Source organism: Metabacillus rhizolycopersici, from assembly GCF_020075705.1.
This window is the reverse complement of the sequence record NZ_JAIQUM010000015.1, coordinates 1-57,671: the sequence shown is the minus strand read 5'-3', so window position 1 is coordinate 57,671 and position 57,671 is coordinate 1. Positions and strand designations below refer to the sequence as shown.

Here is a 57,671-nt window from a genome sequence, read left to right as displayed (position 1 = left end):
TGTAAATCATTCAAGTCCCTCAATGATCATTTCTTTTACCGGCAAGAAATTTTCATCAGTTTCCAGATAGTGTATATTAACCTTGTCACCCTCTTGTAAATAAATGGACAATGGGTTGTTTTCAGATGATATGACATAGCTTTGTTGGTTATCTAACAGGAATGAGATAATTGTATAGCCCCCAGACTTTTCTTTATAGACCCTTACAACTGTTCCAGAATGTTGCTTTTCTTCTGCATTGGAACTACCATCTACCGTACCTACACAAAAAATATGTTTTGGATAGTGTATACGAATATGACGTTCAATGTTTTTATGAAAATAGGAGGATGGAGTGTAAAGCATCTCTGCCTTCATAAATTTAGGGTTGGAAGAAGAGTCAGTTGCACTTAGCGTAAAATAGCTAGGTGTTTGATTTCCATTCCACCATTTGAAAAACCCGGAGAATTCAACTGGAGCAATGTATACATACTCTCCATTTACCTTTTGGATCTGCAAATGATGAAGATCATAATAACTTGTATTCGGGACTTGACCGAATGCTTTTTTCATTTCGTTGCGCACAAACTGTGGGGGAACACTTGCTGGTGTTTCCTTTTCATCAAAAGCTTCGATTTCAATCTTCTCTGCCATTTTTGCTTGTTTAAATTTTTCATCCGCATTAAAAATAGGCGCTGTTAGAAAAAAACTCCGATAATAAGGCTTCCAGCAAAAAAAAGGATTCCTTTGATTGACCCTTCTTTACCAGTAGAAAATAAAGATCCTGCGGCAGTAATGATGATAACAAAGAGCCATAAAGAAGAAAGATTTCTGTCAAAATTACTAGGGAAATGAACTGTAGAACGAGTGTGAGATTTTGTTACGAAGTTAAGTAAGTTCAATAATTCCCATTTTTCCGAAAAAAGTTTTACTTCCGAATAAAAAACGCGAAAAATTAACTTTGATAACGTTTACGATTATAAATATTTAAAATATTCAAAAAAATACATTGTTTTACAAGGAAGATTATGTATAATGTGAATATAGATTAATGTTATATATTCTTACATAAGTTGTTATTAAAAATAACATTAATAGTTGGTAATATCCATTTTAATCCAAATTAATAAAGGGGTGTTGATGAATGAAAGTGAAAATGGGGTTTTTAGTTTTAATTATGTCGGTTTTCATGCTTGGTGCATGTGCCGCACAGACAAGTGAGCCATCATCAGAGACTGGATCAGAGTCAAATACGACTAGTAGCTCAAAAGGAGATACTGTTCAAGTTGGGATACTACATTCTCTAAGTGGAACGATGGCGATAAGTGAGGTTTCCTTACGTGATGCCGAACTGATGGCGATCGAAGAAATAAATGCTGCTGGTGGTGTTCTTGGCAAACAAATCGAACCGATCGTTGAGGATGGTGCATCTGATTGGCCTACATTTGCAGAGAAGGCACGTAAGTTACTTCAACAGGATGAGGTTGCAACGATTTTTGGAGGATGGACATCAGCAAGTCGTAAAGCAATGCTTCCAGTAGTAGAGCAAAACAATGGATTGTTATGGTATCCCGTTCAATATGAAGGGATGGAACAGTCACCTAACATCTTTTACACAGGAGCAACAACAAATCAACAAATTGTACCAGCAGTTGATTGGATGTTAGAAAACCAAGGTGAAAATATATTCTTGTTAGGTTCTGATTATGTTTTCCCTCGTACAGCAAACAAGATTGTCAATGCTCAAGCAGAAGCGAAGGGCGGAACAGTGGTAGCAGAGGAATACACACCTATGGGACACACAGACTACAACACAATTATCAACAAAATCAAATCCACTAAACCAGATGTCATTTTTAATACATTAAATGGTGATAGTAATGTCGCGTTTTTCAAGCAACTTAAAGATGCAGGTATTACTGCAGAAGATATTCCAGTCATGTCAGTAAGTGTTGCTGAAGAAGAAATTCGTGGAATTGGAGCTGATGTATTAGAAGGTCACTATGCAGCGTGGAACTATTTTCAAACTACAGATACTCCAGAAAACACGACATTTGTAGAAAACTATAAAGCTAAATATGGTGAGGACCGTGTAACTGGAGATCCAATTGAAGCAGCGTATAATGCCGTTTATTTATGGGCGGAAGCAGTTGAAAAAGCAGAATCATTTGAAGTGGAAAAAGTAAAAGCAGTATCTGATGGAATTGAGTTTAATGCTCCGGGTGGTGTCGTGAAAATCGATGGTGAAACTCAGCATATTTATAAAACTGTCCGCATTGGTGAAGTTCAAGCAGATGGACAGTTTAAGGAAGTGTGGAACTCTGGTGAACAAGTGAAACCAGATCCATATTTGAAATCCTATGATTGGGCGGCTGGTTTAAGTCAATAAATCGCAAAGGGCTATTTGTCGATACATTTCTAGTTTAAAAGATTACTTGAATAAAGATTATACGAACTTTTAAGGAAGGTGGCACTAAGTACGGCCAATTATCATGCTGAAACATTCCCTCTAGAATAATTTAGCTTATAAAGATTGGCTTTATTTAGGGCCCCTTTACCTTCATTTAAAAGGAGGGGTAGTCCTTGTCAATATTTATCGCGCAATTATTTAATGGGTTAAGCCTTGGATCAATTCTTTTGTTAATCGCACTAGGGCTAGCAATTACATTTGGACTTATGAATATTATCAATATGGCTCATGGTGAGTTTATTATGATTGGTGCCTATACTACATATGTTCTTCAACAAGTATTCGTTCAATATCTTCCGCAATCGGCCTTTGGTTATTATTTTATCCTAGCCATTCCACTTTCCTTTATCGTAGCAGCTCTTATTGGATTATTAATGGAGAAAACGGTTGTGAGATTTTTATACGAACGTCCACTTGATAGTTTACTAGCAACTTGGGGAGTTAGCTTAATTTTACAACAGGCTGCAAGGTCAATCTTTGGGGCGCCAAATGTTGCGGTGATATCACCTGAGTGGTTAAACGGAGGTCTTGTCATCGCGGGGCTTACATTCCCATATAAACGCCTGTTTATTTTAGCTCTAGTTCTGATAAGTATTTTCTTGTTATTTCTATATCTTTATAAGACTCCTTCAGGAAGAAGAATGAAAGCTGTTACCTTAAATCGTGATATGGCCTCATGTCTTGGTGTTTCGACTAGAAAGGTTGATAGCGCAGCATTTGCACTTGGTAGTGGGTTTGCTGGTATTGCCGGGTGTTCGTTAACATTGCTTGGTTCAATTGGTCCTAGCTTAGGAACAGCATATATTGTTGACGCATTTATGATCGTTGTTTTAGGTGGTGTAGGTAAGCTGAAAGGAACAATGGTAGCAGCGTTAATGTTAGGTATTTTAAGTACATTTGTTGAATTATCAACAAGCGCAACAATTGCGAAGGTGATCGTATTTGCATTTGTTATTATTTTCTTACAATGGAAGCCAACTGGACTCGTCAATACAAGGGTGCGAGCTTTAGATTAATGGAGGTGCTTGAATTGATAAAAAGATACAGTCAAGGGGCTTATTATGGAGTGTTTTTCCTCTTGTTATTGGTTGCTCCATTGCTTCTTTCGGAGTTTCGAATTGGATTACTTGCTAAATTTTTATGCTTTGCCATTATTGCTGTTGGAATTAGTTTGATTTGGGGTTATACAGGTATTTTGAGCCTTGGTCACGGAGTGTTTTTTGGATTAGGTGCCTATTGTATGGCGATGTATTTAAAGCTTGAAGCATCCACAAGCGGAATACCTGATTTTATGGAATGGAACGGAATTACCGAACTTCCTTTTATATGGACGTTATTTGAAAATCCTATTTTTGCGATAGGTGCGGCAGTCCTTTTTCCGTTTATGGTTGCCGCGATCATTGGTTATTTTACCTTCAAAAACCGTATTAGAGGGGTATTTTTCTCTATTATCTCTCAAGCGGTTGTTGTTGTGACAGTCACTTTATTTATTGGAGGTCAACATATTACAGGAGGAACAAGTGGATTAACAAATTTTTTCACGGTTTTCCATGTGCCGCTAGCTGATCCTAGTACAAAAACAATGCTTTACTTTATAACGGTGACGTTATTGGCTGTAGTGATGGGGATCTCCCTTTTGTTAACAAAAACGCGCTTTGGTCGATTGCTTATTTCAATTAGAGATGGAGAAAATCGTCTCCGCTTTTTAGGCTATAATCCAGCCGTTTTTAAGGTATTTATTTATGCTTTATCTGCAGCGTTTGCAGGAATAGCTGGAGCATTGTTCGTCCTACAGGTGGGAATTATTTCACCGGAAATGATGGGAATCATTCCTTCTGTTGAAATGGTGTTATGGGTAGCAATTGGTGGGCGTCATTCGATATTAGGTGCTGCAATTGGTGCAATCTTAACGAATAGTGCTAAAAGTTTCTTAAGTGAATCTTACCCTGATATTTGGACGTTCTTCCTAGGTGGATTATTCTTATTGGTCGTATTATATCTACCAAATGGATTAGCTGGATTGGTTGAGAATCTGAAGGGTCGCTTCTTGAAAAAAGTGAAAAAGGAGGCGAAGAATCATGAAGCCGATTCTCTCGTGTCGTAATGTTATCGTTGATTTTTCGGGCTTTAAGGCATTACAAGGTGTTGATCTAGACGTTCAGAATGGAGAAGTTTTATTTTTAATTGGGCCAAATGGTGCGGGGAAAACAACATTGCTTGACGTTATATGTGGGAAAACAAAATCTACAGCTGGAGAAATCATATTTGATGATAAAATTTCCCTTACGAAGCTTCCAGAGCAAAAAATTGTACATGAAGGCATTGCTCGCAAATTCCAAGCTCCAAGTATTTTTATTCACTTAACATCTTTTGAAAACTTAGAAATTGCTATGAAACAACAAAAGAATTTAGTTTCCATTTTATTTGCAAAAATGACGAATAGACAGCGAGATAAGATAGAGGCAGTGTTGAAAAAAATTGGTCTTTATGATGTTCGTGATGAAAAAGCAGGGTCTCTTTCACATGGGCAAAAGCAATGGCTTGAGATTGGTATGCAGCTTATCCAAGAACCGAAGCTCTTGCTGTTAGATGAACCTATTGCAGGAATGTCTGGAGAAGAACGAACAAAGACAGGAGAATTGATCCAAGAAATATCTAGAGATTGTTCGGTATTGGTTGTCGAACATGATATGGATTTTGTTCGAACCTTTTCAACACTGGTAATTGTTATGCATGAAGGTAAGGTGCTTTGTGAAGGTACAATGGCGGAGATCCAAGAAAACGAAGAAGTGAAAAACGTTTATTTAGGAAGGAGTGGATAATATGTTGCATGTTTCGCAGCTTCAAGCTGGATATGATGAAACGATGATTTTACGAAACGTTCACTTAGATATTTCAAAAGGGAAAATCGTAGGCCTACTTGGACGAAATGGTGTTGGAAAAACAACTTTAGTTAAGGTGTTGATGGGGCTTTTGCCAGTTAATGGGGGAAATGTTCAATTCCAAGGGAAAGATTTGAAGAAAGAACGTCCAGAGCATCGAGCGCGAGCGGGAATTTCCTATGTACCACAAGGGAGAGAAATTTTTTCAGACCTGTCAATTAGAGAAAATCTTCTCTTAGGGATGGAAGCTGTCCGTAAATCCGAACGATCAAATACGATCCCTGAAGAAATTTTTCGTTGGTTTCCAGTGTTAGCAGAAATGATTAATCGTAAGGGTGGCGATTTAAGTGGTGGTCAACAGCAACAACTTGCGATCGCGAGGGCGTTGATATCTAACCCAAAGCTCCTTTTACTTGATGAACCTATGGAGGGAATTCAACCATCAATTGTTCAACTGATTCAAGATGTGCTCGTTCAAATCGCGAACGAAAAGGAAATAGCGATTTTATTAGTTGAGCATAACTTAGATGTTGTTCTCTCATGTGCTGAATCCTTTTATATACTTGATAAAGGCCAGATAGTAATGAGTGGACGATGTGATGAAATAAATGAAGATGATCTACAAAAGCACTTATCGGTATAGGAGGAATTTAGATGAAGCTTACAGCGCGTGAGCAAGAAAAGCTCATGATTGTCATAGCGTCTGATTTAGCAAGAAGAAGACAAAATCGCGGATTAAAATTAAATTATCCTGAAGCGATTGCGATTCTGACGTATGAAGTAATGGAGGGAGCGAGGGATGGAAAAACTGTATCAGAATTGATGCAATTTGGCCGTCATATTTTATCGCGGGAGGATGTTATGGATGGAATACCAGAAATGATCCACGACATTCAAGTTGAGGCAACCTTCCCAGATGGCACGAAACTCGTAACCGTTCACGAACCAATTCAATAGATACCACATTTAGTAGGGGAGGGTGAAGAAGAATGATTCCAGGAGAATACAAGCTAAAGCAGGATCCTATTCCATGTAATGTAGGAAAACAACCGATAAAACTTGAGGTAGTTAATCATGGCGATCGTCCAGTTCAAATTGGCTCTCATTTTCATTTTTATGAAATTAATAGCTTACTTTCATTCGATCGTACGAAAGCATTTGGGCATAGATTGAATATTCCGGCTGGTACAGCCGTCCGTTTTGAGCCAGGAGATAAAAAGGAAATTGAACTCGTTCCGTTTTCAGGTGAACGAAAGGTGTATGGACTAAACAATTTAACAAATGATGTACTAGATAAAGGAGTGTAAGCATGAGCTTTCAAATGTCAAGACATCAATATGCAGATATGTTCGGTCCAACAGTTGGAGATCAAGTGAGACTGGGGGACACCGAGATTTTTATCGAAGTGGAAAAGGATTTTACAACATATGGTGATGAAGTGAAATTCGGTGGAGGAAAAGTGATTCGTGATGGGATGGGCCAGCATCCGTTAGCTACGAGAGATGAGTCAGTTGATCTTGTTGTAACAAACGCTTTAATTCTTGATTATACAGGAATTTATAAAGCAGATATCGGAATTAAGGATGGTTTGATTACAGCGATGGGCAAGGCAGGTAATCCGTTAGTAATGGATGATGTTAATATCATCATCGGAGCATCAACTGAGGTGCTTGCTGCAGAAGGAATGATTGTGACAGCTGGAGGGATTGATGCTCACATTCATTTTATTTCTCCCCAGCAAATCCAAACGGCCATTGAATCTGGTGTCACCACAATGCTTGGTGGTGGAACTGGACCGGCAACAGGAACAAATGCAACAACGTGTACGCCTGGAGAATGGAATATTCATAGAATGCTAGAAGCTGCCGAGGAATTTCCGATGAATCTAGGTTTTTTAGGGAAAGGAAACGCTTCAAGTGAAGAAGCAATTATTGAACAAATCGAAGCTGGGGCAATCGGGTTAAAGCTACATGAAGATTGGGGAACAACTGCTTCAAATATTGACAAAGCTTTAACAGTTGCTGACAAATACGATGTTCAAGTCGCAATCCACACCGATACATTAAATGAAGGAGGCTTCGTGGAAGATACACTACGGGCAATAGATGGTCGTGTCATCCATACGTATCATACAGAAGGTGCCGGTGGTGGTCATGCACCAGACATTATTAAAGCGGCATCGTATCCAAATATTCTTCCATCCTCTACAAATCCGACAAGACCATATACGGTCAATACGATTGCAGAGCATTTAGATATGCTGATGGTTTGTCATCATTTAGATCCATCTGTTCCAGAGGATTTAGCATTTGCAGATTCACGTATCCGGAAAGAAACGATTGCAGCTGAGGATATTCTTCATGATCTTGGAGTGTTTAGTATGATTAGCTCAGATTCACAAGCGATGGGAAGGGTTGGAGAAGTAATCATTCGAACGTGGCAAACAGCTGACAAAATGAAACGCCAGCGGGGTGCTCTGATTGCAGGTGAAGTGAACGATAATGCGCGCGCGAAGAGATATATTGCAAAATATACAATTAATCCTGCGATTACTCATGGAATATCAGATTATGTTGGTTCAATTGAGGTTGGCAAATTAGCAGACTTTGTTCTATGGAACCCTGCCTTTTTCGGTGCAAAACCAGAATTAGTCGTAAAGGGTGGGATGATCGCTTGGAGTGTGATGGGGGACCCGAATGCATCAATCCCTACTCCGCAACCCGCATTATATCGGCCGATGTTTGCGAGCTATGGTAAAGCAAAGTACTCAACGTCGATGACATTTTTGTCTAAGGTGGCTTTCGAGCAAAAGGTTCACGAAAAGCTCGGACTTCAGAAGAAAATTGGGGTTGTTCAAAATACTCGTCAACTGAAAAAGAAAGATATGATCTTAAATGGAGAAACGCCAGAAATTGAAGTGGATCCACAAACATATGAAGTAAAGGTGAATGGTGAATTAATCACCTGTGAACCAGATGAAAAGGTTTCTTTAGCGCAACGATACTTTTTATTTTGAGGTGAAGAGATGATTATTGAGAAAATTGTTGGAAATGTAAACGAATTTGAGAAAGCGCCACACCATATTGAACGAGTTTATTTACGAAGTGATGATTTGGTTAAAAAGATTCAACGAGTGAAAACTGACCATGGGAAGGAGTTAGGTATACGTCTAATCGATGTGAAAGAGTTAATGGATGGCGATATTTTATATCAAGATGAAAAAAATTCAATCGTAATAAGTGTGATTGAAGATGATGTAATCGTCATTCAGCCAAAAAGTATTTTGCAAATGGGGAAAATTGCTCATCAGTTAGGTAATCGTCATCTCCCAGCACAATTTGAAAAGGATGAAATGATTGTCCAATACGATTATTTAGTAGAAAAATTACTTGAGGAGCAAGAGGTTCCTTTTGTTCGCGAAAAAAGAAAAATGAATGAAGCGTTTAAGCATATCGGTCATTCCCATGACTAATCAACTTTTTCACTTGCTTCAAATTTGTGATTCCAATTTTCCCTCTGGAGCATTTTCACACTCATTTGGACTTGAGACATTTATTCAAGAGGAAAAAGTAGTTGATAAAGAAACCTTTTTATTTGCTCTGAAGAAATTTCTACAAACGCAGTATATATATACAGATGGTCTTGCTTGTCGATTAACCTATGAATCTTTGAAAATGAACTCTTTAGAAAAAGTGTGGCAATTAGATCGTGAGCTCTTTGCTCTTGCGAATGCACGCGAAACGCGTGAAGGAAATCGAAGAATCGGACGACAGTTATTAAGGGTTATGAATGAATTGTATACGAATGAACATTTGAAACTCTATGAATCAAAAATCAAGGCAAAACAATTGCATGGTCATAGTTCGATTGTTTTCGCAATGGTTTGCTTAAATCTAAATATAGATTTGAAAACAACGCTATCAGGTTATTTATTTGCGTCGATATCTTCACTTGTTCAAAACGGAGTAAGAGGGATTCCTCTTGGACAAACAGATGGACAAAAGCTATTGAGTGAATTGCAGTCTTTTTTAGATGATAGTGTAGAAGAAATTTTAACATGCAAAGAGGAAGAATTTGGAGCGGGTGCTCCTGGGTTAGAAATAGCGCAAATGATTCATGAACAGCTTTCTGTTCGTTTGTTTATGTCTTGATGGTTTACAAAACGGCTATATCCTACGAACACTACCCTCAAAAAATGAAGGTAAAACTGGGTATGAGCTTCACATCAATTAGGGGTGGAACGAGCTAGCTAGCTCTACGCTATGTTATAGGAGCAAACTTGATTTTTTACGTGCTAATTTGGAATTAATGTAAAAGTAGCCGGTTCCGTCCTCATACCTTCAAAAGTGGTACTGAGTAAAAAATGAGAACTAGTTTAGATGAATGAAGAAAGGATGAGTACAATGAGTGAACCGATCCGTATCGGAGTTGGCGGACCTGTTGGTGCAGGTAAAACACTATTAGTTGATAAGTTGACAAGAGTGTTGATGGAAGATTTGGAGCTTGCGGTTATTACGAATGATATTTATACAAAGGAGGATGCTCAATTTTTAATTAAAAATGGCGTTTTACCAGAGGATCGGATTATTGGAGTAGAGACTGGTGGTTGTCCACATACAGCGATTCGTGAGGATGCGTCAATGAACTTTGCAGCAATCGATGAATTAAATGAGCGTCATCCTAGTCTTGATTTGATTTTTGTTGAGAGTGGCGGTGATAATCTTGCAGCAACGTTTAGTCCAGAGTTGGTTGATTTTTCAATCTATATTATTGATGTTGCCCAAGGGGAAAAAATCCCACGAAAAGGCGGTCAAGGGATGATTAAATCTGATTTATTCATTATTAATAAAATCGACTTAGCTCCATACGTTGGTGCCGACCTTGAAATTATGAGACAAGATACGCTTGCTTCTCGCGGTGAACGACCTTATATTTTTACAAATCTTAAGGATGGTACAGGTGTCGATGATGTCGTGAATTGGATTCGTAGAGAAGCATTTTTAGTTGGACTTGAAGCATGACTTACACAGGCTACCTTCAGCTTGAGGTAGACAAAAAACAAGATCGGTCTGTCATTAGCAACAGCTTTTTTGATGGGGTTTTTAAAATTACGCGACCAACGTATTTATCAGATGGACTGCCCCTTCTTACGCTTATCCATGTAGGTGGAGGATATGTTGATGGGGATACTTACAAAACAGAGGTAGTTGTGACTGAAGATGCACGACTAGCATTAACAACACAGGCATCAACAAAGGTATATAAATCACCACGCTATGGGGTTACGCAAACAATGGATTATTTTTTAAAAAGCGAGAGCGAGCTTTTTGTGAAACAGGATCCAATCATTCTTTATAAAGATGCAAATTTTACTCAGGTGACCAATGTATATATGAGCTCAACAGCTGTCTTTTATTATACCGATATTATTACTCCGGGATGGTCTCTCGATGGAAAACTCTTTCAATATAAAAAACTTACTTCGAAGATGAAAATTTTTATTGATGGACAGCTAGAAGTATTCGATCATCAGCTATTAGTACCTGAGAAGCAGCTCGAAGACTTCATGCAGTTAGAAGGATATTCCCATCTAGGTACGATGTTCATGATTCATCATAAAATCAATGAAGCATTGATTGAAGATATAAGGATAGTTTTGTCAACGATACCACATGATGTGCGTTTTGGTATTAGTATGCTAAATATTAAGGGACTATCAATCCGAGTTTTAGCCTCGAGTACTCCAGTAATCGAATTGGTTTTTTCTGAGTGTGAGAAGATTATTCGTAAACAGTTGTACAATGAAGAGAAGATTGAGTGGAGGAAATGGTAACAGGATGATTTTAAAGAAGCTTAAAAAAGAGTTGGCTCAGGTTCAATTGAGTTAGCTCTTTTTCTGTTTGTTAAACGGAAGAGGTTTTCTTCCAATACTTTTTAATTCATAGTATGATAGTCATAGAAAACCTCGAATTCAAGGGGCTAGGGAATGAACAGATTCAATCAAGATCTGAGAGGAGTTTACTATGAATATTACAAAGGTAGTTGTTTTTCGTGCGGGTAATGAAGAATATGGTTTACCAATCGAACATGTGATTTCAATTGAAAAGCTAGAAAATATAAAGAGTCTACCTAATATGCCTTCCTATATGAAAGGTGTTGTTAAGGTAAGAGGAGAGTTAATTCCTGTTTTAGATACGAACCATATTTTTTATCAGGAGGATACTAGCGTTGATGAAAATGTGAAACTAATTGTTGTGCAATCAGAAGAATTAACTTCGGCACTAATTGTGAAAGAAGCAAAAGAAATATTGGACATTCAAGAAAGTCAATTAAAATCGATACCTATAGGAGCCTTTCAAGCGACTAAGTACTTTATGGCTGTTGCTAGTGTTAATGAACGTTTGATTACGATTATCCAACCAAATCTTTTCGTTTCAAGTCTAGAAGGTATAGCTCTTGTGAAAGAAGAAATTATTAGTTACCAATAAATTTTTATACTGAGTGGTGGAGACATATGGAACGTCCTGCGAATGGTAGAGTCATACTCCATGTAGATATGAATAGTTTTTACGCATCTGTCGAAATGTCCTACGATCCTGCTCTAAAAGGAAAGCCACTAGCTATTGCGGGTAATGTAGAGGAGAGAAGAGGCATCATCGTAACATGTAGTTATGAGGCACGCGCAAAAGGTGTCAAAACGACGATGCCATTATGGCAGGCTCGTAAGTTATGCCCAGAGCTCATCGTGAAAAAGCCAAATTTTGAACGCTATCGAAAAGCCTCGATAGCGATGTTTGACTTGCTTAGGGAATATACTGAGCTTGTTGAGCCAGTATCGATTGATGAAGGGTATATGGATCTTACACAATATGCTGGTCCAAAGCCATTAGAAATTGCTCATGTTATTCAGGAACGACTTTCAGATGAGTTATTACTACCTTGTAGTATTGGGATTGCACCAAATAAGTTTTTAGCTAAAATGGCTTCAAATATGAAAAAACCTCTTGGAATAACTGTGTTAAGAAAAAGAGAACTTTCTGAACACCTGTGGCCACTACCAGTTGCCCAAATGCATGGTGTCGGGGAAAAAACAGCTGAAAAGCTTGAAACGATTGGAATCAACACAATCCAAGATTTAGCAAAAGCTGACCGCATCCAGCTTAAACAATTGCTGGGTATAAATGGAGAACGTTTAAAGCAACGTGCAAATGGTGTTGACAATCGAGAGGTAGATCCTGATTCGATCTATGAATTTAAAAGCATTGGAAATTCAACAACTTTATCAAAAGATACTACTAATGAAGATGAATTGAACAATGTTTTACGTAAGCTAGCACACTCTGTATCAGTTAGAATGAAGCGAAAAGATGTGCTAGCAAGTAAAATCTTCATCACGATAAGATTTGCAAATTTAAAAACGATTACGAGAAGTAAAAAAGTTGCAAATCCGATAGGAGATGTAGAAGAAATTTTTTCTGTTGCAAGACAACTCTTTTTCACCCATTGGAAGGAAGAACCTATTCGGCTTTTAGGTATAACTGGCCAGGATTTGGTGGAAAAAGGGGATGCTGTGAAACAATTAGATTTGTTCTCATTTGAAAGTGATGCAAAAGATGAGCCAATCCTTACAGTTATTGAAAAAATAAATGAGAAATACGGAGATCAGCTCATAAAGCGTGGGATAAAAGGGAAGCGGGAAGAAGATCCTTCGCCTGGTACAAGTTTTAATAAAGATTTTTTAAGGGAATAAGTGATTGCATCAAGAGCTTAACAAATCAAATCATTAGATGAAGTAGTAGAAAGAGCTTCTGGTTATCCATAGGAAGTTCTTTTTTTACATAGTTAACCAGTTGGTAATACTATATCGTTCTTATAAAAGGGAAGTTTCATATTAAATGACATAACAAAGAAAAAGCTATTACCGAGGTGGTAATAGCTAAAAAGTAAGGAGATTGCAAGGGTTGCATCTTGCTTCGTGCATACTTTATTTTATGATGTAATCGATGGATTGCATGAGGCAAATAGACGAGCTCATTCGCACATTTTTTAGTAATTGTTAGATAATGTACCTTTGAAAAGGAACGAAATGATTTGTAAGAATGAAACGAATATTGTACTTCATACTAAATGTATACAGTTTATTTACGTTTAGTATGTGAGTGTTGTCACTATTAAAAAATCCGGTTGGCTAACATGAGCCCAACCGGATGAAAAGCTATTGATCAATGATTACGATCAATTCTATCGCATCGGAATATTAGTATACTGGCCACCATTCATTGCCATCTTCTTCAAGTAATTCGTCAGCTTCTTTTGGTCCCATTGAACCTGCAGGATAAGTGGCAAGTCCTGCTTTTCCTTTTGTCCACGCTTGTGATATTGGATCAACGAATTTCCAAGATAATGCTACCTCATCCCAGTGCGTGAAATTCGTTGCATCTCCACGCAAGCAATCGTATATTAGTTTTTCATATGCTTCAGGTGTGTTTAGGCCATCTAGGAAATTGCTTGAAAGATCAAATTTCACTGGTTTAGAATCTCCTGCATCTCCATCTTTTTTCACGTTTAATTGTAGCGTAACACCCTCATCAGGTTGAATATTAATAATAAGTAGGTTAGGTGCAACTTGCTCGCCTTTTTTATAATATAGATTCATCGGAATATCTTTAAATTGAACGATGATTTTTGTTGATTTTGCCGCCATACGCTTACCAGTACGAATATAGAAAGGAACACCAGCCCATCTAAAGTTATCAATTAACAGCTTCCCAGCTACGTATGTTTCTGTTTGGGATTCGTCTGCGACATTATTTTCTTCACGATAGCCAATTAATTGTTGCTCATCTAATTGACCGCTTGTATATTGACCACGAACAAAGTAGTCACTTACTTCGTCTTCACTAATTGCGCGTAGTGCACGTAGGACCTTTACTTTCTCACTTCTAATTTCGTTTGTCGTAAGTTTAATTGGTGGCTCCATCGCAAGCAATGCGACCATTTGCAGCATATGGTTTTGCAGCATATCTCTTAGAGCACCTGAATTTTCATAATAACGCCCGCGGTCTTCCACACCTAACACTTCGCTTGATGTTACTTGAATGTTCGCTATGTAACGATTATTCCATAGCGGCTCGAATAGAGCATTTGAGAAACGAATAACCTCGATATTTTGAACCATCTCTTTTCCTAAGTAATGGTCAATACGATAAATTTGGTCTTCGTTAAATGCTTCTCTTATTTCTTGATTTAGTTTTTGCGCAGACGGATGGTCATGGCCAAATGGTTTTTCAATAACGATACGACTCCAACCATTTGTATCTGTCAGGCCTTGTATTTTTAGATTTTGTGCAATTGTGCCGAAAAATTCTGGTGCCATCGCTAAAAAGAAAATGCGGTTACCTTCTGTTTGATATGTGCCATCTAACTCATTTAATAGCGTATTAAGCTCTAAATAAGAAGAAGGATTTGTCACATCAAATGGGTGATAATGAAAATGCGATGTGAAATTGTCGAGATTTTTTGATTCCTTCATCGCTGTTTGAATGGAATCAGATACATTGGAGCGAAACTCATCATTCGTCCAAGGTCTTCTACCTACTCCAACAACGGCAAAATCATTACCGATTTTTTCGTTTTGTACTAGGCGATAAATTGAAGGGAACAGCTTTCTTTTTGCTAAATCCCCAGTTGCTCCAAATATGACGATAACTGCTTTAGGATGTTCTTGTGTAATCACGTTCGTACCTCACTTTGTCAGATGCATTTATTTAGTCATCAGTGTAAAAAAATCATTTGTGATATCGATTCCCAACTGCTAAATGATATTCGCATTTTTTGAACACTGATTGTAAAATACCTTTTGCGAATACTTAATTTTAAAGGTATTTATTTGTTAAATCAATCATTAATGTTTCAACATGTACTAGTATAAACGAATTAAGTAAAAATATCGTGTATAAAGCACTCGATGTAATTAAAATCTTTTTATTATTCAGTCTATTTTATTCAATCCTATTTAATTGGTCAAGTATAAAGTTTGGCTTTTTACTCCCAAAGAGCAGAAAATTGCTTAATGGAAGTTCCACTTTAACCCCTTTTCATGTATTCTAAAAGGAAGAAATCTTTAGGAGGAAATGCAAGTGAACGTTTTGTTTCTTGGAACAGGGGCAGGGATACCAGCAAAGGCTCGAAATGTAACGAGCATCGCCCTACAATTATTAGAGGAAAGAAAAGCAATTTGGCTTTTTGATTGTGGTGAAGCAACGCAGCATCAAATTTTACATACACCAATAAAACCTAGAAAAATTGAAAAGATCTTTATTACTCATTTGCACGGTGATCATATCTATGGTCTACCAGGATTGATTAGTAGCCGTTCCTTTCAGGGTGGTGAAGACCTTTTAACGATCTATGGACCTAAAGGTCTAGAGGAATTTGTGAGAACATCTCTATCTGTAAGCCAATCTCATCTTACCTACCCAATTGAATTCGTTGAAATTGGGGAGGGAACTGTATTTGAAGATCATCAATTTCAGGTGATCGCAAAAAAATTAGATCACGGAATTGAGTCATATGGATATCGAGTAATTGAAAAAGATTTACCAGGTGCTTTACTCGTACATAAATTAGAAAAATTAGCTATTAAGCCCGGTCCTATTTATCAAAAAATCAAGGATGGACAACAGGTGGAGCTGGAGGATGGTAAGATTTTAGATGGAAAAGACTTTTTAGGACCTTCGCAAAAGGGAAGAATTATTACCATTCTTGGAGATACAAGATACATAGCTGCGAGTGTCGAGCTTGCTTTGGATGCTGATTTGTTAATACATGAAGCTACTTTTTCTGAAACAGATGAGCAACTTGCACACGATTACTATCACTCAACGACAAAGCAAGCTGCAATGGTTGCCAAACAATCCAACGCCAAAAAGCTTATACTCACACATATTAGTTCTCGCTACCAATCAGAGGTTGACTTAGCTAAGCTAGAAAAAGAAGCACAAGCAGTGTTTCCATTATCCTATTTGGCTGCAGATTTTATGAAAATTGAAATCCCTAAAAAATGATTATCCATGCATGTTACCAACCAAGAGCATACTGCCTCGGGGCTTCGATACTTATTCCAAGCTGGGAAGCTACGGTTCTCGGCCAATACGGATCAAGTAGAATCTCTCTTGTGATGAATATTAAATCTGCCTGATCATTTTGAAGAATTTCTTCGGTTTGTAGTCCTGTTGTAATCAGACCAACAGCACCCGTTGCAATGTTAGCTTGTTCCTTGATCGTTTCTGAAAAATGGACTTGATATCCGGGGTATAATAGGGGACATAATCTTTACCATCCAAGCCGTCTTGATGGTAATCAGAAGCTGAAATGCGAACAAATAATGGCCCATCCCATACTTCCTTCCCTTAAAAAACGATAGCGATTTTCTGTTTGAATGCTTTAATTTTCCCTTCCCTTTCTCTAAAATAAAATCAAATCAAATAGTTCAATTAGGCAGGTGAGTGGTTTGCAGATGACATGGCAAACGAAGAAGCAATTAGTTAAACTTTTAGTAGATTTGGTGGAACATGCAAGCATTACAGGATCGCAAGGTGAGATTGCTCTAGCAGAATATCTTTATTCTTTACTAAAAGAGAAGAAATATTTTCAACAGCATCCAGAGTATCTTCAATTACATCCTGTTCCTGATGGAAGGTCATTTTTAACTGCTTTCGTTAAACAAGTGGAGAGCGAGGAAACGGTTGTATTATTAAGTCACTTTGATGTGGTCGAGGTGCAGGATTATGGGGATTTAACGGATTTAGCGTTTCGACCTGTCGAACTTACGCAAGAACTAAAGAAAAGAAACGCACAAATGCCGAAAGCTGCAAGTGAGGATCTTGAAAGTGATGAGTGGTTATTTGGTAGAGGGACAATGGATATGAAGGCTGGGATTTCTGTCCAGTTAGCGATGCTAGAAAGAGCGATGAGTGGGGAGTTCAATGGTAACATTTTATTCATATCTGTCCCAGACGAAGAAGTGAATTCTGCCGGGATGCAGAGTGCTGTACCTGTTTTAGATGAGCTTAAGAAGCGCTATGGATTAACGTATAAAGCATGTGTGAATTCTGAACCAATGTTTGCGAAATATCCTAATGATCAAAATCATTATATTTACACTGGTTCAATAGGAAAAGTACTGGCAAGTTTTTACTGTAACGGAATTGAGACACATGTAGGTGAGCCATTTTCGGGTCTTAATGCCAATCTCATCCTTTCTGAAATTAATCGGCTAATGGAATTGAATGATTCGTTTTGTGAACAGGTAGGGGATGAAGTTACCCCGCCACCAACTAGCTTGATGATGCGCGATTTAAAGCAGGAATACTCTGTGCAAATACCTCATGCCTCTGTGTCAATGTATAATCTACTGATGATGAATCGACCGTTTAGTGAGCTTCACAAAAAGCTAGTTAATGTTGCGAAGGAAGCAGCGGTTAATGTAGAAAGATTTTATCAAGATCGGGTTCAACGCTATAATAAATTCATTCCGTTTACGCCATTAGATAGAAAAATCAATGTCTTTACTTATAAAGAACTGTTACAAAAAGCGATAAATAAATATGGTGATCAAGAAGTTGAGAGAAGAATAAATAGTTTGTTGACACATCGTGGCGTAGAAGATGATCGTGACTTTTCCACAAAGCTTGTTGGCGAACTAGTCGGATTATGTAAGGAATACTCACCAATGATTGTTTTGTTTTATAGTCCTCCTTATTACCCAGCAGTCTCATCGAAAGAAAACGAGCTTATCCAGAAAACGGTTGATCGAGTGGTTACACACGCTAAAAAAGTGTATCAAATCGATCTTAAGCAACAACATTATTTTCCTGGCTTATGCGATTTAAGTTTTGTTCAATTACATGATGATCGTCAATCAATTGCTCGATTAACAACCAATATGCCGCTTTACGGAAATCATTTCTCTTTGCCGTTAAAGGAAATGCAAAGCTTAAACATCCCTGTTTTAAATATAGGACCTGTAGGGAGAGACCCGCATAAATGGACAGAACGTTTGCATATTCCTTATGCGTTTGAAACTTATCCAGAGTTATTATGTTTTTCAATTAAATCGATTTTTAATGAGGATGAATAGAAGTTGCTTGATCCCTTTTTCGTTTAACAATTTAGTAAGTAGCTTCCTATCATCATTGAAAAGGTGCTTGAATTGCATTTGAAAGTAGAAAAACCATTACCTGGTCTTAACGGGTAATGGTTTTTCTACTTTTTCACTCAATATATTTTTTGAGCCTTCTTTTTAAGTTCAACTATTCGAAGAAATAAGTGCTGTTTGGAACTCTGTTTTTATTTCGTTTGATCGCTCGCAGGATCGCTTGACACATGAGATAAGCGCGTCCTTAACTCCTTTTTCCTGAAGGACTTTGATACCTGCTTCCGTCGTCCCATTAGGACTTGAAACCTCTTTCCTTAATTGAGACGGAGATTTATCAGAGCTCGCAATCATTTCAGATGCTCCGAGTAATGTTTGCGCAATTAGCTCCTTTGCTACATCAGAGTCTAAGCCCATTTCGCTAGCGGCCTTTTCCATTGCTTCTGCAAGGAAATAAACATATGCAGGTCCACTTCCAGATAGGCCTGTAACCGCATCTAGCTGACTCTCGTCAACGAGCTTACAAATCCCAATGGCTTCAAATAGGGTCTGACATTTCTTAATTTGATTCATCGTCACGTTCTCACTTGCAGCAATAGCTGTAGCTGATTTAGCAATCGTCGCAGACGTATTAGGCATTGCGCGAATAATGGCTGCTTGGTTACCAAAGATTCTTTTCATCGTGTCAATAGAAATCCCAGCTAATACAGAAACGATTAGCTTTTGATCAATCTCTCCTTGAATACCATCAGTGCCAGCCTTTACATCTTTAGGCTTCATTGCTAATACAATAATAGATGACTCCTCTGCTAATTCCTTCTTATTCTGGGTCGTTTTAATTCCGTATTTTGTAGATAGTTCCTCTAAGCGTTTTGAATTGGAACGATTTGCAACAATCACTTGCTCTGGTTGAAATATGCCATCTTTTATAAGCCCTGCGATGATTGCTTCTGCCATTGAACCAGCGCCAATAAACCCGATCTTTTCCAAAATGTAACTCCTCCTTAATCAAACACAATATAAAAAGCCACTCTGTCCCTATAAAACGGACGGAATGGCTCTACAGTAGCCATGAATTCCAATCGCTTTTAGTCCTTACCTAATTACTATACCCCACAATCTTAGCAGGCAGTAATGCCCTTATATCAAGATTTGGAAGCAACAAAAAAGATAGGGTGGGGATAGCACGTAAAGAGTAAGGTAAGTCTCAGTTTAAATAAATTTTTATTAATTATGTAGCTATAGACAGATACTTGTCAAGCCTTTTCATGAAGAATGGATTTGTAATTGTTTGAAAATAATGACAATTAAAAGTGGACAAGGTACTATTATTATATCGTTTTATTTTTAATCCCGTATTCAAAAAATGATATAGAAAAATGTAAATGGAGTGGAGTTTATGAAAAGGGAAACACAGTCAAATCAAGTGTTCAAGCTAGAACTGCCAACACCTTTTTCAGTTGGTGATGTCAATGTGTACGTAATTAAGGGGGATCAATTAACGTTAGTTGATGTTGGTCCGAAAACTGAAGAAGCTTGGGTAGCGTTTCAATCTCAATTGAAAGAAATTGGGTATACACCACAAGATATCGACCAAATTGTGATTACCCATCACCATCCAGACCATGTGGGGATGCTCGACTATTTTAGTGAAGATGTTCCAGTTCTAGGTCATCCATTTAATGCACCTTGGTTGAAAAAAAGTCAACAATTTTTAGTAGAACAAACGACCTTTTTTGAAAGCTTGTTTGTAAAGTTTGGGGTTGATGAAAAATTCTTTCCTTTGTTAAAGAAGTTAAATGATCCCTTAGGGGTTTCATGCAACAGGGAGTTAACCTCCTTTTTAAGAGAAGGCAAGGAAGTAGATGGCCTTTCGGGTTGGAAAATAGTAGAGACACCAGGCCATGCCCAAAGTCACATCGTTTTATATGAAGAAGTCTCCGGGGTATTAGTTGGAGGGGATTTATTACTGAAACATATTTCTCCAAATCCTCTTCTGGAGCTCCCATTAAATGGGGGATTAGAACGGCCTAGGCCACAGCTGCAGTTAAATCATTCCATTTCTAGGTTGCTAGATATGCCAATTTCCTTCGTGTATCCAGGTCATGGAGAGAATATAGAAGAGGTACATCAGTTAATTACCTATCGCTTAAAAAAACAAGCTGAAAAAGCAGAACGAGTTCGAAGCTTTATCGCGGAAAAACCATTAACTGCCTTTCAAGCGTGCCAGACCTTGTACCCGACTAAATACGATAAGCTGTTCATGCTCACGATGTCTGAAACAGTTGGTCAGCTTGACTATTTAGTAGATATCGGTCAAATTATAGTTGATACTACACAACAAACGCATATTTATACGGTTAATTAACTTAGAGGTGACGGATTTGAATACACGTATACAAGGAAGCTATATCGCAATAACGGGAGCATCAAGTGGTATTGGTGAGAAAATTGCGATTGAGTGTGCCAAAAAGGGAGCGCATCTTATTCTACTAGCGAGAAGGGAAGAGTTGCTAGCTCAACTTGCTGAACGAATAATAAATGATTATGGAGTTTCCTGTCATTACTATTCACTAGATGTTCAGAATCTCGATTCCATACATCAAGTATTTACGACAATTGAAAATGAAATCGGACAGATTGATATTCTTGTTAATAATGCTGGTTTTGGTATTTTTAACAATGTAATTGATTCTACACTCGATGAAATGAAAAATATGTTTGAAGTGAATGTATATGGATTAGTAGCCAGTACAAAGATGGTGCTACCAGCAATGATGCAAAGAAAAAAGGGTCATATTATTAACATTGCTTCCCAGGCAGCGAAAATTTCAACACCGAAATCTAGTCTTTATGCAGCAACGAAGCATGCAGTATTAGGCTTTACAAATAGCCTGCGGTTAGAGGTTAAGGAACATAACATCTATGTCACATCAGTAAACCCAGGACCAATGAAAACAGAGTTTTTCACGATTGCTGACAAAGAAGGCAACTATATAAAAAATGTTGGAAGATGGATGCTTGATCCAAATAAGGTAGCTAAGATTATTGTCGACTCTATGCTTACATCAAGGCGTGAAATTAATTTGCCAAGTTGGATGAATGCCGGGAGTACCTTATATCAACTTATGCCTAAGCTGGTTGAACTACTTGCAGGAAAGGCCTTTTTTAAGAAGTGAGCGATGTTATATAACTAGATTCAGTTTTATTCTGACCATTTTATGACGATTCATGTCAGCAAGATTGAAATCAGATTGAACAATGGTATCATATAAGGTAGAAGCGTGAACAGTTTTGAATGAGTTAAATGAATTCTTGATTGGAGAGTTATAGATGAACAAAGAGAACGACTTTTTAAGAAGTGAAGCGATGGAGATGCTGTTGAAGACTAGTAGAACTTTTTACATACCTATTAGCTATCTATCCCCAGGACTTAAAGAAGCAGTCGGATCTGCATACTTATGCATGAGAGCAATAGATGAAATTGAAGATCACCCCAAGCTTGATGAGCATGTTAAGATTTCTCTTTTAAAATCCATTAGTAAGCAATTGCAAAACGCCCCGAGTGACGCTGATTTTGCGGCGTTATTTGATCCGTACAAATCGATTCTACCTGAAGTTACCTTACGTTTAAGTGATTGGATAAAATTTTGCCCGCCATCAGTAGTAGATAAAATAGTAACGAGTACTGCAATTATGGCAGATGGAATGGCAAAATGGGTGGAAAAGGGTTGGATAATAGAGAATGAAAATGATCTAAACGACTACACCTTTTATGTTGCTGGATTAGTTGGCGTCATGCTATCTGAAATTTGGAAATGGTCTGATGATATCGAAACAGATAGGGAACAATCGATTGCGTTCGGGCGCGGTCTGCAAGCTGTTAATATTCTCCGTAATCAAGACGAGGATAAAGAGAGAGGCGGAGTGGACTTTTTTCCAGATGGATGGGATTTTGAAGATATGTTGAATTTTGCTAAACGAAATCTCGCATTAGCTGATCAGTATATCGAAAGTATTAAACCAGGCCCGATTCGTATTTTCTGTGAGATTCCTCTCTCGCTTGCATACGGTACACTTAATGCACTTACTGACGGCAAGGAAAAAATAAGTAGATCAGATGTGAATGAAATCGTTTCAAAGATTGTAAGCAAGTAGCATTCGCATTCTTTAGCCCTCGAATAGAGGTGAAATCTTGCTACTGTATGATGAGAACGATCCTAATTCAAAAAATAGGCGCATGATGATTTCATTGCGCCATCATATTAGGCCCCTTTAAAATAATGGATTTTAAATAGTGACTTGTCTTACTTGTGAGGAGGTTGATCAATTATTTTTTCTCACTTCATTTTAGATGACGTCACTATTTTTCGCCCATGTATATGTTCAATCTTGATTCGTTAAATAACTATAAACAACATCCTCTATTACTTCATACCATTCTGCAGTCTGATCCTTCGCTTCTTTTATTTTTTTCATTATTTGGATATGCTCATCTTCTGATAGTGGATTTTCATCAATATTTCGTCCATATTGTAAAAAGCTTTTTTTGAGCATCTTTACTACAAATTTATCTTCCATACATACACCTCACTATCGCTAGTATACATTTTTTCGCCCTTGTTACGAATCTATTATTTCATCCTTATGGTGAAATAAAACAAAATCTATTACCATTGGAATAAAACAGTGAAACACCGTACTCGACTTGTGGGCGGGCATAAAGCATAATAAGCCCTATTTAAAAATGGAAAAGCTACGATTATCCTTATCAAGAATATTGTATAAGGACTTTATTCGTTTTTTAGGAGGATGTAGCGTGGGGGGACAACAATGCTTGACATACGTAGCTTTAGGGGATTCCTTAACGGTTGGAGTAGGTGCCTCGTTTTTAGCACCGGGGTTTGTGGGACGTTATGTAAGACTAACTGAAAAAGAATGTAATAGACCTGTGTTTACTGACATCTATGCGAAGTCTGGAATTGAGACAGGTGAAGTACGAGCAATTGTCGAAAGTCCGGCTTTACATGAAAAAATCAAGTGTGCCAATATGATTACTATTTCCGCCGGAGGAAATGATTTAATTAATGCGAGTAAGGACTTTGCTGAAACCGGAGAGCAAAATGAGATTACTCAATCAGTAAAAGAATGTCACAGCAATATGGTGCAAATCATGCATACAATACAAGGGCTGAAAAAAGATTGTGGTGTACCTTATATTATTTACCTCCTCAATTTGTATAATCCACAACCGCAAATTCCACTTGCAGATAAATGGGTGCAACTATTTAATCGTCATTTAAACAGTTTTGATAATCGCTCAACAATTCGTGTTGCCAATCTTTACTCTGTTTTTAAAGGTAGACAAGATGAATTGTTGTCTAGAGATCAGATTCATCCAAATAATCTTGGCTATCAAGCGATTGCAAATACACTATTTTCCTTAGGCTATCCAAGCGATTTTTAATAGAGGGAATATCAAATAGTCATTCTGAATTCCCTCCTGCGCTAGTACAGCTGGTTCATGCATAAAATAGGTGTGTGTGATAAACTATGAGTATAGTATGTTGCAAAGGAGATTATTATGCAGTTAACATTTACAGAGGAAGCGATTGAACAGTTAGCACCTAAGATGAAAGAAAATAAAAATAAGATTTTAAAATTAAAATATGATACAGAGGGCTGTGGCTGTGTGATGAGCGGTGTCACAGCATTATGGTTAGTAGAAGAGCAGGACAAAAATGATGTAAAGCTAGAAACAAACGCTGTGCCGATATTAGTTGAAAAAACAAAAATGGTCTTTTTAGATGAACAACTCACAATTACCTATAATCAAACAGCAAATTGCTTTATGTTAAAAAGTCCTTCGCAAATATTAAATCCTCGTATGAACTTGCTTGTAAAGTGAGGGGAACAAGGTGAAGGAGCGATTAACATCAATCAAAAATGTTGCGTTAAATAGAACATGGGTATCTTTTTTAAACGACAACCACCCATATAGTCTGATGCATTGGTCAATTGGTGGGTCTCATGAAGATACGAAAGACGTCTGGCTGCTTCAAGATGAAATGACCTTTGAAGCACAGGAATTTCCGACCATTGAAAAGGCGCTCCAGTGGATGGAAGCAAATATGGAAGACATTTCTGACGTATTGGGTTAGGCAAATGGAAGCACTTTCTCTTTGAGGTATGAGACAGAGGGAGTAGGCGCTAGAAAATTAAGGCTACCAGCTAAATAGGCGCGGTAGCCTTAACTATGCTTAACAGGTTGACGATTCTAAACCAATTTCATCTAAAAACTTATCGATAATTTCAGCATATTGTTCACGGTTTTCGGTATATGACATGGCATGGGTTCCCTTTTCAGCTATGTATAGCTTCTTAGGTCCTTTCTTTTTTTCGTAAAGTCGTTTTGACATTTCAGCGGGGACGTAATCATCATCTTTACTATGAATAAATAAAACTGGGTTTTCAATATTGGCGATCGCATTGAGGGGGGAAACACCTTTAATTGAGTACCTATCTCGCAGTTGAACAAAAGGCTTTGCAATCGGCATGACCAGGAGACTAGGTACCTTATATTCTACTTTAAGTCGGTATAGTAGCTGTGCTTCAAGCTCTGTGAAGGGGCAATCAGCAATATAAAAATTTGCACCATCCTCTACCATTCCTGCGTAAAGCAAAGATGTAACAGCTCCCATTGATTCTCCGTGAATACCTAAAACGATTGACTCACCGACCTCTTTCTTTAACCAATGAACAACAGATTGAAGATCAAATTTCTCATAATGGCCATAGCTGGTTGTTTTTCCACCACTTTCACCATGTCTACGGTGGTCAAAAATCACAACATTCCAACCTTTTTGTAAAAATAAATTCATGTACTTAACCGAATTAAGACGATTTACCGTAACCCCGTGACAGATAATGATATAACGGTTTGTGTCGTGCGGAGCGATGAGTGAGCCTTTAATTGAATAGCCAAACTGAGATGGAAGCGAGAAGTGTTTTTTCTCTAGAGCATCAAAATCTGCTTGATTATAAAGACCAAATGAAGTTTCACGATCGATTATTTCCTTATCCGATTTCTTCTTTATAAACATCATTTTATTCGTAAAGAAAAAACCGATAATCAAGATATACGAAAGAATAATAAGCAATCCGAGAAATATCTTTTTCATTAAGAAAAACCCCTTTATTTCCGATTGACTCTTATTTTACATGAATATGAAAAATCCTTCCAATGTTACCTAAACACTAAAAAAAGACAAGCATTAAGCCTGTCTTTCATATCACTGTTCGGAATTCTGTCTTTTGGTAGGATGAATCGCTTTTTCTACTTCTTCAGCAGCGATTATCTTTTTAGATGTATCTGCGTTTGGTTTGCCTTTTTGTCCTCGTTGTTTTGCCAAATAAAATCGCTCCTTTCTACTATATAAAATATGTGATGAGAGAACAAATTATACAAATTAGGGGAAGGAGATATAATTTAACCTAAAGTAATGCTTTTCTTTTAGTAAATCTCTTTTCATTTATAAAAAAGTTTTCTATACTTGGTAGTAAAATACTGATGTATGAATAGAATTAGTAAGTGAATATGGATGTAGGGGGCAGCTTGAATGAAAAAGTCAAACAAGAAAAAAGATGATCAAGCAGTATCTGTTTCAGATCATTTAAATAGTGATTTATTAGAACAATTGAAAGCAGTGAAAAAAGGATTAACAAAGGAACAAGAGGAAAGAGAAGCTGCTCTTGAACGCAAAAAAATAGAAGAGCGAAAGCAAAGAGAAAAAAATAAGAGTTTTGAAGAGTTGTTAGGTGAGAGTTCTTTATCATGGAAGGATTTTAAATGAATGATGAACAAAAGCGCAAGCGCTGGATGTCGTGAGCTTATCCACAGTACAAGAATTTTATAGTACGCTAAACGACAAGAACACGGGATCTGTTGGGATCCCGTGTTTTATACTATCAGAATTTGTATGTTTTGTACTTAGTTTTGGTGTCTAGCGCAAGCGTCCTAGCCCCTCTTGGGTCTAAGCCGATCAGGAATTGAAGGTAAAAAACACCTTCTATTCCTGATCGGCTTATTTGCCCGAGGCTGAACAAGGCGCTTGCGCTTTTCTTAGCGATGTTGTTCGTATGTATCTAATTTGAAAAGGTTTTGAAGTCTTTCGTATGTTTCAACAGTTAGTGGTCTAGCTTCTGAAGCTGCCACATTTTCTGTTATTTGCTGTACATTACTTGCACCAGGTATCACCGCACCGACGACATCTTGATAAAGGCAATAGTGCAAAGCCAGCTCTGTTAGAGAGTGTGAAGTGTCTACATTCTCAAGCTCTCCTAATCGTTTTTCAAGCTCTGCCTTTGAATATGAAAGATAACCTTTATCTTGAAGCTTTTCAAGTTTTAATGCGAGTGGCTTTTCTGTTAAAAGTCCTTTTGCTAAAGGTCCACGAGCAATTACGCTGACATGATGTTCTTTTAAAAGTGAAAACCACTCTTCGGGACGTCGATCTAAAAGACTATATTGCATCATAATCGAGACAATGCTTGATTTGTTCAAATATTCCTTAATGACGTTAGGACGGATGGACGAAATACCGTAATAACGAATAATCCCTTCTTGTTTTAACTCTTCAAAAGCTTCGATCGTTTCATCAATATGATCTTCAATCGTACCACCGTGCAGCTGATAGAGATCGATGTAATCCGTTTTGAGACGAAGTAGACTTTGTTTGACTGCTTCTTTTATGTATGCTTTTGAAGGATCCCAGCTCCAACCAGATTTATCTTCCTTCCAACGATTTCCTACTTTTGTTGCTAAAATGATGTCATTGCGACGATGGTTAATCGCTTTGCCAACTAGTTCTTCATTTAAACCAAATTCATATAAATCCGCAGTATCTAAGTAGTTAATTCCCCGATCAATTGCCGCATCTATCAGTGAAACGGCATGTTTTTCTTCTGTGCCAAGTGACATACAGCCAAGTCCTACTTCACTTACATACAAGTCTGATTGGCCAAGTTGCCTTTTACGCATCTGATCACTCCTCTTTTATAAGATAAGAAAGCATAAGTTTTTGTACTTTGCTTTGGTGTCTAGCTCCAGCGCCTAGCCCCTCGAGGTCATAAGCCAATCAGGAATTGAAGGTAAAAACTATCTTCTATTCCTGATTGGCTTATGCTTGTCGGGGCTGAACAAGGCGCTTGCGCTTTTCTTAGTTGTTATCCTAAAATCGAGAGTAGTATAAAAAATGGAAAAGTGCAACTTAAAACACTTGCCTTATTGTTTAGAAACTTTACTAGACTGTTTTAACGTTTTTTCATCATGAAGCCATTCATTTACAGTTGCATACGTGCGGTGATACTCTTTTAGCTTCGTACGAATTTCCCATGCTTTGCCGATAAGCACAATGCCTTTTTCTAGCCGATAGATTTTCATAATGAGGAACCATCCCTATCCATAAAGATATGTTAAAATGGTATGAGTGAAGATAAGCGGATAGAACAGGAGCTGATCAAATGGATCATTTAATAGAAAAGACACTTTCTTCTAAAGAAATATTTAAAGGAAGAGTCATTGATTTATATGTGGAAGAAGTCGAATTACCAAATGGTAAAACAAGTACGCGCGAAATTGTGAAGCATCCAGGAGCAGTAGCTGTTATCGCGATAACACCAGAAGATAAAATTTTAATGGTTGAACAATTCCGTAAGCCTCTTGGACGAACACTAGTTGAGATTCCTGCTGGGAAACTTGAAAAAGGTGAACAGCCAGACGCGACAGCCAGAAGAGAATTAGAAGAAGAAACCGGCTACACATGTAAAGATTTACAACCGCTAATTTCGTTTTATACATCACCTGGTTTTGCAGATGAACTCGTTCATTTATTTATTGCAGAGAATTTGGAGAAGCTAGAGATAGCTGCAGATCTAGATGAAGATGAATTTTTAGATGTAATGGAGGTCACATTAGACGAGGCGCAGGAAATGATTCAAACCAAACAAATTTTTGATGCGAAAACAGCGTTTGCCGTTCAATATTTGCAACTTAAAAAGCATTTCGAATGAACGGAAATAAGCTTTGGTTAGGCGTAAGTGCTCTTCCTCAGTAAATGGATTTAAAGCAGTTTTGCACACTCCAGCTAATAGGACTAAGTTTATCCATCATCCTAGATGTGGCGCTATTAGCTCATAGGGGGTTCGTAACAGCATGAATAGTTATTTTGCTGATTTACATATTCATATTGGTCAAACAACATCAGGGAAACCGGTGAAAATTACAGCCTCACGAACACTCACATTGGAGAATATTTTAGTTGAAGCAAGTGAACATAAAGGGATCGATATCATAGGCGTAATTGATTGTCATGTACCTGAAGTTATCGTTACGCTCAAAAAGCTCATAGAAAATGGTGATTGTATCGAATTAGAAGAAGGTGGCATTCGTTTTCAAAATACAACACTAATTCTCGGTAGTGAGTTAGAAATTTATGACGAATCATGTAAGGGTCCAATCCATGTGTTGGCATTTATGCCCTCGCTTGACAAAATGCAGGAATTTTCCACATGGCTTTCATCTCGGTTAACAAATATTACACTAAGCTCACAAAGAATCTATGAGGTAGGTAAAACACTACAAAAAGTCGTGAAAGAACTAGGCGGTTTGTTCATTCCAGCACATATCTTTACACCACATAAAAGTCTCTATGGGAGTGGAGTAACAACTTCTTTACAGGAAGTTTTAGATGGAAGACTAATTGACGCAGTTGAACTAGGATTAAGCTCGGATACAAGTATGGCTGACCAAATAATTGAATTACATGATTACACGTTTCTAACGAATTCAGACGCCCATTCTCTACCAAAAATCGGGAGAGAATATCAAAAGCTAGCTTTACTAGAACCAAGCTTTATGGAACTGAAAAAAGCATTAGCTAGGGAAAATGGTAGAGGTGTACAAGCGAATTACGGTTTAAATCCTTATTTAGGAAAATATTATGACACGACATGCGAAAAATGTGGATTAAAACCAAAAGAGAATCAACTAAAATGTGAAAACTGTGGTAGCGTACGCTTTGTTAAAGGAGTATCAAATCGTTTAAAGGAATTAGCCGGCAGTACTGATCATAAACGACATCGACCACCATATATACACCAAGTACCACTTCAGTTTATCCCCGGTATCGGTCCGAAGACATTAGAGAAATTGAAGGATATGTTTGGGACGGAGATGAACATTTTACATGAAGTACCTAGACATGAACTAACGAAAGTTGTACAAGAGAAAATTGCAGACTATATAGTAGGAGCGAGAGAAGGTCGGCTTCAAGTTAAATCTGGTGGTGGCGGAACATATGGAAAAGTAACTGGTATATAGCTGAAAGGAGATAGGGGCAACACCTCCTTGTCTCCTCCTTGATAAAAAGATTTGCTAAGAATTTAGAAGGTGGATCAAGTGTAAAGATGAGTTTAATCAGATCTGCTGTCTGTTTTTAGTAGTATACTAGTAATCGAGGTAACAACCATTTTTTAAGCATAGAATATCATCCCTCTCATATACTCTAGTAAGTGAATGACGGGGGGAAATAATCATGCGAAGACAACTGCCAATCAGTGCAATGATAAAAGAGCATCTAAAAGAGCATTTTTCAATATATTTGTTTGTATTTGTTTTATTTTTAATGGGCGTAATATTTGGAGCAATCATAGTAAATAGTATGAATATAAGTCAAAAAGAGGACTTATATTACTATTTAAACCGATTTTTTGGACAAGTTGCTGAAGGGAAAGTAGCTAGTTCGGCAGATATGTTCCAACAAAGCTTTTTTCATAATTTAAAATATTTGGGATTAATGTGGATTTTAGGGATCTCAATCATTGGTCTTCCAGTTATATTAGTGATGCTTTTTATCAAAGGAATGGTCGTTGGTTTTACAGTTGGCTTTTTAGTGAATCAATTGGGGTTAAAAGGATTTTTGTTGTCGTTTGTTACAGTATTACCTCAAAATATCGTACTAATTCCAGCGTTCATCATTATGTGTTCAGTCGCAATTATTTTTTCTTTAAAAATAATTAAACAGCTATTCGTTAAGAAGACAAGTAATTTAGAGGCCCCGTTCACATTATTTATGAGGTATGTTACCATATTTCTCTTTATTGGGATGCTTGCGGTAGTAGCATCAGGATTTGAAGCCTATGCGTCACCACTTTTAATGAAAAATGTAGTAGAGTTTGTGAGTAAATAATAATGATTACTATATAATAATCATTTCTTTTATTAGATTATAATCATTTTAATTGGACACTTTCCTTACCTTTGATATATAATAGTTTTGGGAACGCGGCGAGGGAGGAAGAGTAGTTATGGAAAACCGCATTGATCGGATTAAGAAGCAGTTGCATTCTGCTAGCTATAAGCTAACACCGCAGCGTGAAGCAACTGTTCGGGTATTATTAGAATACGAAGAAGACCATTTAAGTGCTGAAGATGTGTACCTTCTCGTAAAAGAAAAAGCACCCGAAATAGGATTAGCAACTGTATATCGAACGTTAGAATTATTAACTGAATTAAAAGTTGTCGATAAAATAAATTTTGGTGATGGCGTGTCAAGATATGATCTTCGTAAAGAAGGCGCTGCGCATTTTCATCATCATTTAGTCTGTATTGAATGTGGATCAGTCGCTGAAATTGAAGAAGATTTACTTGAAGATGTAGAAGAAATTGTTGAACGTAATTGGAAATTTAAAATTAAAGATCACCGCTTAACATTCCACGGAATATGTGTAAATTGTCAAAAGAAAGAAGATAACGATCAAAAACCAAATAATGAAGATTGACAGAGTCTAACATACGTCGTTAGGCTTTTTTGTCGTTCAAGAACGTAAGTAAAAACGTTGATTTAACTAGCAAGGGGAATTATAAATAATGTAGATTGTTATAAAATTTATGTATAAAGTTTGTCCTTTGGGGCATATCTTTTAATAATCACACTAAATAGTCCTCTTTATAGGTAGGATCCTTCAAAAACAATCTTCCATGTTTATCTTTGGATAATATGAAATAAACCTTGCAGATGGAAGACTTACTCATTAATTAAGAACGCGACGTCCTGTGCTTCGGGGCCGGACGCTTGCGCTGGGCACGAAAACTAAGTGAAAAAATTTATACTTTCTTACGCTTTGAAAAATGGAGGTTTCCCCATGATCCGCTGGTTAAAAACGTTTAGAGATATGCTGAAAGTGTTTATATTATTTACTGGATTTACGATTTTATTCTATTATGCTATCATTTGGGTGAACTCAGAATACGAGGATTTACATCGATACGATCATCCAGAGGGTGCTGCGTTAAAAGTAACAAATATGGTAGACAATGAAGAAGAAAGCTTGATTAACAGATTAATGTTCTTTTTTGACAATGGGGAGTAGACGATTTTGAAGGATCAAATAAAAGATTTTATTCATTATTTAATAGTAGAACGAGGATTATCAAATAACACCATCGTGTCTTATGAAAGAGATTTGAAAAGTTATCAGAAGCATTTAGTGGAAATACAGAAAATTGAAACATTTAACAATGTAGCACGCCTTCATATTATTCAATTTTTAAAATCTTTAAAGGAATCTGGGAAATCCAGTAAAACGATTGCGAGACATACAGCCTCTATACGCTCATTACATCAATTTCTGTTAAGAGAAAAACAAGCAGACCAGGATCCATCAGTATTAATTGAGTCACCTCAAATGGAGAGAAGCTTACCTAAAATCCTTTCCTTGCATGAAGTGGAAAAGCTACTGGAAACACCAAAGCTCACCACTCCATTTGGCTATCGTGATAAAGCGATGCTCGAACTATTATATGCAACTGGAATTCGTGTAAGTGAAATGATTAATTTAGACTTAACGGATGTGCATTTGACAATGGGGTTTATTCGTTGCTATGGAAAAGGAAAGAAAGAGCGAATCGTTCCAATTGGTAGAACAGCTACCGAAGTGATTACAAGTTATATTGAAAAGGGTAGACCAAAATTAGTAAATGCAAAGCAGCCAACCGAAGCGCTATTTGTCAACCATCATGGAAATCGAATTTCACGACAGGGATTTTGGAAAAATTTAAAAAATATTGCATTAGAAGCAAATGTGAACAAAGAGCTTACACCACATACGCTTCGGCATTCATTTGCCACACACTTACTTGAAAATGGTGCTGATTTAAGGGCGGTTCAAGAAATGCTAGGGCATGCTGATATTTCAACAACGCAAATTTATACGCATGTAACAAAGGCTAGGCTAAAGGATGTTTATAATCAGTTTCATCCAAGAGCATAAGAGGGCATCACACATTTGTGGAGATGCTTTTTTATTGCTAGGAATTTATAAAATTCTTGTACTGTGGATAAGCGCACGGCATCCAGCGCAAGCGTCTTATTTGCCCGAGGCTGATCAAGGTGCTTGCGCTTTTGTTTCTTTACTAAAAGTTCAATCAGGATTTGAAAAAATAGATCGTATTTTAAGTTGTCAACTATCATCAAAGAAGTTTATAATGAATGTTGTATTTAAGTTGTCAGACTTCTGACGATTCTTCTGACTCGAATGGAATATTGAGATATAAGGAAGATTATGTATGAGGATAATATGTCAAAGGGAGGATTTACATGTCAAATTATACATATAAACGGATTTTTTTAATCGTACTAGACTCAGTTGGCATTGGAGAAGCACCTGATGCAGACAAGTTTAACGATCTCGGTTCTAATACACTTGGACATATAGCGGAACATATGGGTGGGCTTAACATGCCAAATATGGCGAAGCTTGGTCTAAGTAATATTAGGGAAATAGCAGGAATTCCTGTTCAAGAGCAGCCACTTTCCTTTTACACAAAAATGCAAGAGGCATCAAATGGCAAAGATACAATGACAGGACATTGGGAAATTATGGGTTTGAACATCCAGCAACCATTTAGGGTCTTCCCAGATGGTTTCCCTTCAGAACTACTTAATGAATTAGAAGAAAAAACGGGTCGGAAAATAATTGGCAATAAGCCTGCCTCAGGAACGGAAATTTTAGATGAGCTTGGCGAAGAGCATATGAATACAGGAGCATTAATTGTTTATACATCTGCTGATTCAGTCTTGCAAATTGCTGCACATGAAGAAATCGTTCCTATCGATGAACTATATAAAATCTGTGAACTAGCTCGTGAATTAACACTAGATGAAAAATATATGGTAGGACGTGTGATAGCTCGTCCATTTATCGGTGTGTCAGGGAATTTTACAAGAACAGCAAACCGTCATGACTATGCATTAAAACCGTTTGATCGAACGGTAATGAATGAGTTAAAAGATAGTGGATATGATGTTTTAGCCATTGGGAAAATCTCTGACATATATGATGGTGAAGGTATTACAAAATCAATACGAACAAAATCAAACATGGACGGAATGGATAAACTAATTGAATCCTTGGATATGGATTTTACAGGCATCAGCTTTGTGAACCTAGTTGATTTTGATGCATTATTCGGTCATCGCCGCGATCCAATAGGATACGGAAAAGCACTTGAAGAATACGATAATCGGTTAACAGCAGTTCTCGAACAATTAACAGAACAAGACTTGTTAATTGTGACAGCAGACCATGGAAATGATCCTGTACACCCGGGAACAGACCATACGCGCGAATACGTGCCATTGCTTGTTTACAGCCCAAGATTAAAAGTAGGTAAAGAACTACAAATGAGAGAAACATTTGCTGATGTTGGTGCGACAATCGCTGATAATTTTAATGTCAAAATGCCTGCATACGGAAAAAGCTTTTTGCCAGAGTTGAACTAGGAGGATGCATAATGGATTATAATCAAATTAAAGAAGCAGCAAATTATGTAAAAGTGAAATTTAATGATACACCAAAAGTTGGTTTGATTTTAGGTTCAGGCCTAGGTGTACTAGCGGATGAAATCGAACAATCAGTCAAAATTCCATACGATGAAATACCTAATTTTCCAGTTTCTACAGTTGAAGGTCACGCAGGACAGCTAGTTTTTGGAACACTTAAGGGTGCAAAAGTTGTTGCCATGCAAGGACGCTTTCATTTTTATGAAGGGTATAGCTTAGACAAAGTAACAGCCCCAGTTCGCGTTATGAAAGAATTAGGCGTTGAAACATTGATCGTCACAAATGCGGCTGGTGGAATTAATGAGTCATTCGAAGCGGGAGATTTAATGCTCATTACCGATCACATTAATAACATGGGGGCAAACCCATTAATTGGACCAAACGACTCGAATATTGGAGTGCGCTTCCCAGATATGTCCGAAAGCTACAATCTTAACCTTAGAGAGATGGCAAAAAGTAGTGCAAATGAATTGAACATTAAATTACAAGAAGGGGTATATGTTGGTAATACCGGTCCATCCTATGAAACTCCTGCAGAAATTCGTGCTCTTCGTACATTAGGAGGAGACGCAGTAGGAATGTCGACTGTACCAGAAGTAATCGTGGCGAAACATGCTGGTCTAAACGTTTTAGGTATTTCGTGTATCTCAAATATGGCTGCAGGAATTTTAAATCAGCCATTATCACATGATGAAGTAATTGAAACAACAGAAAAGGTCCGCGTCAACTTTTTAAATCTAGTAAAGAGTATCGTTGAGAAAATCAATAAACTAACATAAAAGGTGAGATTATCGATGAGAATGGTTGATTTAATAGAGAAAAAAAGAGACGGTCACGAATTAACAAAAGAAGAGATCCACCATATTATTAAAGGCTATACTGCCGGTGATATTCCTGATTACCAGATGAGCGCATTGACAATGGCTATTTACTTCCAAGGAATGACAGACCAAGAGCGTGCAGAGCTTACCATGGCGATGGTTCATTCAGGGGACACAATCGACTTAGGTGAAATTAAAGGGATAAAAGTAGATAAGCATAGTACAGGTGGAGTAGGTGATACGACAACACTTGTATTAGGACCACTAGTAGCAGCAGTTGGCGTTCCAGTTGCAAAAATGTCTGGACGAGGATTAGGTCATACAGGTGGTACAATTGATAAGCTCGAATCTGTTCCAGGCTTTCACGTTGAAATTGAAAACAAGCAATTTATCGATCTTGTGAATAAAAATAAGCTTGCTGTCATCGGTCAAAGCGGAAATCTCACACCAGCAGACAAAAACCTCTATGCTCTACGCGATGTAACAGCAACCGTAAACAGTATTCCGCTCATCGCAAGTTCGATCATGAGTAAAAAAATTGCAGCAGGTGCTAATGCCATTGTATTAGATGTGAAAACCGGTGCAGGTGCATTTATGAAAGATTTAGATGACTCAAAGGAACTAGCGAAAGCAATGGTGGACATCGGTAACTTAGTAGGTCGAAGAACGATGGCTATCATTTCAGACATGAGCCAACCATTAGGATACGCAATAGGAAATGCGCTCGAAGTAAAAGAAGCGATCGACACATTGAGTGGCAAAGGACCAAAGGACTTAGAAGAACTATGCATTACACTTGGAAGTTATATGGTCCTGTTAGCTGAAAAAGCTAATTCACTAGAAGAAGCACGCACAATGCTTGTAGAAGTAATGAATAATGGCAAGGCCTTGGAGACGTTAAAAACGTTTCTAGTAGCTCAAGGTGGAGATGGTACCGTAGTCGATCAACCAGAAAAACTACCAGAAGCACGATTTAAAATTGAATTACAAGCACAAGAAGATGGATATGTCTCAGAAATCATCGCAGACTCAGTCGGAACAGCTGCCATGCTACTTGGAGCCGGTCGTGCAACAAAAGAATCACAAATCGACCTAGCCGTAGGACTTGTGTTAAATAAAAAAGTCGGTGACTCTGTTAAGACGGGTGACTCACTTGTAACCATTCACAGTAACCGAGAAAATGTCGATGATGTGAAAAACAAATTATTTAGCAGTATCTCAATTTCTAGCAATGCAGTGAAAGCACCAGAATTGATTTACGCTACAGTGGAATAGAAGGAACTGTTGAACCACAGCACTTAGGGCTGTGGTTTTTTTTATGTAGAAAGATGGAAAATCGGTATGAATGCACCTAGGAGAGATAAACGAACGGCGGAAAAACTCCCGACAATGGTGGGAAAACTACACACATTGGACGAATTCATAAAAAGATAGAAACAAAATACCTAACTTATTTCAATCAACAATTTTGAACAAGCAGATAAGACGTTTTTTACAGATGAAATCTGAATCTACTGTATATAAAATCCTTGTCTCATTGAAAAACAACTATACTGGCAATCTAAAAGGAAGAACGCATGAAAAATCGAGTTTCATCTAATTCAAAATAAACTACACCAACAGCTACCTCTTAAGCAATTCTCAAAAAACACCACACTAATCATTACCAACCAAAAAACTTCCCATTACACTAGTATAATTTCCCTCCTATTGGAAAAAATGGGTATATAAAGAATGGAGGGCTTATGAAATGAAACGGATAATTTCATGTTTTATGCTTATAGCAATGCTTATTTCTGTCACACCAGTGGCGTTTGCCAAAGAGTCTTCTGTCGAACTTGCAGATAGAGCAAAGTCAGCTGTTTTGATCGAACGAGATACAGGGACGATTTTGTACGATAAAAATAGTGATCAAAAGCTACCTCCAGCAAGTATGACAAAAATTATGACGATGCTTCTAATTATGGAAGCGCTCGAAAAAAATCAAATTAAAATGGATGAAAAAGTTCGCACAAGTGAATATGCGGCTTCAATGGGGGGATCACAGATTTTCCTTGAGCCTGGTGAGGAAATGACTGTAGAACAAATGTTAAAAGGAATTGCAATAGGGTCTGGAAATGATGCATCAGTTGCGATGGCTGAAAAAATTGCAGGTTCTGCTGAAGCGTTTGTAGAAATGATGAACAAAAAGGTAGAAGAATTAGGATTGAAAAATACACATTTTAAAAATCCTACCGGGTTACCAGAGGCTGACCATTATAGTTCTGCACAAGATATGGCGCTTATGGCAAAAGAATTATTAAAGTATGAGGAAATCACAAAGTATACAGGAAAATACGAGGATTATTTACGAGAAGGAACGGATAAGAAATTCTGGCTTGTTAATACGAATCGACTTGTTAAGTTTTATCCAGGCGTAGACGGAGTAAAAACTGGATTTACAAATGAAGCGAAGTATTGCTTAACAGCAACTGCGAAAAAAGATAATATGCGTGTTATCGCGGTTGTGTTTGGAGCGGATACACCGAAAGACCGAAATGCACAAGTAACGAAAATGTTAGATTATGCATTTAGTCAATATCAAACACATCCTCTTTTTAAAAAGGATCAAATATTAACAAAGATGAAAGTTAGTAAGGGTAGCGAAAATGAGGCTAATTTAATGACTTCAGAACCAATTTCTATTCTTACAAAAAAGGGTGAAAATGTTGATGATGTGACACAAGAGATTGTGATGAAAAAAGATGTTCGAGCTCCGATTAAACGAGGCGATGAACTCGGATCATTGCAATTAAAAAAGGATGAAAAAATTATCGCTGAAAGCAAATTAGTTGCGGAAAAAAATATTGATGAAGCTAGCTGGTGGAAATTATTTAAACGTGTAATGGGTGATTTTACAAAGTCTAGCTGATGTTGACGAATTTTAACTAGTTTTGTCAGGATGCAGGAAATTAATGTTTCAATCAAGAATGACTCTTTATCCAGAATTTAAGGAGGGGTAAAACCTTGAGTCTAGCGATTGAACTTGATGTGAAAGAAACTGTTTTATGTATACGACTCTCAGGTGAGCTTGATCATCATACTACAGAGGAATTGCGTACGAAAGTAACTGAAACACTAGCAGCAAACCCTATCAAGCATATTTTATTAAATCTTGAAAAATTAGCGTTTATGGATAGCTCTGGCTTGGGTGTTATTTTAGGTAGATACAAACAAATTAAAGCTATGGGTGGCGAGATGGTTGTATGTGCCATTTCTCCCGCTGTAAAACGTTTATTTGATATGTCAGGCTTATTTAAAATCATTCGTTTAGAAGAAGATGAGCAAAAGGCCCTGCAAACATTGGGGGTGGCATCTTGAGAAATGAAATGAACCTTCAATTTTCAGCGCTAAGCCAAAATGAATCGTTTGCAAGGGTTACAGTTGCTTCGTTTATTGCACAATTGGATCCTACAATGGATGAATTAACGGAAATTAAAACAGTAGTTTCAGAGGCAGTAACAAATGCGATTATTCACGGATATGAAAATGATCCAACTGGAATTGTTTATATTACAGTAACGTTGGAAGATGAGGTTATTGAGATGACAATTCGTGATGAAGGTATAGGCATCGCTGATATTGATGAAGCGAGACAACCACTATATACAACGAAGCCTGAACTGGAAAGATCGGGTATGGGCTTTACGATTATGGAAAACTTTATGGATGAAATGAAAGTTGAATCGTTAGAAACAAGAGGAACAACAGTAAGAATGACAAAGCACTTATCAAAAAGTAAAGCTTTAAGCAATTAAAGGGAGACTTGCTATGGATGTGGAGGTCAAGAACGATAATTCAAAAACTCAGTTAAAGGACCACGAAGTCAAAGAATTAATTCTGCGTAGTCAGAAAGGTGATCAAGAAGCACGTGATTTAATCATTCAAAAAAATATGCGTCTTGTTTGGTCAGTAGTTCAACGCTTTTTGAACCGTGGTTATGAACCTGATGATTTATTTCAAATTGGCAGTATCGGTTTGATGAAATCTATTGATAAATTTGATTTATCGTATGATGTGCGATTTTCAACCTATGCTGTTCCGATGATCATTGGGGAAATCCAACGATTTATCCGTGATGATGGTACGGTCAAGGTTAGTCGGTCACTAAAGGAATTAGGCAATAAAATTCGACGTGCTCGAGATGAGCTTTCGAAAACGATGGGTAAGGTGCCTACTGTTGTAGAAATCGCAAACTATCTAGATATTTCTCCCGAAGATGTGGTTCTCGCTCAAGAGGCTGTAAGAGCACCTTCTTCCATCCATGAGACCGTTTATGAAAATGATGGTGATCCAATAACCTTGCTAGATCAAATAGCAGATAATACCGAAACAAAATGGTTTGATAAAATCGTGTTAAAGGATGCAATTCGTGAACTCGATGAACGCGAAAGGCTCATTGTATACTTGAGGTATTATAAAGACCAAACGCAGTCAGAAGTTGCGGATCGGTTAGGAATATCGCAAGTGCAAGTGTCTCGTCTTGAAAAAAAGATTTTACAGCAAATGAAGGATAGAATGGATCAATAGGAAAAGCTGACTCATTAACTGAGTCAGCTTTTCGTCGTTTACCAGGAACGATAAAATTCTAGATTTCCGGATAAGCGTTCATTTTTCATGGTAATTAATGGACTTCTCTTCTATCTTGCATGATTGAAAATAAGCCAATGCATACTACATATACAAACATAACTATCCATTAGGAAGTGAATTTTGATGGAAAAGACAGTGTATATAAGACTTCGTCATCGAATTCAAGTTTATCCTAACGAGGTCATTACGATTGATAAAATCGCACTTGTCGTCGGCGATAAGGAGTTGACGGAAAAAATAAAGCGAATTTTCATTCACAAAATTCAACCGAGTGATAAAAATATGGTGGTTATAGACGTCATGCATGTACTAAAGGAAATACATAAATTTGACCACCAAATTGATACGCAAACAATTGGGGCAGCACAAACGATTGTTGAGATTTTGTATGACAAAAAGAAATTTTCACCATTATTATTTTGTGTTGTGTGGATCTTGTTATTTATCGGTGCCGGTCTAGCTATAATGAACTTCCATGAAGATGTGAGTATGCAAGCTGTTCATCAAAAGATTTACAAAATGGTAACAGGGAAATCAAATGATTATCCACTCCTACTACAAATTCCATATTCATTAGGACTAGGGATAGGGATGGTTTTGTTTTTCAATCATTTATTCAAGAAGAAAATTAATGAGGAACCAAGTCCCCTTGAGGTTGAAATATTTAATTATCAGCTAGACTTAGATCAATATGTGGCGATGAATGAAAACAAGGAGAATTTGAACGAAGTTGATGATAATCGTTAACAGTTTCATTCTAATCATCATTGGTTTAGCAGGAGGACTTGTTGTTGGTTCCGGTTATGTAGCATTCATTTCCGTCCTCGGTATTATTCCAAGATTAACACAGCTAACGAAAACGTATAAATATATTCATGTTTATGAATTGGCGATCATCCTAGGGACTGTCATTTCAGGATGGATGAGTTTGCGAGATACAATACTTTTTCAGTCAGAGTATTGGCTAATCCCGATTGGACTATTTTGTGGAGTGTTTATTGGTATGCTAGCAGCCGCTTTAACTGAGGTATTAAATGTCTTTCCAATCTTAGCAAAGCGAATCGGATTTGGAGATAGAATTGTTATGTTATTAATGGCTATTGTGTTCGGAAAAATAATTGGTTCACTTTTTCATTGGATATATTTTGTGAATCTGTAACAGGAGGAAGTCATATGGAAAAACCTAAAATAAAGGATGATTATAAAAATCAAATTAAAGAATTTCAGCCGAAACCACCATACTTCTTAAATTGCCTTAAGGCATTCATTATTGGTGGGCTTATTTGTATTGTTGGTCAAGGAATACAAAACTTTTACATTCATGTATTTAACTTTTCTGAAAAGGAGGCAAGTAATCCAACAGCGGGAACATTGATCCTACTTTCAGCCCTTTTAACTGGATTTGGTGTTTATGATAAGCTGGGCCAGTTTGCAGGAGCGGGTTCAGCGGTCCCAATTACTGGTTTTGCAAATTCGATGACAAGTGCGGCAATCGAACACCGAAGTGAAGGGGTTGTGTTAGGAGTTGCCACTAATATGTTTAAGCTTGCAGGTAGCGTCATTGTGTTTGGAGTTGTTGCGGCATACGTTGTTGGGATCATACGCTATTTCTATGGAATCGCATTTTAAAGTGAGGTGGCATTAGTGAAATTAACGGGTAAACAAACTTGGCAATTTGAAAATCCATTATTTGTCCATTCGAGTGGAACAGCGGTTGGTCCGATGGAAGCAGAGGGGCCTTTAGGGAAATTATTTGATGTAAAACATAACGAACTACATTGTGGTGAGGCTAATTGGGAGCTTGCAGAAAGAAGATTGATGGAGCAAGCAATTGAACAATGTTTAAAAAAAGGGAACAAAACAATCGATGATATCGACCTGTTATTAGCAGGTGATTTGTTAAATCAAAATGTAACATCTAATTATGTTGCGCGCCATGTGAATGTACCGTTTCTTTGTATGTTTGGTGCTTGTTCAACATCAATGGAAACAGTAGCTGTAGGTTCTGCATTAGTGGATGGTGGATTTGCTAACAATGTGATTGCAGCTACAAGTAGTCATAATGCTACTGCCGAAAGACAATTTCGCTACCCAACTGAATATGGTGGTCAAAAGCCTGACTCAGCAACATTCACAGTAACAGGATCAGGTGCAGTATTAATTAGTAAGGAAGTAAGCAATATTAGAATAACTTCAGCTACGATAGGAAAGGTAGCCGATTTAGGGATAAAAGATCCGTTTGATATGGGCTCTGCGATGGCACCGGCTGCTGCCGATACAATTGCACAGCACTTAAAGGATTTAAATCGCACACCTGATGATTACGATTTGTTTCTAACAGGAGATTTATCGGGAGTAGGAAGTCCAATTGCTAAAGAGATGTTAAAAGAAGAAGGATATGATGTTCATGACAAGTATAATGACTGTGGTTTAATCGTTTTTCGACCTGATCAGCCAGTGTTTGCAGGTGGAAGTGGATGTGCCTGTTCAGCGGTCGTAACGTACGCTCATATTTTTAATGAACTTCAACTAGGTAATTTAAATCGCGTATTTGTTGTTGCGACTGGTGCTTTATTAAGCCCGACAATGATTCAACAAAAAGAATCAATCCCAACCATCGCACATGGTGTTGTATTTGAGAGAACCGATTGGAGTGTGAGTAGCTAATGGAGTACTTATTAGCATTTGTAGTCGGAGGCGCCATTTGTGTGGTCGGACAATTGCTTTTAGATATTTTTAAATTTACACCCGCACATGTGATGAGTACCTTTGTTGTATCAGGAGCTATTTTAGATGGTTTTGGTCTTTATGATAAATTGATTGATTTTGCAGGAGCAGGTGCAACTGTACCAATCACAAGTTTCGGACATTCATTACTCCATGGAGCGATGGCACAAGCGAAGGAACATGGTTTTATTGGCATCGGGATAGGTATTTTTGAATTAACCTCTGCAGGTATTTCAGCAGCTATTTTATTTGCATTTATAATGGCCCTTATTTTTAAACCGAAAGGATAGGATGAACCATTGACAAAAAAACGAAAGGTCATATTAGTCACTGATGGGGATGAGTACGCCGCTCGTTCAATTGAATATGTAGCAGCTAAAATAGGTGGTAGAGCTATTTCCAGAACTCAGGGAAATCCAACTACATTAAGTGGTCCACAAATTGTTAAGCTCATTCTTACAGCGAAAAGTGACCCCGTTTTTGTCATGTTTGATGATTGTGGCCTTTTAGGTGAGGGTGCAGGGGAAATGGCATTAAAGTATGTGGCAGAAAATCAGCACATAGAGGTTCTTGGCATTATTGCTGTCGCTTCCAAAACACATCAAACTGAGTGGACTAGAGTGGACGTAAGTATTGATCGTTTTGGCGAGTTAACAGAATTCGGAGTAGACAAGAGTGGAATCCGGGACATAGAGATTGGCAGGATAAGTGGTGACACTGTTTATTGTCTAGATCAATTGAACGTTCCAATCATTGTGGGAATCGGTGATATTGGAAAAATGGCACGAAAAGACAGTGTGAAAAATGGCTGTCCGATTACGATGAAAGCGGTAAGACTAATCTTAAAAAGGAGTGGATATCATGACGACCCAAACTGCTGAAGAAAAACGTCCGATTTCAGGTAATCTTGCCGAAAACGAACGATTTTTCAAGGACAATGTCGGATTGAATACAAGTTTTGATCTAGGTATTAGAAAAGTTTATATTTTAGATTTTCAAGTTAATATGTACTTTTTAAACGGATTATGTGACACAAATTATATTGTTGAGATTTTAAAAAAAATTACATCAATTAATGATAATGAGGTAGATCATACAAAATTTAAAGAGATTCTTGAAAATCGGATTGTTAACCAATCTGTTCAAAAAATCAAAACACTAGATGAAGTTGTCGATCAAGTTCTTTCGGGATTAATTGTCTTTTTAATAGAAGGTAGTGATTATGGGTTAGTTGTTGATGTGCGCAGCTACCCTGGACGTCAGCCTGCAGAGCCGGATACCGAGAAAATAGTCCGTGGAGCAAGAGACGGATTTGTTGAAAATATTATTGTAAATACTGGGCTAATACGTCGTAGAATCAGAGACGAGCGTTTACGATATAAAATGATGAAAATTGGTGAGCGTTCAAAAACAGATGTATGTGTTGCTTATATAGAGGATGTGGCAGATCCCGGATTAGTAGAAACGATTAACAAAGAATTAGAGACGATAAAAATAGATGGAATTACAATGGCGGATAAATCGGTTGAGGAATTTTTAGTTAAACAAGGTTATAACCCATATCCATTAGTTCGTTATACGGAGAGACCAGATGTAGCGGCAAATCATTTATTAGAGGGGCATGTATTAATTATCGTTGATACTTCACCAAGTGTTATTATTACACCGACAACATTCTTTCACCATGTTCAACATGCCGAAGAATATCGACAGGCACCTGCGGTTGGGACTTTTCTTAGATGGGTTCGATTTTTAGGTATCGGAGCATCAATATTCCTTTTACCTTTATGGTTCCTATTCGTTTTAGAGCCATCTTTATTACCTGAAAAGATAGCGTATATTGGTCCAGCTGAACAAAAGAACATACCAATCGTTGTGCAAATTTTTCTTGCTGATTTTGGTCTTGAGTTTTTAAGAATGGCTGCCATTCACACACCGACATCATTGTCCACGGCAATGGGCCTAATTGCTGCAGCATTAATTGGTCAAATCGCCATAGATGTTGGAATGTTTGTACCAGAGGTTATTCTCTATGTAGCAGTAGCAGGAATCGGGACGTTTGCAACTCCAAGTTATGAGCTAAGTGTTGCGAATAAAATTGCCAGATTAGTGCTACTGGTTGCTGTTGCAGTCTTTAAGCAGGAAGGTTTAATAATAGGTTGTACATTATTTCTTTTATTCTTGGTAAGTATTCGTTCCCTTAATACACCTTACTTATGGCCTTTCCTTCCATTCAATGCAAAAGCGTTATGGCAAATTATTATACGGACAACTGTACCGGGAGCAAAACTTAGACCAAGTATTGTTCATCCGCAAAATGTAAAAAAACAGTCAAATTAGGATAAAACCTTATTGTAACAACCTCTCAATTATGATATTGTATGCTTAAATAAGTGAAGAAATTTTTTAAAAAAACAGTTAATTACCATTTGTATTAACTGTCTTTTTTTCCGGTTAGATTGAAAGCTGGCTTTTTAAAAAATGAATGTTGTTTCCTTTCATAATAAGTGAATTTAACAATCGATCTGTTTGTGGACTAGTAATAACATGTGTTCGTAAACGCATCATAAAGGACATCGTTTCTTAAACAGCCTAGATATAGAAAGAGGGGATACACGTTGTTCTTACATGGTACGAGCAAAATAAATGAAGTAGGACATTTAGAAATAGGCGGAGTAGATACGATCAAGTTAGCTAAAGAATATGGAACACCTCTTTATATTTATGATGTGGCTTTAATAAGAGAACGTGCTAGAAGTTTTAAGCAAGCATTTGAAAATATGGGAGTAAGAGCACAAGTTGCTTATGCAAGTAAGGCCTTTTCGTCAATTGCGATGTTTCAATTGATCGCTGAAGAGGGGTTATCTCTAGATGTTGTTTCTGGTGGAGAACTCTATACGGCCATTGCTTCCGGCTTTCCAGCTGAAAAAATACATCTACATGGAAATAACAAAAGTCGTGCAGAGTTGAAGATGGCTTTAGATCATGGTGTTGGTTGCATCGTTGTTGATAATTTTTATGAAATTGAATTGCTAGAGGAATTATCTAAGAATTATAGTACACAAGTACCGGTTCTTTTACGTGTAACTCCAGGTGTGGAAGCACATACACATGATTATATAACGACAGGACAAGAAGATTCTAAGTTTGGTTTTGGGCTATTAAATGGTCAAATTGAACGAGCGATTGAAGCGATTCTGAAATCTAAAGGCATTCGATTATTAGGGATACACTGTCATATTGGTTCGCAAATTTTTGATACGGCAGGTTTTGTCCTTGCAGCCGAAAGAGTATTTGAGAAAATTAGCGTTTGGAAAGAACAATTTTCCTATACGCCAGAAGTTGTTAATTTAGGCGGAGGCTTCGGTATTCGTTATACGGAAGAAGATCACCCGCTTCCTGCCACATATTATGTAGAACAAATTGTCGAAGCTGTTAAAAAACAAGTGAATGAAATGGGTATTGCTATGCCTGAGATTTGGATAGAACCAGGTCGCTCGCTTGTTGGCGATGCCGGAACAACACTTTATACGATCGGTTCACAAAAAACAGTACCAAATATAAGAGAGTACGTGGCAATTGATGGAGGAATGAGCGACAATATTCGTCCAGCACTTTACCAGGCAAAATATGAGGCTGTATTAGCAAATCGCGTGACTGAAAAACATGATAAACCTGTTTCGATTGCAGGGAAATGCTGTGAAAGCGGAGATATGTTAATTTGGGACTTGCCACTGCCAGAAGTTAAACCAGATGATATTTTAGCTGTATTCTGTACAGGAGCATATGGTTATTCGATGGCAAATAATTACAACAGAATCCCTCGTCCAGCTGTTGTTTTTGTTGAAAATGGTGTAGATCAGCTTGTTGTAAAAAGAGAAAGCTTTGAAGATTTAATAGCAAATGACTTACCTTTAAAATCAAAAGTAATCCAAAATTAAGAAAGTATCGTCTCTATTGGTAGGGATTTTACTAGTAGCGAGCAACGAAGAGATATTCGTTGCTCTTTTGCTGTTTCAAAAACGAATCCTTGTCTAACTCTCTGAATCTAAATCTATCAGGATAGAAAAATGCAGTAACGGTGTTTCCGTATGGTGATATTTTTAGTAGTAATTAAGTTTCATTTCTAGGTTCGGTTATACTTACTATTACTCACTAAACCGTAAACGGTTAGAACGATTAAAAATAAACATAGGATAATAAAAGTAACACTGTAACCCATCTTTTCTTCGATATAATTTTCATAAGCAAACATTCCTATTGCAAAAGCATTGATAAAAAGACTTAAAAGTAGTAGTGGATGAAAGTTTACTCTCCCTATTATTTTCCACCTCCCGTTCTCCTGTTTTATTATATAATATTTCATGCTTTGTGAGTGGAGTTAATAAAAACAGGAGAAATCAAGTAGGTTTCTCCCGTGAGGCTATTGCATAATGGTTTTGACAATGACAGATTTGACTATTCCATTGCTGATTGTTCATCATTCGTAAAGATGGAAATAATTGCATTCCATAAAGCGATAAAGAATTCTTTCACTTGCTGTAAAAAAGTTTTGCCTTCCTCTGAATTTAGAAAGTTTGAGATTTTATCTTTTGCCTTATCAAGCTGGTCTCCAACTTGATTCCAATCAATATTAATATTCTTCATCTTATTAAAAAGCTCTACGAGGCTGTTTATATTTTCCTCTGATAGGGTGATTCCTAGTTCATTAGCTGCATTTTCAATCATCGTGCGAAGATCAGATTCAGTTTCAGGAACACCATTTTGAGCAATTTCATCCTTTATTTTAGCCATTAGTGCTGAGGCGTTTTCAGTCCCAACATCATCTCCAAGTTTGGCAGTTGTTACAAGCTCTTCATTCGCAACTTGTTTGACATCCTCAGGTATCACCTTATCTGAAGATACTTCATAGGCTTTTATTAACCCTGTTAATGCCGCTGTGCCTGATACTTTAAATGGAGCAGTAACATAAATTGTCGCATCTTTTACACCAGCTGTCATTAGTGCATTTAAATACATTTCGTCCGTTACCCAGTCAATGTTTTTTGTCGTGACCTCAAGTCCTGATCCTTGTTCTTCAATTGTAATACTCGTTGAGGAAAGAGCTTTTGTTCCAATTGTCGCTTTTGGTATATACTTTCCTAGATAATTATGCTCTTCTTCATTAGTAACGGTAATAATTTGATCATTTTCAGTTGCATTCATTTCTTTTAATAAAGTTTGTTTTTGTTGTTCTGATAGGTTTTCACCAAGAGTTATAATCATTTCACCGACCACTGCATCAGCGAGGGTTAGTGATGGGAAAGCAAACATAAGTACAGCGATAAAACATAAAATATATTTTTTCATAGGTAAAGCCTCCTTAATGTGTAAAGCGAATATCCTCTAATAACCACTATTATAGATTTTTTTGGGGAATGTCAATAGCATTTTTCATTTTAGTAAGTGAAGAGAAGTCAGATCACTTACTATTTTGACCAAAAGATAAATTTTCAGAGCAAATGAAGGTTACTGCTTGGTGTTCTTTCCTTAGTTATAGTAGAATAGAGTGGTGTTCATGTCTATTAGACGAAATAAACATAATGGAGGTTACAATACATATGAAAAAAGCAGAAATTACAATGGAAAATGGAGATAAGCTTGTTATTGATTTATTTCCAAACGAAGCACCTGGTACGGTTGCAAATTTCGAAAAATTAGCAAATGAGGGCTTTTACAATGGTTTAACGTTTCACCGTGTAATACCTGGATTTGTTGCACAAGGCGGTTGTCCACATGGAACAGGTACTGGCGGCCCTGGTTACTCAATTAAATGTGAAACACAAGGTAACCCACATACTCATGAAGCAGGTTCATTATCAATGGCACATGCTGGTAAAGACACAGGTGGAAGTCAATTTTTCATCGTTCATGAGCCGCAACCACATTTAAATGGTGTTCATACAGTGTTTGGTAAAGTTATTGAAAATCTTGAGGCTGTATACAACATTAAACCAAACGATGTCATGAAAGAAGTAAAAGTATTCGAAGCATAAGGTAAATGATAAAAAGCTACTTCTTTTTTCTTGCGAGAATTAGAGGTAGCTTTTTTTTGTGTTTGAAAAGGAGACGGAACCAGCTTACTTACACAGCATTCCCAAACAGTTTATAAAAAGAGTCGTTTAGGTCAAAAATGGTGTAGAGTAAGCTTGTTCCACCTCTTGATTTTCCTTCATTTAAGATGATGTGAAAAATTTCATAAAAAAAATGATCATTGATGATTGCTTATTTCTCGAATTAAGGATAAAATAAAAAACAATTACATATTTTGTTTTACATTCTTCGGGGCAGGGTGAAAATCCCTACCGGCGGTGATGAAGCCAGATTGAGCTTCTAAGTCCGTGACCCGTTAACTTTAGTTAACGGTGGATCTAGTGAAAATCTAGGACCGACAGTGAAAGTCTGGATGGGAGAAGAATTGCGCAAATTTTGCGGTGTATTAAATATTCTTTTTTTGAAATTGATATTTAATACTCTTATTTGACATACTCAAATATCAATTTCTTATAAATAAGCCCTTAGTCTATAGACTTTGGGCTTTTTATCGTTTAACCCCAATTGCCTAAGTAAGAAATGAAACTCTTGTTTAGAAGGGGGTTTTCTATTAACTGGATTTTTAAATAATGGTGTAGCAAAGTGAGGGAACTAAATGTTTACAGGAATTATTGAAGAGATTGGATCGATCACTGCTGTCAAAAGTTCAAAAGATGCGATTGTTTTTACCATTGGGGTGAAAAAAATAACAGATGATATATCTCTAGGAGATAGTATCGCCGTGAATGGTGTTTGTTTAACAGTCACTGATTTCAGTCAAACTTCATTTTCGGTGGATGTTATGCCTGAAACAGTAAAAAGCACTTCGTTAAACCAATTAAAGCAAGGTTCGCGGGTTAATTTAGAAAGAGCAATGCCTGCAAACGGGCGTTTCGGTGGTCATATTGTTTCTGGGCATGTCGATGGAATTGCGAAAATCATTAGAAAACAACGTGTATCGAATGCTGTTTATTATGAATTGCAATTACCTGAAGAATTAACAGATACGTTGATTTATAAAGGGTCAATCACGATTGATGGAACGAGTTTAACCATTTTTGGGTTAGAGAAAGAAAAGGTTGTTATTTCGATTATTCCTCATACTTTGTCTGAAACAATTCTTGGTGCAAAAGATGTAGGGGATATCGTAAATATTGAATGTGATATGCTTGGCAAATATATTAAAAAGTTTCTTAATCAACAGGTCAATCCGAAAAGTTCTTCATTGAGCAAAGCATTTTTGGAGGAAAATGGATTTTATTAATCTGGAAAGAATAAGCATCTTAAGTAGTCTCGGACAAAATAGTGCTAGATCTTGGTGTCCGGATGCTAATAATAAAAGAAGGGGGTTTGGCGATGTTTCATAAAATTGAGGAAGCTATTACTGATCTACAAGAGGGAAAAGTTGTCATTGTTGTTGACGATGAAGACCGTGAAAATGAAGGGGACTTCGTTGCTTTAGCAGATAAAGTTACACCTGATGTGATTAATTTAATGATTAAGCACGGTAGAGGACTAGTTTGTGTGCCGATTACAGAAAGCCAAGCTAAAAAATTAGACCTCTCGCCGATGGTGAACCAAAACACGGATCCACACGGAACTGCTTTTACCGTTAGTGTTGATTATAAAACGAATAAAACAGGTATTAGTGCATTCGAGCGTGCTGACACAATAAACGCGCTGCTTTCAGATGAATCAATTCCAACAGACTTTAAACGTCCAGGTCATACTTTTCCGCTAGTCGCTAGGGAAGGCGGTGTCCTCAGAAGAGCTGGGCATACTGAAGCAGCTGTTGATTTATCGATTCTTTGTGGTGCCAAACCAGGTGGAGTCATTTGTGAAATCATTAAAGAAGATGGAACAATGGCAAGAGTACCAGATTTACTTGAAATAGCTGAAAAGCTTGAATTGAAGATCATTACGATTAAGGATTTAATCCATTACCGTAATCGAAGTGAAAAACTAGTAAAAAGAGAAATAGAAGTTGAGTTACCTACGGAATTTGGATCTTTTAAAGCAATTGGATATTCCAACTCAATAGATGATAAAGAGCATGTTGCTCTCGTAAAAGGTGAAATTAACTCCAGTGAACCTATATTAGTTAGAGTGCATTCTGAGTGCTTGACTGGAGATGTTTTTGGCTCATATCGATGTGATTGCGGTCCGCAATTGCATTCAGCACTTGCTCAAATTGAGGAAGAGGGCAAAGGTGTTCTGTTATATATGCGTCAAGAAGGCAGAGGAATTGGTCTGTTAAATAAGATGAAAGCATATAAACTTCAAGAGCAAGGGTACGATACTGTAGCAGCAAATGAAGAATTAGGATTTGCTCCGGACCTCAGAGATTATGGAATCGGCGCACAAATCTTAAAAGATTTAGGTATTGAAAAAATGCGTTTATTAACAAATAATCCTAGAAAAATTACTGGTCTGGAAGGATACGACTTACAGGTAGTTGATCGTGTGCCGATTCAAATGCCTGTAAGAACGGAAAATGAAGCATACTTAAAAACGAAAAATGAAAAATTAGGACATTTTCTACATTTCTAATAACATATTCAGGAGGAAATAGATATGAAAACATTTGAAGGTCATTTAATTGGTAGTGGGTTAAAAATTGCAATTGTCGTTGGTCGTTTTAATGAATTTATTACATCAAAGCTTTTGGGTGGGTCAGAAGACGCATTAAGAAGACATGGCGTTGAAGAAGAAAATGTAACGGTAGCTTGGGTACCTGGTGCATTTGAATTACCTTTAGTTGCAAAGAAATTGGCTGAATCAGGAAAATATGATGCGATTATTACGTTAGGAACTGTTATTAGAGGAGCAACTACTCATTATGATTATGTATGTAATGAAACTGCAAAAGGTGTTTCAAAAGTATCTTTAGAGACTGGTGTTCCTGTCGTATTTGGATTGCTAACAACTGAATCAATTGAGCAAGCTATTGAAAGAGCTGGAACGAAAGCTGGAAATAAAGGCTATGAAGCTGCTGTCACAGCTATTGAAATGTCTAATTTGCTAAAAGCCCTAGATTAATTTTTCTTAAAAGTGTTTAAAATCGATAAAAAACTGTATATAATGTTTTGAGAAGTCATTTTACTAAAGTTTGAACATAACTAGACAAAAGGACATCTCGCAAAAGTATTTTTACTTTTAGAATTTTTTATCGGTAAATGATTTTCGCTTTCGCCTTTTTGGAAGCTATTTCGTTAATGAGGGGTAAATATGTTAATACGCTTTAAAAAAAGTTTTGAAAAGATTGCAATGGGTCTCCTGTCATTTATGCCAGCGGAGAAGGATTTGAAGCAATTACAGCAAACAATTAAACAGTACGAAACAGCAGATGATTGGCAATTGTTTCTATGGAAGCAGGATGAAGACATTATCGGTGCAATTGGTGTTATTTTTAAAGATGAAGATGTTGTTGAAGTACGTCATATTTCGGTTAATCCATCCCATCGTCAACAAGGAATCGGTAAAAGCATGGTGAATGCTGTGAAAGAACTTTACAAAACTAAAACTGTTATTCCTAATGATGAAACAGAAAAGTTTTTTGAAAAGTGCAAAAGTAATAAAGACAAGAATTGCTAAAAAACCAGAGATCATATCTCTGGTTTTTTTCGAAGCTCGAGCTGCTTTATCCGTTCATTAATTACACCAGTTCGATTTCTTTTTGTGTGCTTATTTATCAGATATTCATTGGATAAATCACTGGCTTGTCCCCATATTTTCTTTGTATCAATACAGTGATTATGGCAAATCTTAAGTAAGACTTTATCAATAATAGGCAGGTTGATACTGTAATAGCTTTGCTTATTTACAATTTCACTTTTTCTCTTATTTAATATGGTTACTAGTTCATCACTGTTTAAACCAAGCTTGTTAACAGCCTGTTGATCATTCTCAAGTAATTGAATTGAATTTGAGATCATTCTTAATGCGCCAGTGAAGTTTCCTCGTCTTTGATGGTACAAACCAACAGCAATTTGAATGAGACCAACCCAGTATGTTTTTCGTTCGTTTTTTGCTTCACTTTTCCAATGTTCCTCTAGCACCTCATGACACTCGAAATAATCCCGCTCACAATGGAAATAAATGAGATAATCGATATAAGCACGATCATACATAGCTTTTTCACCTCTTACCAATTCTTATGCCATTAGTGTACCATAAGATAAGGCTGCTGAATGAACAGCAGCCTTTTTTTCTTTAGCGTACAATAAAATTCTTGTACTGTTGGATTAGCGCATGACATCCAGCTCCAGCGCGCCCAGCGACTAGTGAACTTCACCCTCCTTATACGCTAAGTCAACACCGAATCGCATTCTCGCTCTTCGTGTTTCCTTTAGCTCATACGGAGTGCTCCAGTTCATACGTCGATGAACGGGCGCTTACGCTTTTGTTCTTAGCATAACCAAGCAGCACCAACGATGATTAACAAGATAAACAAGACAACAATTAACGCAAATCCTCCGCCGTAATTAAAACCGTCACCCATGTTTAATTCCTCCTTAATGAATAGCTATTTACATTTGTAATATATGACCAACGAGTGGAAGTGTATGGGCGGATGACTATTTATTGGGTAATTTATTACTGGGAAATATGGAGACCGTTATGAAGCAAAGGGATTGATCAGTTTGTCAGGCTATTATGGATGAGCATAAAATGGAAACCACACGAATATGCTGCACCTACAAAATTCATGCAATGGCGAAAAAAACGCTTAAATCATGATTTATTAGCTTAAAAATATTGGACATGTAGAAAATTTCCTCTATACTATATGATGGCTAGTTGTAAGAATGGTGGGGTATAAATTGCAATATCATGTGAAAATCGACGCTTTTGAAGGTCCACTAGACCTTTTACTTCATTTAATAAATCGTTTAGAAATTGATATATATGATATTCCTGTTTCGGAAATCACTGAACAATACATGCTTTATATTCACACAATGCAGGAGCTGCAGCTTGATGTCGCTTCGGAATATTTAGTTATGGCAGCAACATTACTTTCGATTAAAAGCAGAATGCTTCTTCCAAAGCATGAAGAAGAGTTATTTGAGGATGAGTTTGGGGAAGAGCTTGAAGAAGACCCTCGTGAGGAATTAATGCGAAGATTGATTGAGTATCGAATATATAAAGAAGCAGCTGAGGATCTACGAAGCCTTGAAGAGATTCGTTCGCAGGTTTATACAAAGGCGCCAAGTGATTTAAGTGAATATGGTGTACAGGTAGTAAATCAAAAAGATTCATTAAATGTTTCCTTATATGACATGCTTGCTGCCTTTCAAAAGATGTTACGAAGAAAAAAAATTCAAAAACCAGTTCAAACAAAAATTACACGTCAGGAAATACCGATTGAGAAACGAATGGAAGAGGTATTAGAGGAATTACGGGTAAATCCTGGTAGACGTCGATTTACCGATTTGTTTTCAACGAACAGTAAAGATCATTTAGTTGTCACTTTTTTGGCTATTTTAGAATTAATGAAAACACATTCGATTTTAATTGAACAGGAAAATAATTTTTCAGATATTTATATTATGAGGAGTGAGTAGGATCGTGTCCTTAGGTGTCATTGAGTGGAAAGCAATTGTGGAAGCTCTTTTATTTGCATCAGGTGACGAGGGTCTTTCCTTGAAACAACTAACAGTCGTTTTAGAACTTGAAGAACCCGAAGTCATTGAAATAGTAGAAGAGTTATCTAGGAGTTATCAAGAAGCAGAGCGTGGAATTGTATTAGATGAAGTTGCTGGACATTACCAACTTACAACGAAAAAAGAGCATGCGATATATTTAAAGAAGTTAGTTGAAGCTCCTGTGAATGCTTCTCTTTCACAGGCTGCACTTGAAACGTTAGCTATTATTGCTTATCGACAACCAATTACGAGAACAGAGATTGAGGAAATCCGTGGAGTGAAAACTGAACGACCGATTCAAACATTGCTCACGAAAATACTAATTAAAGAAGTTGGGAGAGCCGAAGGTACAGGGCGTGCGATCCTATATGGAACAACGAAGGAATTTCTGGAACATTTTGGATTGAAATCTATCGAAGAACTACCACCTCTGCCAGATAAAGCAGCTGAGGAGTATGAACAGGAAGAAGCAGATCTTTTCTTTGAGAAATTTAATGAAACATTTGAAGAACTAAAATAAAAATGAATTGCAACTGAATCGAAAGTAAATTTCACAAGTAATTACTATTTGTCGGAATTTCCTTATCGAGGCAGTTTTTTTTGTTTAGCGAACTATAAAATTCTTGCACTGTGGATAAGCGCACGGCATCCAGCGTAAGCGCCTAGCCCCTCGGGGTCATAAGACGCGCATGAATTGAAGGTAACAAGTACCTTTCTATTCATGCGCGTCTTATGACTGCCTTAGGCTGGTCAAGGAGCTTGCGCTTTTGTTCTTTTCTGAACTAATTTCGAAACAAATATCAAGCTTTTGAAGTAGAAATAAATGATTGAGTATAGCTATATTTATGAAATTTCCATTCATAAGCTTTGTCCAGATGCATAAACTTGTACAAAACAAGTAAGGGGACGAGGGATGCCATATGCTGTACAGAAAGAAAGTGATATTTGGCTTTATCATCATATTTTTGCTTTTAACTATATTTCCCTGTAACTCCACAGCCACCGGTGTGAGTGCAAAAGCTGCCATCTTAATAGAACAAGAATCCGGTCGGATTTTATATGAAAAAGAGGCTCATACAAAAATGAGGATTGCGAGTATTACGAAAATTATGACAGCAATCCTTGCGATTGAATCCGGAAAAATGGATGAAATGGTAACGGTTAGTGAAAGAGCAGTACAAGCTGAAGGGTCAGCGGTTTATTTACAAAAAGGGGAAAAGATAAAATTAGAGGATTTAGTATATGGTTTAATGCTCCGATCAGGAAATGATGCTGCAGTTGCAATTGCAGAACATGTTGGGGGTAGTCTTGAAGGCTTTGTTGTGCTAATGAATCAAAAAGCACAAGAAATTGGCATGACAAATACGGAATTTGCCAATCCGCATGGATTAGATGATCATGAAAATCATTTTTCCACCGCTTATGATATGGCTATCTTAACACAGTATGCGATGAAAAATGAAACGTATCAGAAGATTTCAGGTACCGAAACACATAAAGCTCCTAATCCAAATGAAAAATGGGAAAGAGAATGGGAGAACAAAAATAAATTATTAACGGGCCTCTATAAATATACAACAGGTGGCAAGACAGGTTATACAGTCAGAGCGAAACGGACACTTGTGTCAACTGCTTCAAAGGATGGTTTCAATACGATTGTAGTTACGCTAAATGATCCGGACGATTGGCAAGATCATATGAATCTACATGACTATGCATTTAATAACTATGAGCTAGTGAATCTAAAGAAACAGGGAACACTCAATAAAATAGATAACGAATTTTATAAAAATCGAGTTTTCATCGATCGGAATGTTCAATATCCACTAACAACTGATGAACAGGAAAAAGTGAAAATTAGTTTATCTTTATTAACTCCAAGTAAAGCGTGGGAAGATCTAAAGAATGTACCGAATATCGTTGGGCAAATGTCTGTAAAGCTTGATGAAAAGGAAATTGCTAAGTTACCTATCTATTTTGATAATGGTAAAGTGGAAAAACCGAAGGATACATTTTGGCAGTTATTTAAAAATTTATTTTTAGCTACGGTTGGAGTAAATAAAGATGGTTAATCTCATTTGGGTTGCACTGACCGTAATAGGAATTGTTTTTGCTATGTTTAATGGAACAATGGATCAAGTAAATGAAGCTGTTTTTAAAGGTGGAAAAGAAGCGGTAACGATTGCGATTGGATTAATTAGTGTATTGGTGTTTTGGTTGGGGTTGATGAAGATTGCTGAAAAAGCTGGTTTGTTAGAAAAACTCGGTAATTTGTTTAAACCAATTTTATCAAAGCTATTTCCAGAGGTTCCTCCTGACCATCCCGCAATGGGCTATATGATTTCAAATATGATGGCCAACTTTTTTGGTCTTGGAAATGCGGCAACACCACTAGGGATAAAAACAATGGAACAATTAAAAGTTTTAAACGGAAATTCGGATGAAGTCAGTCGATCAATGATCACCTTTTTAGCTATTAACACATCAAGTATCACGTTAATTCCAACAACTGTAATAGCCATCATGATGACCTATGATTCGTCCTCACCAACAAGCATTGTCGGTCCTTCAATCCTTGCAACATTTATTTCAGGAATTGGTGCAATAATAATAGATCGATTCTTTTATTATCGGAGAAAGAGAAAAGGGTGATCGAAGATGGGACTCATTAGCGTAATATCTTTATGGTTAATGCCCGTTATTATCGGGGCTATCTTAATTTATGGTACCTTTAAAAAGGTACCTACCTATGAAACATTTGTTGAGGGTGGAAAAGAAGGGATTACGATTTCTTTTTCAATCATACCTTATTTAGTTGGGATGATGGTTGCTATTTCAATCTTCCGTGCTTCTGGAGCGTTAGAATTTCTAATGAATATCATGAAGCCGATGCTAGAGGTTCTAAATATACCAGCAGAAATTGTTCCACTCGCGTTCATCCGCCCTATTTCAGGTACAGCAGCCCTAGGGATAACCTCAGATATTATTGCCACTTATGGTCCTGATTCTTTTATCGGGATGCTGGCAGCCACGATGCAAGGTAGTACCGATACGACGCTGTATGTGCTGACTGTTTATTTTGGTGCAGTCGGAATAAAGAAAATGGGCGATGCATTGAAGGTTGGGTTATTGGCAGATCTTATTGGGATTATTGCATCAATTATTATTGTCACCTTGATGTTTGCATAATCTTACATTTACTAAATAATAAAAAGACTATTCAAAATTTGAGTAGTCTTTTTTGTATAATCAGAATTTATCCCACCTTAACGGGCAGTAAAACTCCGACTTCAAGATTCGAGAGAAGCAAAGAAGATAAGTGGGAGATAACTGCCCGTAAAGATCCGATAAGTCTCGCTAACCATCAGTGGGGGATGCAGAA

Annotated in this window: 63 protein-coding genes, 2 pseudogenes and 1 riboswitch; of the genes and pseudogenes, 54 read left to right on the top strand and 11 right to left on the bottom strand. The window is 37.2% G+C overall.

Translation table 11 applies throughout. From position 1 onward, the window contains the following. Positions 1 to 267: 267 nt before the first annotated feature. Positions 268 to 833 (bottom strand): annotated as a pseudogene (locus tag K9V48_RS09420) (hypothetical protein); the annotation flags it as partial. A gap of 290 nt (positions 834 to 1,123) precedes the next feature. Here K9V48_RS09420 and urtA point away from each other — a divergent pair. From urtA to K9V48_RS09350, 14 genes are all read left to right on the top strand, one after another. Continuing rightward, a complete protein-coding gene (gene urtA / locus K9V48_RS09415; RefSeq protein ID WP_224138625.1) occupies positions 1,124 to 2,368 on the top strand; it encodes an urea ABC transporter substrate-binding protein in 1,245 nt (414 codons plus the stop codon). A gap of 194 nt (positions 2,369 to 2,562) precedes the next feature. Next, positions 2,563 to 3,465, top strand: coding sequence for an urea ABC transporter permease subunit UrtB (gene urtB, locus K9V48_RS09410; protein ID WP_224138624.1), 903 nt, complete (start codon positions 2,563 to 2,565; stop codon positions 3,463 to 3,465). A gap of 17 nt (positions 3,466 to 3,482) precedes the next feature. Further along, a complete protein-coding gene (gene urtC, locus K9V48_RS09405; protein ID WP_224138665.1) occupies positions 3,483 to 4,553 on the top strand; it encodes an urea ABC transporter permease subunit UrtC in 1,071 nt (356 codons plus the stop codon). After that, the gene (gene urtD, locus K9V48_RS09400) at positions 4,528 to 5,271 is read left to right on the top strand and encodes an urea ABC transporter ATP-binding protein UrtD (RefSeq protein ID WP_224138622.1); all 744 of its coding nucleotides are present in this window, start codon (positions 4,528 to 4,530) and stop codon (positions 5,269 to 5,271) included. Before urtC ends, urtD begins: the two co-directional genes overlap by 26 nt. 1 nt (position 5,272) lies before the next feature. Then, positions 5,273 to 5,974, top strand: coding sequence for an urea ABC transporter ATP-binding subunit UrtE (urtE, locus tag K9V48_RS09395; RefSeq protein WP_224138620.1), 702 nt, complete (start codon positions 5,273 to 5,275; stop codon positions 5,972 to 5,974). Positions 5,975 to 5,985: 11 nt separating this feature from the next. After that, the gene (locus K9V48_RS09390) at positions 5,986 to 6,288 is read left to right on the top strand and encodes an urease subunit gamma (RefSeq protein ID WP_224138618.1); all 303 of its coding nucleotides are present in this window, start codon (positions 5,986 to 5,988) and stop codon (positions 6,286 to 6,288) included. 32 nt (positions 6,289 to 6,320) lie between these two features. Continuing rightward, on the top strand, positions 6,321 to 6,638 hold the full coding sequence (locus K9V48_RS09385; RefSeq protein WP_224138616.1) for an urease subunit beta: 318 nt from the start codon (positions 6,321 to 6,323) through the stop codon (positions 6,636 to 6,638). 2 nt (positions 6,639 to 6,640) lie between these two features. Then, positions 6,641 to 8,347 (top strand): urease subunit alpha, encoded by a 1,707-nt coding sequence (gene ureC / locus K9V48_RS09380; RefSeq protein WP_224138614.1) that lies wholly within the window; start codon positions 6,641 to 6,643, stop codon positions 8,345 to 8,347. Between the two features lie 9 nt (positions 8,348 to 8,356). Continuing rightward, the gene (gene ureE / locus K9V48_RS09375) at positions 8,357 to 8,803 is read left to right on the top strand and encodes an urease accessory protein UreE (protein WP_224138612.1); all 447 of its coding nucleotides are present in this window, start codon (positions 8,357 to 8,359) and stop codon (positions 8,801 to 8,803) included. After that, complete coding sequence (locus K9V48_RS09370) at positions 8,796 to 9,482, top strand: urease accessory protein UreF (protein ID WP_224138610.1); 687 nt, start codon at positions 8,796 to 8,798, stop codon at positions 9,480 to 9,482. The genes ureE and K9V48_RS09370 overlap by 8 nt, the downstream gene beginning before the upstream one ends. Before the next feature lie 252 nt (positions 9,483 to 9,734). Further along, positions 9,735 to 10,352, top strand: coding sequence for an urease accessory protein UreG (ureG, locus tag K9V48_RS09365; RefSeq protein WP_224138608.1), 618 nt, complete (start codon positions 9,735 to 9,737; stop codon positions 10,350 to 10,352). Beyond that, positions 10,349 to 11,164: an urease accessory protein UreD gene (locus K9V48_RS09360; protein WP_224138606.1), complete on the top strand. Its 816-nt coding sequence runs from the start codon at positions 10,349 to 10,351 to the stop codon at positions 11,162 to 11,164. The genes ureG and K9V48_RS09360 overlap by 4 nt, the downstream gene beginning before the upstream one ends. A 190-nt stretch (positions 11,165 to 11,354) precedes the next feature. After that, on the top strand, positions 11,355 to 11,819 hold the full coding sequence (locus tag K9V48_RS09355; RefSeq protein ID WP_224138604.1) for a chemotaxis protein CheW: 465 nt from the start codon (positions 11,355 to 11,357) through the stop codon (positions 11,817 to 11,819). A gap of 26 nt (positions 11,820 to 11,845) precedes the next feature. Beyond that, complete coding sequence (locus K9V48_RS09350) at positions 11,846 to 13,081, top strand: DNA polymerase IV (RefSeq protein WP_224138602.1); 1,236 nt, start codon at positions 11,846 to 11,848, stop codon at positions 13,079 to 13,081. 507 nt (positions 13,082 to 13,588) lie between these two features. On the opposite strand, the gene zwf is transcribed toward K9V48_RS09350, so the two are convergent. Then, positions 13,589 to 15,067, bottom strand: a complete 1,479-nt coding sequence (gene zwf / locus K9V48_RS09345; protein WP_224138600.1) for a glucose-6-phosphate dehydrogenase — start codon at positions 15,065 to 15,067, stop codon at positions 13,589 to 13,591. A 403-nt stretch (positions 15,068 to 15,470) separates the two neighbouring features. Between zwf and rnz the strand changes: the two genes are divergently transcribed. After that, positions 15,471 to 16,397 carry a ribonuclease Z gene (gene rnz, locus K9V48_RS09340; protein WP_224138598.1) on the top strand — a complete coding sequence of 309 codons (927 nt, stop codon included), beginning with the start codon at positions 15,471 to 15,473 and terminating at the stop codon, positions 16,395 to 16,397. Between the two features lie 13 nt (positions 16,398 to 16,410). Here rnz and K9V48_RS09335 read toward each other — a convergent pair. Further along, positions 16,411 to 16,764 (bottom strand): annotated as a pseudogene (locus K9V48_RS09335) (oxidoreductase); the annotation flags it as partial. Between the two features lie 85 nt (positions 16,765 to 16,849). Between K9V48_RS09335 and K9V48_RS09330 the strand changes: the two are divergent. After that, entirely contained in the window at positions 16,850 to 18,472 is a 1,623-nt protein-coding gene (locus K9V48_RS09330; RefSeq protein WP_224138596.1) for a M20/M25/M40 family metallo-hydrolase, read from the top strand. A gap of 168 nt (positions 18,473 to 18,640) precedes the next feature. Here K9V48_RS09330 and proC read toward each other — a convergent pair whose 3' ends face one another. Beyond that, a complete protein-coding gene (gene proC, locus K9V48_RS09325) occupies positions 18,641 to 19,477 on the bottom strand; it encodes a pyrroline-5-carboxylate reductase (protein WP_224138594.1) in 837 nt (278 codons plus the stop codon). Between the two features lie 409 nt (positions 19,478 to 19,886). Here proC and K9V48_RS09320 point away from each other — a divergent pair, with 409 nt between their 5' ends. From K9V48_RS09320 to K9V48_RS09310, 3 genes are all read left to right on the top strand, one after another. Next, positions 19,887 to 20,855 (top strand): MBL fold metallo-hydrolase, encoded by a 969-nt coding sequence (locus K9V48_RS09320; RefSeq protein WP_224138592.1) that lies wholly within the window; start codon positions 19,887 to 19,889, stop codon positions 20,853 to 20,855. 16 nt (positions 20,856 to 20,871) lie between these two features. Further along, on the top strand, positions 20,872 to 21,666 hold the full coding sequence (locus tag K9V48_RS09315; protein WP_263432777.1) for an SDR family NAD(P)-dependent oxidoreductase: 795 nt from the start codon (positions 20,872 to 20,874) through the stop codon (positions 21,664 to 21,666). A gap of 154 nt (positions 21,667 to 21,820) precedes the next feature. After that, the gene (locus tag K9V48_RS09310) at positions 21,821 to 22,645 is read left to right on the top strand and encodes a squalene/phytoene synthase family protein (RefSeq protein ID WP_224138588.1); all 825 of its coding nucleotides are present in this window, start codon (positions 21,821 to 21,823) and stop codon (positions 22,643 to 22,645) included. Positions 22,646 to 22,873: 228 nt separating this feature from the next. On the opposite strand, the gene K9V48_RS09305 is transcribed toward K9V48_RS09310, so the two are convergent. Then, a complete protein-coding gene (locus K9V48_RS09305; RefSeq protein ID WP_224138586.1) occupies positions 22,874 to 23,068 on the bottom strand; it encodes a YqzH family protein in 195 nt (64 codons plus the stop codon). A 238-nt stretch (positions 23,069 to 23,306) separates the two neighbouring features. Here K9V48_RS09305 and K9V48_RS09300 point away from each other — a divergent pair, with 238 nt between their 5' ends. The 3 genes from K9V48_RS09300 (at position 23,307) to K9V48_RS09290 (ending at position 24,648) form a co-directional block, all read left to right on the top strand. Then, positions 23,307 to 23,954, top strand: a complete 648-nt coding sequence (locus K9V48_RS09300) for a GDSL-type esterase/lipase family protein (RefSeq protein WP_224138583.1) — start codon at positions 23,307 to 23,309, stop codon at positions 23,952 to 23,954. 117 nt (positions 23,955 to 24,071) lie between these two features. Then, positions 24,072 to 24,395, top strand: coding sequence for an iron-sulfur cluster biosynthesis family protein (locus tag K9V48_RS09295; protein WP_224138581.1), 324 nt, complete (start codon positions 24,072 to 24,074; stop codon positions 24,393 to 24,395). 10 nt (positions 24,396 to 24,405) lie between these two features. Then, positions 24,406 to 24,648 carry a DUF2552 family protein gene (locus K9V48_RS09290; protein ID WP_224138579.1) on the top strand — a complete coding sequence of 81 codons (243 nt, stop codon included), beginning with the start codon at positions 24,406 to 24,408 and terminating at the stop codon, positions 24,646 to 24,648. A 99-nt stretch (positions 24,649 to 24,747) separates the two neighbouring features. On the opposite strand, the gene K9V48_RS09285 is transcribed toward K9V48_RS09290, so the two are convergent. Then, entirely contained in the window at positions 24,748 to 25,668 is a 921-nt protein-coding gene (locus K9V48_RS09285) for an alpha/beta hydrolase (protein ID WP_224138577.1), read from the bottom strand. A gap of 438 nt (positions 25,669 to 26,106) precedes the next feature. On the opposite strand from K9V48_RS09285, the gene K9V48_RS09280 reads away from it, so the two are divergent. Then, entirely contained in the window at positions 26,107 to 26,340 is a 234-nt protein-coding gene (locus K9V48_RS09280; RefSeq protein WP_224138575.1) for a YqkE family protein, read from the top strand. 269 nt (positions 26,341 to 26,609) lie between these two features. Here the strand turns inward: K9V48_RS09280 and K9V48_RS09275 are convergent, their stop codons facing one another. Together K9V48_RS09275 and mciZ are read right to left on the bottom strand one after the other, a co-directional pair. Continuing rightward, on the bottom strand, positions 26,610 to 27,527 hold the full coding sequence (locus K9V48_RS09275; protein WP_224138573.1) for an aldo/keto reductase: 918 nt from the start codon (positions 27,525 to 27,527) through the stop codon (positions 26,610 to 26,612). Positions 27,528 to 27,770: 243 nt separating this feature from the next. After that, entirely contained in the window at positions 27,771 to 27,929 is a 159-nt protein-coding gene (gene mciZ / locus K9V48_RS09270; RefSeq protein WP_111614176.1) for a Z-ring formation inhibitor MciZ, read from the bottom strand. Between the two features lie 80 nt (positions 27,930 to 28,009). Between mciZ and K9V48_RS09265 the strand changes: the two genes are divergently transcribed. The 21 genes from K9V48_RS09265 (at position 28,010) to lysA (ending at position 46,510) form a co-directional block, all read left to right on the top strand. Then, complete coding sequence (locus tag K9V48_RS09265; protein WP_111614177.1) at positions 28,010 to 28,558, top strand: NUDIX hydrolase; 549 nt, start codon at positions 28,010 to 28,012, stop codon at positions 28,556 to 28,558. 142 nt (positions 28,559 to 28,700) lie between these two features. Continuing rightward, a complete protein-coding gene (locus tag K9V48_RS09260; RefSeq protein ID WP_224138571.1) occupies positions 28,701 to 29,867 on the top strand; it encodes an endonuclease Q family protein in 1,167 nt (388 codons plus the stop codon). A gap of 214 nt (positions 29,868 to 30,081) precedes the next feature. Beyond that, positions 30,082 to 30,735 carry a stage II sporulation protein M gene (spoIIM, locus tag K9V48_RS09255; RefSeq protein WP_224138569.1) on the top strand — a complete coding sequence of 218 codons (654 nt, stop codon included), beginning with the start codon at positions 30,082 to 30,084 and terminating at the stop codon, positions 30,733 to 30,735. A 118-nt stretch (positions 30,736 to 30,853) separates the two neighbouring features. Then, on the top strand, positions 30,854 to 31,327 hold the full coding sequence (gene fur, locus K9V48_RS09250) for a ferric iron uptake transcriptional regulator (protein ID WP_224138567.1): 474 nt from the start codon (positions 30,854 to 30,856) through the stop codon (positions 31,325 to 31,327). A 363-nt stretch (positions 31,328 to 31,690) separates the two neighbouring features. After that, on the top strand, positions 31,691 to 31,918 hold the full coding sequence (locus tag K9V48_RS09245) for a YqzK family protein (RefSeq protein ID WP_111614181.1): 228 nt from the start codon (positions 31,691 to 31,693) through the stop codon (positions 31,916 to 31,918). A 6-nt stretch (positions 31,919 to 31,924) separates the two neighbouring features. Beyond that, positions 31,925 to 32,818 (top strand): site-specific tyrosine recombinase XerD, encoded by an 894-nt coding sequence (gene xerD / locus K9V48_RS09240; protein WP_224138565.1) that lies wholly within the window; start codon positions 31,925 to 31,927, stop codon positions 32,816 to 32,818. 326 nt (positions 32,819 to 33,144) lie between these two features. Then, positions 33,145 to 34,329 carry a phosphopentomutase gene (gene deoB, locus K9V48_RS09235; protein ID WP_224138563.1) on the top strand — a complete coding sequence of 395 codons (1,185 nt, stop codon included), beginning with the start codon at positions 33,145 to 33,147 and terminating at the stop codon, positions 34,327 to 34,329. Between the two features lie 11 nt (positions 34,330 to 34,340). Then, the gene (locus K9V48_RS09230; RefSeq protein WP_224138561.1) at positions 34,341 to 35,168 is read left to right on the top strand and encodes a purine-nucleoside phosphorylase; all 828 of its coding nucleotides are present in this window, start codon (positions 34,341 to 34,343) and stop codon (positions 35,166 to 35,168) included. 15 nt (positions 35,169 to 35,183) lie between these two features. Further along, the gene (locus K9V48_RS09225; RefSeq protein WP_224138559.1) at positions 35,184 to 36,485 is read left to right on the top strand and encodes a pyrimidine-nucleoside phosphorylase; all 1,302 of its coding nucleotides are present in this window, start codon (positions 35,184 to 35,186) and stop codon (positions 36,483 to 36,485) included. A gap of 475 nt (positions 36,486 to 36,960) precedes the next feature. Continuing rightward, positions 36,961 to 38,121, top strand: coding sequence for a D-alanyl-D-alanine carboxypeptidase family protein (locus K9V48_RS09220; protein ID WP_224138558.1), 1,161 nt, complete (start codon positions 36,961 to 36,963; stop codon positions 38,119 to 38,121). A 95-nt stretch (positions 38,122 to 38,216) separates the two neighbouring features. After that, positions 38,217 to 38,570, top strand: coding sequence for an anti-sigma F factor antagonist (spoIIAA, locus tag K9V48_RS09215; RefSeq protein ID WP_224138557.1), 354 nt, complete (start codon positions 38,217 to 38,219; stop codon positions 38,568 to 38,570). Beyond that, on the top strand, positions 38,567 to 39,007 hold the full coding sequence (spoIIAB, locus tag K9V48_RS09210; RefSeq protein ID WP_224138556.1) for an anti-sigma F factor: 441 nt from the start codon (positions 38,567 to 38,569) through the stop codon (positions 39,005 to 39,007). The genes spoIIAA and spoIIAB overlap by 4 nt, the downstream gene beginning before the upstream one ends. Positions 39,008 to 39,020: 13 nt before the next feature. Further along, the gene (gene sigF / locus K9V48_RS09205) at positions 39,021 to 39,779 is read left to right on the top strand and encodes an RNA polymerase sporulation sigma factor SigF (RefSeq protein WP_111614189.1); all 759 of its coding nucleotides are present in this window, start codon (positions 39,021 to 39,023) and stop codon (positions 39,777 to 39,779) included. Positions 39,780 to 39,965: 186 nt separating this feature from the next. Then, positions 39,966 to 40,589, top strand: a complete 624-nt coding sequence (locus K9V48_RS09200) for a stage V sporulation protein AA (RefSeq protein ID WP_224138555.1) — start codon at positions 39,966 to 39,968, stop codon at positions 40,587 to 40,589. Continuing rightward, a complete protein-coding gene (locus tag K9V48_RS09195) occupies positions 40,576 to 41,001 on the top strand; it encodes a stage V sporulation protein AB (protein ID WP_224138553.1) in 426 nt (141 codons plus the stop codon). The genes K9V48_RS09200 and K9V48_RS09195 overlap by 14 nt, the downstream gene beginning before the upstream one ends. 14 nt (positions 41,002 to 41,015) lie before the next feature. Next, entirely contained in the window at positions 41,016 to 41,471 is a 456-nt protein-coding gene (gene spoVAC, locus K9V48_RS09190; protein WP_224138551.1) for a stage V sporulation protein AC, read from the top strand. Between the two features lie 15 nt (positions 41,472 to 41,486). Beyond that, a complete protein-coding gene (gene spoVAD, locus K9V48_RS09185; RefSeq protein WP_224138549.1) occupies positions 41,487 to 42,509 on the top strand; it encodes a stage V sporulation protein AD in 1,023 nt (340 codons plus the stop codon). Beyond that, positions 42,509 to 42,859, top strand: a complete 351-nt coding sequence (spoVAE, locus tag K9V48_RS09180; protein ID WP_224138547.1) for a stage V sporulation protein AE — start codon at positions 42,509 to 42,511, stop codon at positions 42,857 to 42,859. The genes spoVAD and spoVAE overlap by 1 nt, the downstream gene beginning before the upstream one ends. A 9-nt stretch (positions 42,860 to 42,868) precedes the next feature. After that, complete coding sequence (gene spoVAEA / locus K9V48_RS09175) at positions 42,869 to 43,450, top strand: stage V sporulation protein SpoVABEA (protein ID WP_224138545.1); 582 nt, start codon at positions 42,869 to 42,871, stop codon at positions 43,448 to 43,450. Beyond that, positions 43,431 to 44,909 (top strand): spore germination protein, encoded by a 1,479-nt coding sequence (locus tag K9V48_RS09170; RefSeq protein WP_224138544.1) that lies wholly within the window; start codon positions 43,431 to 43,433, stop codon positions 44,907 to 44,909. The genes spoVAEA and K9V48_RS09170 overlap by 20 nt, the downstream gene beginning before the upstream one ends. A 278-nt stretch (positions 44,910 to 45,187) precedes the next feature. After that, positions 45,188 to 46,510: a diaminopimelate decarboxylase gene (lysA, locus tag K9V48_RS09165; protein WP_224138543.1), complete on the top strand. Its 1,323-nt coding sequence runs from the start codon at positions 45,188 to 45,190 to the stop codon at positions 46,508 to 46,510. 517 nt (positions 46,511 to 47,027) lie between these two features. Here lysA and K9V48_RS09160 read toward each other — a convergent pair. Continuing rightward, positions 47,028 to 47,918 (bottom strand): DUF1002 domain-containing protein, encoded by an 891-nt coding sequence (locus K9V48_RS09160; protein WP_224138542.1) that lies wholly within the window; start codon positions 47,916 to 47,918, stop codon positions 47,028 to 47,030. Between the two features lie 251 nt (positions 47,919 to 48,169). On the opposite strand from K9V48_RS09160, the gene K9V48_RS09155 reads away from it, so the two are divergent. The 5 genes from K9V48_RS09155 to K9V48_RS09135 all read left to right on the top strand — a co-directional run bounded on the left by K9V48_RS09155 (position 48,170) and on the right by K9V48_RS09135 (position 52,235). Continuing rightward, positions 48,170 to 48,604 carry a peptidylprolyl isomerase gene (locus K9V48_RS09155; RefSeq protein ID WP_224138541.1) on the top strand — a complete coding sequence of 145 codons (435 nt, stop codon included), beginning with the start codon at positions 48,170 to 48,172 and terminating at the stop codon, positions 48,602 to 48,604. 278 nt (positions 48,605 to 48,882) lie between these two features. After that, positions 48,883 to 49,030: riboswitch (FMN riboswitch) on the top strand. A 227-nt stretch (positions 49,031 to 49,257) separates the two neighbouring features. Then, entirely contained in the window at positions 49,258 to 49,905 is a 648-nt protein-coding gene (gene ribE / locus K9V48_RS09150; protein WP_224138540.1) for a riboflavin synthase, read from the top strand. Positions 49,906 to 49,997: 92 nt separating this feature from the next. Beyond that, complete coding sequence (locus K9V48_RS09145) at positions 49,998 to 51,191, top strand: bifunctional 3,4-dihydroxy-2-butanone-4-phosphate synthase/GTP cyclohydrolase II (RefSeq protein ID WP_224138539.1); 1,194 nt, start codon at positions 49,998 to 50,000, stop codon at positions 51,189 to 51,191. A 24-nt stretch (positions 51,192 to 51,215) separates the two neighbouring features. Beyond that, positions 51,216 to 51,680, top strand: coding sequence for a 6,7-dimethyl-8-ribityllumazine synthase (ribH, locus tag K9V48_RS09140; protein WP_224138538.1), 465 nt, complete (start codon positions 51,216 to 51,218; stop codon positions 51,678 to 51,680). A 189-nt stretch (positions 51,681 to 51,869) separates the two neighbouring features. After that, complete coding sequence (locus K9V48_RS09135; RefSeq protein WP_224138536.1) at positions 51,870 to 52,235, top strand: GNAT family N-acetyltransferase; 366 nt, start codon at positions 51,870 to 51,872, stop codon at positions 52,233 to 52,235. Between the two features lie 11 nt (positions 52,236 to 52,246). On the opposite strand, the gene K9V48_RS09130 is transcribed toward K9V48_RS09135, so the two are convergent. Then, positions 52,247 to 52,771 (bottom strand): DUF309 domain-containing protein, encoded by a 525-nt coding sequence (locus K9V48_RS09130; protein WP_224138534.1) that lies wholly within the window; start codon positions 52,769 to 52,771, stop codon positions 52,247 to 52,249. Positions 52,772 to 53,049: 278 nt separating this feature from the next. After that, positions 53,050 to 53,142, bottom strand: coding sequence for a YjcZ family sporulation protein (locus K9V48_RS09125; RefSeq protein ID WP_224138533.1), 93 nt, complete (start codon positions 53,140 to 53,142; stop codon positions 53,050 to 53,052). Positions 53,143 to 53,449: 307 nt separating this feature from the next. Here K9V48_RS09125 and K9V48_RS09120 point away from each other — a divergent pair, with 307 nt between their 5' ends. From K9V48_RS09120 to K9V48_RS09100, 5 genes are all read left to right on the top strand, one after another. Then, a complete protein-coding gene (locus K9V48_RS09120; RefSeq protein ID WP_224138531.1) occupies positions 53,450 to 54,208 on the top strand; it encodes a segregation/condensation protein A in 759 nt (252 codons plus the stop codon). Between the two features lie 4 nt (positions 54,209 to 54,212). After that, positions 54,213 to 54,809, top strand: coding sequence for an SMC-Scp complex subunit ScpB (gene scpB, locus K9V48_RS09115; RefSeq protein ID WP_224138529.1), 597 nt, complete (start codon positions 54,213 to 54,215; stop codon positions 54,807 to 54,809). Between the two features lie 400 nt (positions 54,810 to 55,209). Beyond that, positions 55,210 to 56,361, top strand: a complete 1,152-nt coding sequence (locus K9V48_RS09110; protein ID WP_224138528.1) for a D-alanyl-D-alanine carboxypeptidase family protein — start codon at positions 55,210 to 55,212, stop codon at positions 56,359 to 56,361. Continuing rightward, complete coding sequence (locus tag K9V48_RS09105) at positions 56,354 to 56,941, top strand: nucleoside recognition domain-containing protein (RefSeq protein ID WP_224138526.1); 588 nt, start codon at positions 56,354 to 56,356, stop codon at positions 56,939 to 56,941. Before K9V48_RS09110 ends, K9V48_RS09105 begins: the two co-directional genes overlap by 8 nt. A 6-nt stretch (positions 56,942 to 56,947) precedes the next feature. After that, on the top strand, positions 56,948 to 57,478 hold the full coding sequence (locus K9V48_RS09100; protein ID WP_224138524.1) for a spore maturation protein: 531 nt from the start codon (positions 56,948 to 56,950) through the stop codon (positions 57,476 to 57,478). Positions 57,479 to 57,671: the final 193 nt, after the last annotated feature.

Bases quoted from the DNA above. Each gene is read 5' to 3' on its own strand.
- K9V48_RS09265 (WP_111614177.1), top strand. From the start codon at position 28,010: ATGGATCATTTAATAGAAAAGACACTTTCTTCTAAAGAAATATTTAAA.
- ureC (WP_224138614.1), top strand. From the start codon at position 6,641: ATGAGCTTTCAAATGTCAAGACATCAATATGCAGATATGTTCGGTCCA.
- K9V48_RS09245 (WP_111614181.1), top strand. From the start codon at position 31,691: ATGATCCGCTGGTTAAAAACGTTTAGAGATATGCTGAAAGTGTTTATA.
- K9V48_RS09295 (WP_224138581.1), top strand. From the start codon at position 24,072: ATGCAGTTAACATTTACAGAGGAAGCGATTGAACAGTTAGCACCTAAG.
- spoVAE (WP_224138547.1), top strand. From the start codon at position 42,509: ATGGAGTACTTATTAGCATTTGTAGTCGGAGGCGCCATTTGTGTGGTC.
- K9V48_RS09280 (WP_224138575.1), top strand. From the start codon at position 26,107: ATGAAAAAGTCAAACAAGAAAAAAGATGATCAAGCAGTATCTGTTTCA.
- mciZ (WP_111614176.1), bottom strand. From the start codon at position 27,929: ATGAAAATCTATCGGCTAGAAAAAGGCATTGTGCTTATCGGCAAAGCA.
- K9V48_RS09355 (WP_224138604.1), top strand. From the start codon at position 11,355: ATGAATATTACAAAGGTAGTTGTTTTTCGTGCGGGTAATGAAGAATAT.
- ureE (WP_224138612.1), top strand. From the start codon at position 8,357: ATGATTATTGAGAAAATTGTTGGAAATGTAAACGAATTTGAGAAAGCG.
- K9V48_RS09195 (WP_224138553.1), top strand. From the start codon at position 40,576: ATGATAATCGTTAACAGTTTCATTCTAATCATCATTGGTTTAGCAGGA.
- spoIIM (WP_224138569.1), top strand. From the start codon at position 30,082: ATGCGAAGACAACTGCCAATCAGTGCAATGATAAAAGAGCATCTAAAA.
- K9V48_RS09390 (WP_224138618.1), top strand. From the start codon at position 5,986: ATGAAGCTTACAGCGCGTGAGCAAGAAAAGCTCATGATTGTCATAGCG.
- K9V48_RS09200 (WP_224138555.1), top strand. From the start codon at position 39,966: ATGGAAAAGACAGTGTATATAAGACTTCGTCATCGAATTCAAGTTTAT.
- K9V48_RS09155 (WP_224138541.1), top strand. From the start codon at position 48,170: ATGAAAAAAGCAGAAATTACAATGGAAAATGGAGATAAGCTTGTTATT.
- K9V48_RS09360 (WP_224138606.1), top strand. From the start codon at position 10,349: ATGACTTACACAGGCTACCTTCAGCTTGAGGTAGACAAAAAACAAGAT.
- K9V48_RS09220 (WP_224138558.1), top strand. From the start codon at position 36,961: ATGAAACGGATAATTTCATGTTTTATGCTTATAGCAATGCTTATTTCT.
- spoVAC (WP_224138551.1), top strand. From the start codon at position 41,016: ATGGAAAAACCTAAAATAAAGGATGATTATAAAAATCAAATTAAAGAA.
- ribE (WP_224138540.1), top strand. From the start codon at position 49,258: ATGTTTACAGGAATTATTGAAGAGATTGGATCGATCACTGCTGTCAAA.
- urtA (WP_224138625.1), top strand. From the start codon at position 1,124: ATGAAAGTGAAAATGGGGTTTTTAGTTTTAATTATGTCGGTTTTCATG.
- ribH (WP_224138538.1), top strand. From the start codon at position 51,216: ATGAAAACATTTGAAGGTCATTTAATTGGTAGTGGGTTAAAAATTGCA.
- K9V48_RS09275 (WP_224138573.1), bottom strand. From the start codon at position 27,527: ATGCGTAAAAGGCAACTTGGCCAATCAGACTTGTATGTAAGTGAAGTA.
- K9V48_RS09105 (WP_224138526.1), top strand. From the start codon at position 56,354: ATGGTTAATCTCATTTGGGTTGCACTGACCGTAATAGGAATTGTTTTT.
- K9V48_RS09285 (WP_224138577.1), bottom strand. From the start codon at position 25,668: ATGAAAAAGATATTTCTCGGATTGCTTATTATTCTTTCGTATATCTTG.
- K9V48_RS09110 (WP_224138528.1), top strand. From the start codon at position 55,210: ATGCTGTACAGAAAGAAAGTGATATTTGGCTTTATCATCATATTTTTG.
- urtD (WP_224138622.1), top strand. From the start codon at position 4,528: ATGAAGCCGATTCTCTCGTGTCGTAATGTTATCGTTGATTTTTCGGGC.
- K9V48_RS09135 (WP_224138536.1), top strand. From the start codon at position 51,870: ATGTTAATACGCTTTAAAAAAAGTTTTGAAAAGATTGCAATGGGTCTC.
- deoB (WP_224138563.1), top strand. From the start codon at position 33,145: ATGTCAAATTATACATATAAACGGATTTTTTTAATCGTACTAGACTCA.
- K9V48_RS09125 (WP_224138533.1), bottom strand. From the start codon at position 53,142: ATGGGTGACGGTTTTAATTACGGCGGAGGATTTGCGTTAATTGTTGTC.
- K9V48_RS09130 (WP_224138534.1), bottom strand. From the start codon at position 52,771: ATGTATGATCGTGCTTATATCGATTATCTCATTTATTTCCATTGTGAG.
- K9V48_RS09160 (WP_224138542.1), bottom strand. From the start codon at position 47,918: ATGAAAAAATATATTTTATGTTTTATCGCTGTACTTATGTTTGCTTTC.
- K9V48_RS09330 (WP_224138596.1), top strand. From the start codon at position 16,850: ATGACATGGCAAACGAAGAAGCAATTAGTTAAACTTTTAGTAGATTTG.
- K9V48_RS09170 (WP_224138544.1), top strand. From the start codon at position 43,431: ATGACGACCCAAACTGCTGAAGAAAAACGTCCGATTTCAGGTAATCTT.
- K9V48_RS09385 (WP_224138616.1), top strand. From the start codon at position 6,321: ATGATTCCAGGAGAATACAAGCTAAAGCAGGATCCTATTCCATGTAAT.
- K9V48_RS09350 (WP_224138602.1), top strand. From the start codon at position 11,846: ATGGAACGTCCTGCGAATGGTAGAGTCATACTCCATGTAGATATGAAT.
- K9V48_RS09100 (WP_224138524.1), top strand. From the start codon at position 56,948: ATGGGACTCATTAGCGTAATATCTTTATGGTTAATGCCCGTTATTATC.
- fur (WP_224138567.1), top strand. From the start codon at position 30,854: ATGGAAAACCGCATTGATCGGATTAAGAAGCAGTTGCATTCTGCTAGC.
- K9V48_RS09145 (WP_224138539.1), top strand. From the start codon at position 49,998: ATGTTTCATAAAATTGAGGAAGCTATTACTGATCTACAAGAGGGAAAA.
- K9V48_RS09320 (WP_224138592.1), top strand. From the start codon at position 19,887: ATGAAAAGGGAAACACAGTCAAATCAAGTGTTCAAGCTAGAACTGCCA.
- K9V48_RS09305 (WP_224138586.1), bottom strand. From the start codon at position 23,068: ATGGAAGATAAATTTGTAGTAAAGATGCTCAAAAAAAGCTTTTTACAA.
- K9V48_RS09120 (WP_224138531.1), top strand. From the start codon at position 53,450: ATGGTGGGGTATAAATTGCAATATCATGTGAAAATCGACGCTTTTGAA.
- K9V48_RS09370 (WP_224138610.1), top strand. From the start codon at position 8,796: ATGACTAATCAACTTTTTCACTTGCTTCAAATTTGTGATTCCAATTTT.
- urtE (WP_224138620.1), top strand. From the start codon at position 5,273: ATGTTGCATGTTTCGCAGCTTCAAGCTGGATATGATGAAACGATGATT.
- K9V48_RS09230 (WP_224138561.1), top strand. From the start codon at position 34,341: ATGGATTATAATCAAATTAAAGAAGCAGCAAATTATGTAAAAGTGAAA.
- ureG (WP_224138608.1), top strand. From the start codon at position 9,735: ATGAGTGAACCGATCCGTATCGGAGTTGGCGGACCTGTTGGTGCAGGT.
- K9V48_RS09260 (WP_224138571.1), top strand. From the start codon at position 28,701: ATGAATAGTTATTTTGCTGATTTACATATTCATATTGGTCAAACAACA.
- sigF (WP_111614189.1), top strand. From the start codon at position 39,021: ATGGATGTGGAGGTCAAGAACGATAATTCAAAAACTCAGTTAAAGGAC.
- K9V48_RS09225 (WP_224138559.1), top strand. From the start codon at position 35,184: ATGAGAATGGTTGATTTAATAGAGAAAAAAAGAGACGGTCACGAATTA.
- K9V48_RS09310 (WP_224138588.1), top strand. From the start codon at position 21,821: ATGAACAAAGAGAACGACTTTTTAAGAAGTGAAGCGATGGAGATGCTG.